Here is a 56,970-nt window from a genome sequence, read left to right on the forward strand (position 1 = left end):
CTTCAGCCTGACCTCCCCGATTGGCTCGACCAGGCTATCGAGACAACTCATTGGGACCTTTCCCTCGCCGTAATGAGCGCGTTCGTCGAAGCCCTACGGCAGCTGCCAGAGACACCCAGGACAACTCGCACGCCAACCGTACCACGCGTTCGGCCGACGCGTGACGAGACGATCCTCTGCGAAAATTTTGCCTGAACGCAGCCCTCGGTTCTCATCCATTAAGTAGGGCGCAATGGCACAATCTCCCAACATGCCGAACGACACGAGATCCATTCAGGTCCTTGTGAGGTTTTTCTTGAGGATCGCTGTCCTGAGTGTCTTTGCAGCTCTTGGACATGTCGGCTTCACGAGGAGTCTGGCTGCCCTGCTCTGGTTATCCACCATTCTATGCGTCGTAGCCGGCACGTTACGGCGAGAGTCGTTCTTCAATTCTACCCTTACTCACTGGGATGAAGGCGTCGCCTATGCTGCGCTGTATTGCCTTATGTCTTCGTTTAATGCCGCCGTCGTGTCGTAAACCAGCGTCTTTCGATTTGGCCGTCACCCAACGCTTATGTTTCCCCTATGAAATCACCCAAGCCTCGCTCTCGAAATCATATGCCTTGGAGCAGACATTTCGCGTGTGAGCAGACGTCGTCTGATTCACTTTGATGAGGAGATAAACCTTGAAGCATACTGAACCTCCCTCGTGTAGCTCATCTCTTGTTTTCATCGGCAAAAACAGCCGAGGCAACTGGGTTGCCCAGGAACAAAACGGCCTCTTTGGCGGCCTCTTCGTAAATCGCGCCGAAGCTGTCCGATATGCACTTTTCGAAAATGGCCATCATCCCGAGACGATCGTAGCGACGCCTGACGTGCTCGAGCTCGACATGGGCGGCCGCAATGTCAAACGACCCGAGCTTGCGATCGCAAGCCAGATCACCTTCGACGCTCAGAGCTTGCGCCAGCGGCGGGTCGCGTAACGGATATACCACTCTCTTGTTCAGGAGGCATCAGTGCTTCAAACCCCTGACCTCGCTCGTGAGCAAATTGTCAGAACGATGATCGAACTGACACGGCCATCAAGCCTTCACCGTATTGTTGTCGCGGGCAGCGACTGTGCGGATATCGACCTCGATCTCCGTCGTCGCGGATTCTTTCGCGTCACAACAATGGGTCGATGCATTCCGCGTGCTCAACATACGGTCGGCCTGATTGCAGGCCGCCATTCTCTTCAGGCGCTGGAGCTGATGCTGGCGCAGATCACACATTTCTTGAGCACGACGGCAACGATAGCCGTCGTGATCAACTCTCGCGAGAACGGCATGAGCATGAAAATTCGCGAAAAACTGGAACGCCTCGGCTTCAGGATCGAGGCCGGTGTCAGATGCCGCGACAGCTTTGTGCTGTCGGCACGCCGGCAGAACCTCAGCCATATGGCAAACGCGGCATAAAGCAGATGACGCACGTACAACATTCCCCCGCGACATGGCTGGCGGGCTACATTCCCGATCTTCCCACGCCATTCGACAGCATTCACGAAGTCGACCTCGCCTCGTTTCGTCAACTTTGCGAACGCCAGGTTGCTGCCGGCGCAACGGCTCTGGTCGTTGGCGAACTCACCGGTGAGGATTCGACGCTCAGCCACGACGAACATTCCGCCCTCGTCCGCGCGGCCGTGCAAACCGCCCAGGGGCGCGTGGCGATCATTGCAGGCGCAGGATCGAATTCCACGGCTCAGGCGATTGAGTTGACCAAACGGGCGGAGGCTGACGGAGCGGACGCCATCTTGTCCGTCGTTCCGTATTACAACAAGCCCACCCAACCGGGAATCTGTGCGCACTTTTACGCTGTTGCAGATTCAACCAGGCTACCGATCGTCCTTCATGATGTCCCTTCCCGGACGGTCCGTGAGCTGTCCGACGATTCCCTCATCGAACTGGCAAGGTCGCCACAGTTCATCGGCTTGAGGGATGCCACCGGCGACATCACCCGTCCACTACGACTGCGATCATTGGTGAGACCCGAATTTCGGCTCCTGTCAGGAGACGATACGACAGCACCGGCGTTCCTCGTCCATGGCGGGGATGGATGTGTCTCCATGACTTCGAACGTCGTCCCCGAGCTTTGTCAGCAATTGTATCGAAGCTGCCGTCAGGGAGAATTGAAGGCTGCCAGGGGCTTGGCCGTGCGGCTCGGGCATCTCACAGCGGCTCTTTCGCGGGAGCCAACACCCGCGCCGATTAAGTATGCCCTGAGCCTCCTTGGATTGATGTCGCCTCGGGTACGTCTGCCGCTCGTCGAACTATCGGATGCTGAGAAAACCGATGTCGCGATGGCAATGGAGGCCTCGTGCAAGGGATCCGTAGTTCATCCCATGGAGGTTGACCTTACCTCCAGCTTGCAGCCCTCGGCGTCAGCTCACTGAGAATTGGCGCCTTTCCCAAGCTGGGTCAGAGAATTTTCCATGAGTGTAAAAATGGATATCTGCGATTGGCACGCCCGGACGGTGCGCGCGTGGCTGCTGGCGTTGCTGCGCTTTGCAACGACGTTGGATAATGACGACAAGCTAGCGGTCTTCGCGGCAGCAGCCGAGATCGATAAACTCAGCTCTCGTCATGGCGGTCCCTGCGGCTTCAGGTTTTTCCACAGAACGAGCGCCGAAGTCTGCACAGCAGTTGCGAACCCTCAGCAGGCGGGCAGCTCAGCGGTGCTGCGCCGTCATCTCGACCGGCTCAAAGATGAGCGCGTAAGGCGCGCGTTCGTGGCGGTTCTGGAGCTTGAGGAAGTCGCGACCGAACCAAAGATCAAATCCATAAAGGCGAAATCCCGCGACGATCTCTGGAAGGGCCTTCGCTGCTGAATGCAGCTTGATGGTCGCGACCGTGTAAAATGCCGACAGGCTTACGTCGAGCTATCTGCGATCGGTCCCGACAAAATGCATCTTAGTGCGGGCGCGAACCATATTTCTCGCGCCATTTGGGACCAGGACCGCGCATGTAGTGATCTTCCGGATGGTATCTCCTATGCGCGCCCAACCAGATCATTGTTGCAAGTGTGGAAAGCGCAGTCCCTGCCTTTGTGAGCAGGACGCCTGCCATCGAAATTGAAGCTGCGTCACGCCACCGCATGGAGTGCCCTCCTACCTCAACGAACGTGCCGATCGCTTCGCGTGACGCCATCGTCGCGATCGTACGGCGCGTAATGATGATAAACGCCTCGCATCATCAGCTCACGCTGAAGCCTGCGATGCTTTGACCTGATGATGGCTTCGCCCATCCAATGCAGAAAGCGATCAATGCGATTCAACGCGCCGCGCAGGTGGACCTGAAGGCGCTTAAGTTGAATGTCCTGTGAATGATAGACGATCGGCTCTTGGTTGCGGGTAATAAGATACGCGCGATAGTCGTCGTCGCTGATTTCCCGGTATTTTCCTGCACCCGAGTGGAGGATAGCCATTTCCAGTCTCCCGACATCCGTCGCAGCATGCAGACTGCTCTGCATGGGAAGGTGCGAAAACGGACATAGGAAATCGAGATGGCTGGTCAGACGACTTCATAAACATGACATAAAAGAAGTGACGGCGACCGAGCACGCTGAAAATCACAATCATGCGATGTCCACGTCTGGCAATGTTGCGTCGCCAAAAAATTTTTCTTTATCGCTTTCATCTTGCGATGTTCCACGGCTTCGCTAGGCTTGTGAATGTAAAACTTCAAAAATCAGGTCCCACCGGGAGGATAAATCAAATGTTTTACGCGACTAAATTTCGGGCTCTCAGTTCAGTTGCTGTTGCCGCTTTCTTGTGTGCGTCCGCGGTATCCGCATCTGCTCAGCAATCGGACAACCTAGACAAGCTTGGCGCATTCAAGACCACCGGCGTTACCGATATTCCAACAGTCCCCCAGACCGGCCGCAAGGTCGATGCGATCAAGGCCAATCTTGCGAAGGTCAAACTTCCACCGGGCTTTAAGATCAGCCTCTATGGCCTAGTACCTGATGCCCGGCACATCGCCGTCGGCCCGCAGGGCGTGGTCACGTTCGTGGGTACTCGGAAGAATAAAGTCTACGCCGTAACCGACCGTGGCAAGACCGGCTTCGCAGAGGAAGTGAAGGAGTTTGCGCCCTCCGTGAAGTTCACCATCCCGAACGGCGTTTGCTTCTCGAAGGACGGTGTCCTGTACATTGCAGAGCAAAATCGCGTCATGGCCTTCCCTGCAGCGGAATTCTTCTACGAGAGCCCGGACATCGCCGTTGGGCCCGTCGTCCCCCAGGGCGAACTGATCCCGAAGGAAGACGAAAGCTTCAATCACACCGCGCGGGTTTGCCGCGTCGGGCCCGACAACAAGCTGTATATTGCGCTCGGGCAACCCTTCAACGTTCCGGCAAAGGAGAAGCTTGAAGGCTTCGCCAAGGTCGGCATTGGCGGCATCATCCGGATGGATCAGGATGGCAAAAACCGCGAGGTTTATGCTGGCGGCATCCGAAACTCGGTCGGCATGGACTTCAATCCGAAGAATGGTCAGCTCTGGTTCACAGATAACCAGGTCGACGGCATGGGAGACGGCATTCCTCCCGGTGAGTTAAACCGCATCACGCAGGCCGGGCAGAACTTCGGCTTCCCCTATTACGGCGGCGGTAAGGTCCGCACCGTCGAATACAAGGCCGACACACCGCCCGGTAACGTGGTCTATCCTGAAGTCGAAATGGACGCCCATGCTGCCGACCTTGGAATGATGTTCTATTCGGGCAAGTCATTCCCGGCGAAGTACCGTGGAGGCATCTTCTCGGCCCAGCACGGTTCATGGAATCGCACCGATCCGGTTGGTGCGCGCATCATGTTCACCTCGCTGAAAGCCGACGGCAGCGCCGATAAGACCGAAGTCTTCGCTTCGGGCTGGCTGACCTCGGACGGTGAATATCTTGGCCGCCCGGTCGATGTGGCACAACTGCGCGACGGCTCCCTGCTCGTCTCTGACGATCTCGCAGGTGCGCTCTATCGCATCACATACGACGGGAAGTAAAACCACCCACATCTTCAATTCTGCCGTGAGCCAACCCGCTCACGGCAGAGTTTTTCTCTTCAATGCTATCTAAGCTTTAGAGGACAATGCGATGACGGTACGGCGGCTTTCTTTCCCACTCCTGCTGATATCCTTGAGTCTCGCGGTGACCTCTGCTCACGCCGATGGCGACGCCAAGGCCGGGCGCAAAAAAGCCCAGCAGTGCGCCGCCTGCCACGGCATCGACGGTTTGTCCAAGATGCCGGTGGCGCCCAATATCGCCGGCTCGCCTGCCATGTATCTGGAAAAGCAGCTCAAGGCCTTCCGCTCCGAAGAGCGCAAGGACGAGACCATGAACGTCGTCGCCAAGCCATTGTCCGACGACGATATCTCAGATCTCGCGGCTTGGTACTCCGGCCTGACGGTCGACGTGACGCTGCCTAACTGATCCCCATAAGAACGAACTAGCGAACATGCGCTAGATAGTAGGCAAGATCGACGATCTGCTCGTCGGTGACTGGCTGAAGTACTTCGGCCATGGTGCCATCGTAACCATGGCGGCTATTGTCCTTGTACTCCCGCATGGTCTTGACGAGGTAGTCCTCACGCTGGTTGCCGATACGCGGCACATTGTCCTGCCCCGAGAAGTCTTGCGTGTGGCAAACGTTGCAACGATGCTGCTGGACCACCGCCAGTCCGCGCTGCATCCGTGCAGGATCGCCAGCATCAGCAGGCGGCGTGGGCTTCGGCAACGTCCCGATGTAATCCGAGAACGTGCGCAGATCATCATCGGTCAGATCCTTCGCCATCTCGTTCATGATGTCGAAGGTCCGCAGTTTTTCCCGGAACATATAAAGCTGGATCAGTGCGTAAGCAGGCCGCTGGCCGCCCAGGGATGGCGTGTTCTCGGTCTCCGACGTCCCCTTCTCGCCGTGACACGCAAGACACGGCGCAACGCGATCCTGAAATGAATCGGCTTTGGCAGCCATCGTTGCAAGGACGAACGCAAGAACAGTCAGGGGAATACGCATCAGCCAATCCAGGGTTTGTAAGCACAGAAGCTATAGAAGCTATAGAAGCTAAATGCGAAAAGAAAAAGTCGGGAGCATCCACACGCCCCCGACTTCGTTTGCTTTCAAGCGTTCGTTACTTCGAAGCCGATTTCTGCTTGCCGTAGCTGATGCGATAAACCGCACCATTCCAGTCGTCGGAAACCAGCAACGATCCGTCCTTCATCTGCTGCACGTCGACCGGACGGCCGAGATACTTGTTGTCTTCGATGAACCCAGTCAGGAACGGCTCGACCGACTTCACGGTGCCGTCCTTGTTCAGCTTCACCGCAACAACGTCGCCACCTTCCTTCTTGCTCTTATTCCAGGAGCCATGGCGGGCAACAAAGATGGTGTTCTTATAGCTGCCCGGGAACATGCTGCCCGTATAGAACCGCATGCCGAGGGACGCAGTGTGCGGGCCCATCAGACCGACAGGCGGCGTGAATTCGCTACAGGACTTGCCCCAGCCGAATTCGGGATCGGTGAAGTTACCCTGATAGCAGTAAGGTGCACCGAAATCTTCGCCAGTCTTGGTGACGCGGTTAAGCTCGTCCTGCGGGATGTCCTCGGACAGCCAATCGCGGCCGTTATCGGTAAAGTAGAGCTGCTTGGTTTCTGGATTCCAGTCGAAGCCGACCGTGTTGCGAACGCCTTTCGCGATCACCTCTGCGCCGCTACCGTCGAGGTTCATACGCCGAATCTGGCCGTGCGCGTCGTCATGAAGCACGTTGTTGCCCGGCTGTCCGACCGGCACGTACAGCTTGTTATCCGGACCAATCGCGATGAACTTCCAGCCGTGGGCTTCGTCCTTCGGCAGATTGTCGTAGATCATCGTCGGCTTTGGCGGATTTTCGAGGCTGTCTTCCACCTTGTCGATCTTCGAGATCTTCGACAGCTCGGCGATGTAGAGCGTGCCGTTATGGAAAGCGACGCCATTCGGGCGGTAGAGACCGGACGCGAGGACCTTGACGGTCTGCTTCCCGTCTTTGCTGCTGACGGCGTAAACCTTGTCGACCGTACGGCTACCAACGAAGACCGTCCCCTTGTCACCCTGAGCCATCGAGCGGGCATTCGCCATGCCGGAAGCGTAAACCTCGACATTGAAGCCTGCCGGCACCTTCAGCTTTGCGGTCGGCAATTTATCGGCGGCTGTCGGGATGGGAGGACCTGCGACAGGGGCCAACTTGGCGGCTTCAGCACTTTCTGGGCGTCCAATCAGCGGCGACCCCGGAGGAAGCGCGGGCGCAGCGGCTGGTGCCGCAGCCGGTGGACTGGCTGGCTGCTGGCTGTTCGCTGCAAATGCGAACACGCCCGTAAAGACAGTCGCGAGCAACATGCTGCGCGAAACAGACGAAAACACTCTCATATACTTCCTCCCTCTTCAAAACTTTTCATCGGAAGCCGATGCTTGCGCCGCGCACTCTCCAAATTTCTGGTGCGCTTTGCAATCAGAAAGTCCATTCAGTTCTGGCGCTATATGCCTGCTAGCTCTGCGATTGCCGTTGCCACAGCATCCCTGATGCCGGGATCGTAAAGGGAATGCCCGGCCGCATCGACAATGCGCAAGCTTGCATCAGGCCATGCTGCAGCCAGCGCATATGCAGTATTTGGCGGGCACAAAAGATCGTAGCGCCCCTGCACAATGATCCCGGGAATGCCATTCAATCGGCCAGCATTTGATAAAAGTTGTCCCGGCTGCATGAAGCAGTCGTTACGGAAGTAATGCGCTTCCATGAAGGGGGTCGACGGCAACGCGCGGGAAGAATTGTTAACCGAATCCAGATCCAATCGCGTCTTTCTAGGCTTGAGCTCGGAGAGAATGCGCTCAGTGTCATGCCAGGCTCGAGCAGCAGGCCCATGAATTGCCGGATCAGGATCAAGAATACGGCGCCAATACGCATCCAACGGCTGATCGCGCTCGTCTGGCGCAAGTAGGCTGAGAAAGTCCTCGTTCAACGCAGGATAGAACCGGCGTAATCCACCGGTGAATGTCCATTCCAGTTCTACACGTGTTCCTAGAAAAGTTGCCCGCAATACAATGCCGCTGACGCGATCTGGGTGGGCCTGTGCATAGGCAATCGCCAATGTCGCGCCCCACGACCCGCCTACAACAAGCCAGCGATCGATACCCAGCATTTCACGGATAGACTCCATATCCGCGATCAGATGAGGAAGCGTGTTCGCGTGGCGCGCACCCTTGGGGAGACTTCGACCTGCGCCTCGCTGGTCAAAGAGAACCGCATGGAAACGTTGCGGATCGAACAGCTTTCGGTGATCCGGCTGACAACCGCTGCCCGGCCCACCGTGGAGATACACGGCCGGAATTCCATCCACGCGGCCGACGGTCTCGACATAGATTTCGTGACCATCGCCAACCGGCAAGTGCCTCGTTGTAAGAGGGGCGAATGGATCAGCCTGCTTGCCGGATGGCACAGCCTCTCCGGCATCAGCCGCCATGGAGATCTTCTTCCGTTTCCAGCGTGCCGCCGGAGAAATTGCGATAGATGAAACGTCGATTATCGTTCTCGGATTCCGTCAACGCCGTCTTGAAAATCTCCTCGTGAACGGGAGATAGCGCGCAGGCGGGATCGGTGTTGCCGGCATCGCCCGTCAATGCAAAGGCCTGACAGCGACAACCGCCGTAATCGATTTCCTTGAAGGCGCAGCTCTGGCACGGTTCGGGCATCCACCCCGTGCCGCGGTAGCGGTTAAAGGCATCGGAATTTTGCCAGATCCAGGCGACCGAGTGGTCGCGCACCGATTCAAAATGCAGACCGGTGATCGTCTCAGCCGCATGGCAAGGCAGCACCTTGCCGGAGGGAGAAATATTGAAGAACTGCCGTCCCCAACCGCCCATGCACTTCTTCGGCCTTAGCGCGTAATAGTCGGGCACCACGTAGTCGATGGCGAGAATGCCCTTGAGCCGTTCCTGGGCGTCCTCGACAATCCGTGTGGTCTCTTCGATCTGCTCCATGGTCGGCATCAATGCCGCACGGTTTTTCAACGCCCAGCCGTAGTACTGGACGTTGGCGACCTCGAGCCGGTCGGCATCAAGATCAACCGCCATTTGGATGATATCGGCAAGCTGAAACAGATTTTGGCGATGCATGACCGCATTGACCGTCAGAGGCAGGCCAAGTTGCCTCGCCCACCCTGCGGCTTCGATCTTCTTCGCATGTGCGTTCTTGAGACCAGCAACGCGATCGGCAACGACCTGTTCGCTGCCCTGAAAACTGATCTGGACGTGCGATAGCCCGGCATCTGCCAGCGCCGTGAGCTTGTCCTTTGTCAGCAGTACGGCTGACGTAATCAGATTGGAATAAAGCCCAACGTCGCTCGCGTGCTGAACCAATTCGACGAGGTCTTTCCGCGCCGTCGGCTCACCACCCGAAAAATGGATCTGCAGCACTCCGATCTGAGCAAGTTCGCTCAGAACCTTCTTCCACTCTTCAGTCGAAAGCTCGCTTGCGTTGCGTTCCAGCTCGACCGGATTGGAGCAATAAGGGCATTGCAACGGACAGCGGTGGGTGATTTCCGCCAAAACAGCCAGCGGAATGCCAAAGGTCTCTGCCTGCGACTTGCGCGTCTCGAGGATCGCCAACCCGTCAGTGGGATCAGCGTGGACGGAGCTCGCGTCAGTCAGCGTCGGACTCATGATTTCGTGTCCTGTGCCTCAGCCAAAAATCCCTTATCCGCAAGATCCTTCAACATCGCGATCACATCGCCTGCGATCAGCGCTCGATCAGCCACATACTTTTCCGCCAGCGTATCGATAATCGCATCCACGCTGCGTATGCCATCGCAAAGCTGAAGGATCTCGACCGCAATGTCGTCGGGAGCGAGCACGCGCTCCGGTACCAGGATCACCCACCGCTGCCGTGTCTCGTCGAAACGCAGCTTCGCGTGCCGCGCCAGCACCGGGCGACTACTCTCAGTTATGTCGATCCGACGATTTCGCAATGGCTTCAACCCTGTTCCGGCACGAAGGCCCCCGGCGGTATGTGGCCTTCGACATAGGCATGGTACAGCGCATCGAGCTGAACCCACAGCACGTTGGTCTTGAAGATGAGTGCATTGCACACGGCTTCGCGCTGTTCCGGCGTGGTTGCATGCGCCTTGACGAAATCAAGCGCGAAATTGGCGTCGCGCGGCGCCTGTTCCAGCCGACGCTTGAAATAGCTCATGATGTTCGGATTAACGAAATCATAGTGCGCCAGCATCCCGGAAATGCGCTCCTCATGGAGATTTGGCGCGAACAACTCCGTCAACGACGACGCGATGGCCTCAAGCGGAGTCTTGTCCCGGACGAAGTGGACATAGGCGTCTACCGCGAAGCGTGTTGCCGGCAGAATCCCCTCCGCAGACTCCACGTAATCGGAGTCGAGCCCAAGCCCCTCGGTCAATTTCAGCCAGCGCTCAATGCCACCTTCGGTGCCGAAATTCCCATCGTGATCTTCGATGCGATGCCGCCATTCGAGGCGAATATTGCGGTCGCGAAAACGGGAAAGCACCACCGCATCCTTGATGGGAATGGAGCTCTGATAGTAGTAGCGATTGAGTGCCCAGGCTTGGACCTGCCCCTTGTTGAGCTTGCCGCCGTGCAGCAGCCGGTGAAATGGGTGCAGATTGTGATAGCGGGTTTCGCCGATGTGCCGCAGCGCGGCCTCCAGGTCTTCCGCACTGGCAAGCGGCGTCCCTTTCGCCAATGAAAAGGCGGTTGTCGTCTTCAAACGATAATCTCCATCCCGTCCGAGGGAATTAGCCAGCCTGCCGCTTCGACATGCGCGCGCTCTGCGGACTCCGGCAACAGCGCCAAATTGGAATTGTTGATGTGAAGAAAAACTTTACGGCCAATTCCAAGATCGGCAAGGGCTGCTATTGCGCCATCCGTGCCTGACATGGCCATGTGCCCCATTCGCTGCCCTGTCTTGCTGCCAAGTCCGGCTGCAATCAGCTCATCATCGCGCCAGACCGTTCCGTCAAAAAACACCAGTGGGGCGTTTTTCAGACGCAGCTTCAGCTCAGGGGTCATGGCAGCGCAAGCCGCCAGAAAAAAGAAGTATTGGCCGCTCTGCTTGTCCGAAATTCGCAGGCCGACCGTATCGCCTGCTTCATCGTCCAGCGCAGGTGCTGCAGCATCTTCCAGATACCAGGCACGTTTGCCAGGAACGAGGAATGGGAGGACTTCCAATCCTGACGGTGAGCCGTCCGCCAGCATGGGCTCGAAAGCAACATCGAATTCGATCGGTTCGCGGCCTACCCGCTCCGCGCTCAGGACATTGAAGATGCTGTTATCCCTGAGTGTCGAAAGAACGCGCTGATGCGCGTAGATGGTGAAAGGCCAGCCCTCGCGCAGGGACAATAACCCAGCGACGGCATCGACCTCGCCGTTGGTCAGAATCACTCCCGAGATCGGACTGTGGCGTAATTGATCCAGTTTCGGATGAAGTTGCGGCGTTGCAATCACCTGCTGACGCAGGTCGGGCGACGCATTGATCAGAAACCAGTGTTCGTTATCGGCGCTGACAGCGATCGAGGCCTGTGTGGCTCGCAAATCCGGTCGCTCGATCCGCGTGGTTCGGCAAACCTTGCAGTTGCAGTTCCATTGCGGGACGCCGCCACCAGCCGCCACCCCTAGAACGACAACACGCAACATCCCGACGCCTCCGGCATTCCCGGCTTGCGGAAACTAGACCCAGACACAACAAAGCCCGGTGCGAAAGAACTCCACCTATCGGGCGAGCCCTAACGCAAACCGGACCAATTGTCTTTTGCAGAAATTCGCAGACTTACTTGCGCGCCGCGCAGGCATACATGTTGATTTCCATGCCCACCGGCACTTCAACAATCTTTGGAGCTTTCCAGGCCATTTTGGTCTCCTTCCCAATTCATCCTGCGACTGGGTTTTTATTGCCCCGTCATGAGTCAGGTTAACATGGAGATGCCCAAAAGCGAGGTGCAATTTTGCTCCTAATCGGCACAAAATTGTTATCAGCGCCTACCAACGATTGCAGAGCAACATCTCTTTAATGCTGCTCTGCAGCAATCTTGTTGGGATTACTCAGCTTTGGCGAAGCGATCGTCCAAGGCATATCCGGCGCCGCGAACGGTCCGGATGGGATCCTGCTCCCGGCCTAGGTTCAGAAGTTTCCTGAGCCGGCCGATATGGACGTCCACGGTGCGCTCATCGATATAGATGTCACGCCCCCAAACACCGTCGAGCAATTGCTCGCGGCTGAAAACGCGTCCCGGGTGTTCCAGGAAGAACTCCAGAAGACGGTATTCGGTCGGTCCGAGATCGATGGGGCGGCCGGAACGAGCCACACGGCGCCGGTCACGGTCCAATTCGATGTCACCAAAGGCAAGAACCGTGGCAAGGCGCTCGGGGCTGGCGCGACGCAACAAGCCCTTCACCCGCGCCAAGAGTTCCGGCACCGAGAATGGCTTGACGATGTAGTCGTCCGCTCCGGTGGCAAGACCCCTCACCCGTTCGCTTTCCTCGCCGCGCGCGGTCAGCATGATGATCGGGATCTGCTTCGTCTCAGGTCTTGCCCGCAGACGACGGCAAAGTTCGATCCCCGACAAACCAGGCAACATCCAATCGAGCACGATCAGATCAGGGATGTGCTCCTTAAGCCTGGTGTCGGCGTCGTCACCGCGTGCAACGGTTTCGACATCGTAGCCTTCAGCATCCAGATTGTACCGAAGCAACGTGGTCAACGCTTCTTCGTCCTCAACGACAAGAATTCGGGCGCTCATGTCCGACCCTTCAATTTAAACCCTCTCATCAGCTGCCGGAGACAACTGTCGCAAAACTCGTCATATCGCCTTTGGGGCGCTGATCGACCATCTGTTGACCTTCGATCATGTAGAAGACCGTCTCAGCGATATTCGTCGCATGGTCGCCGATCCGCTCGATGTTCTTGGCGCAGAACATCAAGTGGATGCAGAAGCCGATATTGCGCGGATCTTCCATCATGTAAGTCAGCAACTCACGGAACAACGAGGTGCAGATCGCATCGACTTCCTCGTCGCCCTTCCAGACCGCCATGGCAGCCGGCAAGTCATGCGCCGCATAAGCATCAAGCACCGACTTCACCTGGGACTGTACCAGATCGGTCATATGTTCGAGGCCGCGGATCAGCTTCAGCGGGTGGAAATCGCTATCGAGCGCGGCGACGCGCTTACCGATATTCTTGGACAAGTCGCCCATGCGCTCAAGATCAGTCGCAACTCGCAGCGAACCGACGATCTCTCGAAGATCGACAGCCATCGGTTGACGGCGCGCAATGGTCAGAACTGCACGCTCTTCGATCGCATGCTGCAACTTGTCGATGTCGAGATCGGCGGCAACGACACGCTTGCCCAACGCGACGTCCCGACGGATCAGGGCGTCGACAGAATCAACGATCTGACGTTCCGCCAAACCACCCATCTCTGCGACGAGCCGGTTAAGCTCCTGGAGATCTTCGTCGAACGCCTTGGCGGTATGATCTGTTCCCATAATAATTCTCCACGCGATAAGCGTCAGCCGAATCGGCCGGTGATGTAGTCTTGCGTCCGTCTGTCGGTCGGCGACGTAAAGATCTTGTTCGTATCATCGAACTCGATCAGTTGGCCGAGATACATGAACGCCGTCTTGTCGGACACGCGCGCCGCCTGCTGCATGTTATGCGTGACGATCGCGATCGTATAACTCTCTTTCAGTTCCTGGATCAGTTCTTCGACCTTGGCGGTGGAGATCGGGTCGAGCGCCGAGCAAGGTTCGTCGAACAGGATCACTTCCGGTCGCACCGCGACCGTCCGTGCGATGCACAGGCGCTGCTGCTGGCCGCCCGAAAGGCTCAAGCCGCTCGCATTCAGCTTATCCTTGACCTCGTTCCAGAGCGCGCCGCCGCGCAACGCGGCTTCAACGCGACCGTCCATTTCGGACTTGGAAATCTTTTCATAAAGACGGATACCGAACGCGATGTTCTCATAGATGGTCATCGGGAACGGCGTGGGCTTCTGGAACACCATGCCGATGCGCGCGCGCAGCAAGTTGAGGTCGAGCTTCGGGTCGAGAATGTTGGTGTTGTCCAGCATGAGCTGCCCGACCGCGCGCTGGCCTGGATACAGGTCATACATGCGGTTGAAAATACGCAACAACGTGGACTTTCCGCATCCCGACGGTCCGATGAACGCCGTCACCCGGTTCTCGCCCAGCAGCAGGTTGATGTTTTTCAGCGCGTGATGTTCGCCATAATAGAAGTTCAGATCACGCACCGTCACTTTGGGACGCGCATCCGCCGCTGCCATCATAGACGGTGCCGAGCTGGAAGAATGGCTAGTGGAGACAGAAAGCTCGCTCATTTTGCTGTCCTCTCGGCGACAAGAATGCGTGCGCCAATGTTAAGGGCAAGTACGGTCAGGGTGATGATCAAGGCGCCGCTCCACGCGAGTTCTTTCCAGTACGCATAGGGGCTTTGGACGAAGTTGTTGATAGTCACCGGCAGGTTAGCCATCGTCTTGGTCAGATCGAGGCTGAAGAACTGGTTGCTGAGTGCCGTGAACAGCAGCGGTGCGGTTTCACCCGCGACGCGCGCGGTTGCAAGCAGGATGCCAGTGATGAGCCCGGAGCGCGCAGCACGGTATGCGATGCGCTTAATCACGAGCGACCGTGGCAGACCGAGCGCCGAAGCGGCTTCACGAAGCTGATTTGGCACCAGCCGCAACATGTCTTCCGTCGTACGCAACACCACTGGAATGACAATCACCGCAAGAGCAAGCGTACCCGCAAGCGCCGAAAACCCGCCCATCGGCACGACCACCGCACCATAAATGAACAAGCCGATTATGATCGAAGGCGCGCTCAACAGAATGTCGTTGATGAAGCGGATCACCGAGGTGAGCTTATCGTGCTTGCCGTATTCGGCGAGGTAAGTTCCGGCGAACAGTCCGATCGGTGCACCGATGCCAACGCCCAGCACGGTCATGATGAGCGAGCCAACGATCGCGTTCAGCAGGCCGCCTTCCGTCGATCCGGGAGGCGGCGTATTTTCAGTGAAGAGCTGAAGCGAGAGGCCTGCAAGGCCATTGTAAAACAACGTGAACAGGATGAGCGCGAGCCATGTCACGCCGAATAGAGCAGCACCCAGGCACAAAAACCTGACGATGATATCTGAGCGACGGCGGGATACGTAAATCGGGTTCATGAGTTTAGCCTCCCGCCTTCTTCTCAAGGCGCAGCAGCATCAAGCGAGCGCCAGCGAGCACGAAGAACGTCAAAACGAACAGCAGCAAGCCAAGCAACATAAGGCCCGATTGATGTAGTCCGTCGCTTTCGGCGAATTCGCTGGCGATCGCCGCCGAAATCGTCGTGCCAGGCGCGAAGATCGAAGACGAAATGCGGAACGAATTACCGATGATGAACGTCACGGCCATCGTCTCGCCAAGAGCGCGTCCGAGAGCCAGCATGACACCACCGATCACGCCGACACGCGTATAAGGGATCACGACGCTGCGCACGACTTCCCAGGTTGTACAACCCAAGCCGTAAGCGGCTTCCTTCAGCACCGGAGGCACTGTGGCAAAGACGTCGCGTGAAATGGCGGTGATGAACGGGAGGACCATGATCGCGAGAATCAGCGACGCATTGAAAAGGCTGAGGTAGGACGGCGGACCGGCGAAGATCGATCCGAGCACTGGAACGCCGTCGAAGATCTTGATCATAAAGGGTTGGAATGTGTTGGCCAGGAACGGCCCGAGCACGAAGAAACCCCACATGCCGTAGATGATGGATGGAATACCTGCGAGCAGCTCAACTGCCATGCCAATGGGACGGCGCAGCCATTGCGGGCAAAGCTCGGTGAGGAAGATCGCGATGCCAATGCCGACCGGGATGGCGATGCACATCGCAATAACCGAAGTGATCAGCGTGCCGTAAATTGGTCCAAGCGCACCAAGCACCGGCGGATTTGCAGACGGCGCCCAGCGCTGCGTCGACAGGAAAGAAAGTCCATACTCCTGTATCGCAGGCCACGCGCCCGCGATCAGGGACAAAATAATGCCCCCGAGGATGAGAAGCACACCGATCGCGCAGGCGCGCGTGGTCCAGTAAAATGCTTTGTCCCCGAATTTGAAGGCACTCAACGCCTTGGCGCGGTCGTAGGGCCCGGCAGCTTCCATCGAAGTGCTTTGTACAGCCATCTCTGCCACGCTGATTCCCCTTGCTCAGTGAACTCTATTTGAAGCCGCCACCGGAGACTAAGCGGAGGAGAGGTCGCCCCCTCCTCCGCAAATGTCTTAGCTCTTGATGTCAGCCGACCAGGTCTTTTCGATCTGCTTGACGACCGCTTCCGGCATCGGAATGTAGTCGAGCTCTTCAGCCATCTTGCCGCCCTTCTCGAACGACCACTTGAAGAACTTCAGAGCTTCAGCCGAAGCAGCCTTATCGGCCGGAGCCTTGTGCATCAGGATGAAGGTTGCAGCCGTGATCGGCCAGGAGGTGTCGCCCGGCTGGTCGGTGAGGATGACGTAGTAACCAGGAGCATGCGCCCAGTCAGCGTTCGAAGCCGCGGCCTGGAATGCAGGAACGGTCGGCTGCACAGTCTTGCCGGCCTTGTTGATCATCGCTGCGTAGGTCAGCTTGTTCTGCTTCGCATAGGCGTACTCGACATAGCCGATCGAGTTCTTGGTCTGGCCGATGTTGCCAGCAACACCTTCGTTGCCCTTGGCGCCAACGCCCGTGGGCCATTCAACCGCAGTACCGGAACCAACCTTGGTCTTCCACTCTGCGTTTGCCTTCGACAGATAGTCGGTGAAGTTGAAGGTCGTTCCCGAACCGTCCGAGCGGCGCACGACGGTGATGGCGTCCGTCGGCAGCTTCAGCTTCGGATTCAGCTTGGCAATCGCGGCATCATTCCACTTGGTGATCTTACCGAGATAGATGTCGCCGAGCACTTCACCCGAGAGCACGAGCTCACCAGAGTTGATGCCTTCGAGATTTACGACCGGGACGATCGCGCCCATGACCATCGGCCACTGCGCCAGACCATCCTTGTCGAGCTGCTCAGCCTTCAGCGGCGCGTCAGTCGCACCGAAAGTCACGGTCTTGGCCTGGATCTGCTTGATGCCACCGCCCGAACCGATCGACTGATAGTTCAGACCGTTGCCGGTTTCCTTCTTATACGCGTCAGCCCACTTGGAATAGACCGGGAACGGGAACGTCGCTCCCGCGCCGGTGATGTCAGCGGCAAAAGCCGACGTCGATGCGGCCACGAGACCGGCAGCGACGATTGTTTTAATGAAATTCACAGGTTCTCTCCATCTTATGAGCGGGTGCGCAATCGTCTGCGATCGCCTCCCGAGGCCGCCTGTCTAAAGGTCCGGCATAGAGCTTTTATGGAGGTTGAATGACAGTCATATGACAGCCATCGGCGGTATTATTTAACTGGCAAACGTCCAAACAAACGACTGAAATATATAAAGAAATACCGACACGCCATTCAGCAGGGCATCCCTTGAACACCCCACTGCGCGGGAGTGTTAACGCCGTTATATGACAAGGGAACGACGTTCAAACGCGCGTCTCATACGCAGGTTTTTCCAACATGGGCGCCTGGCGAACGGCTCGCCGCCGAAAACCCTAATGAATAGTTACACTTCGTATCTTGCCGAAGAGAGCGATCCCGCGGTGAACAAGCCTTTGTTATCTGGTGATGCGCATGGAGGAGATGAGCTCAAGGCCCCTACTGAAGGGGCATCAATCATCGTGTACAGATAGATCCGAGCGCGCCCTCTTCCGCAGAAGAGAGACGCGCCGTGGAAATGCTCCGACTGCGCTTAAAGCACTGGGTCAATCAAGTGCCTTAGAGGTAAGCAGCGAGACCGCTGCCACCATTCAGCGTACTCTGGACCGACAGCATGGTTCTGTAGTTCTGGATGAGCTTGTTCGTGACGTCATCGGTCACGCCGAGGACCTGCTTCTCTTCGTCACTCATGTTCAGATAGCCCTGAATCACCCCGCCCGGACCGGTTGACGAACTATCTCCCGATGAATTCATCGTATTAAGAATGTTCGTGCGCGTCCGCTGCTCGAGTTCAGTCTTAGCCGCATAGGCTTCCTCACCTGAGAACGACGAGTCCTGATTCAGAGCGATTGTTGCCAGTGTGCGGTTATCGAAATTGGAAAAATCGACAAGCTGGCCAGTCTTTCGGGACGGATCAAAGACCAACTCCGTCCCATTATCCCGGGCGCGGTTTTCTTGATCGTCGAGCATCGACCGAGCATAAGCCGCGACATCTTGTGTAGAGGAATCAGGGCCAATAGCACCGGCGCTGGGCGCAGCTTGATCGAGCAACGCGCGGACGGGATCATTGCTGTCGCCCGTGTCGGGCGCCTTTCCGAATGAGGCCTTTGCAGCCGAGAGCCCATCCGTAACAGCCTGTTTCTGGGCCTTCCAGGTGTCGGTTGCCTTTTCAGCATCGCTCGCCTGATCCAGATAATCGGACGCAGCCTGATAAAGGCTCGCATAGTCACCGGTGTTACGCGCAATCACAACATGCGACGCCATTGACTTATCAAACCGCGAGGTCAATTCAGCGGCAGCGGCTGCCTTCTCGTCGTCACTGAAACGACCATCTGTACTCGATGCAACTTGAGATAAAACATCTCTGCTCTGGCCGCTCAGATCAACCGCAACCTGCCCGTCCAGCATGGCGGAGGAAATGCCGAGCTTGTCATACTGATCGTCGAACCAGGCACGAATGGTATCGAGCGGATCTGACGACGCATCCGCATCGTCTGATGAATCAGCGGCCTTTGCCGCGTCAGACGCATCTGCCGCTGAAGATGAAGATGAAGATGAAGATGAAGACGAAGACGCAGTGTCCGCCTCTTCCTTCCCATCAGAAGCGGCCGACGAATCGCTTGTGGCGGCCGACGCACTTGGATCCGCAACGTCTGCAGCCATCTTGGCCATATGGGCCGCGTGGGCCATATGGGCTTTCGCCTTATCAGACAGCGTCACGTTCGTGGCTGACGAAGAGTCCGAAGACGCGCTCTCCTCGTCCCCCATGTACTGCACCAAACTCGGCTGTGCGGCCGCAGCCGCATATTTACTCCATCCAGAATTCCACAACGAAGAAGGATAAGATCCGATGGTCGATGACATAGCGAGAAGCCCCAGCAAGCATTAGCCTGCCACACCCCTTGCAGGCCCTATGCCAAGCTGCAAACGCCTGGAATCTTGGGACATTTCCTCAATGCACCGGATAATTCATCACCCGACCCGGCAATTTTTGCAGCGACCGCGGCGCATTCTACCCAGTTGACCGCCCAATAACGATCGCTGCTCTCTATTTAGAGAATCGGTAACAGCCTCGCCTAAATTGAGGCCCTATCTCATTTCCAGTAAGGCCGCGCATTGCTGAAGGTTTTATGGGCCTGCGCAGCCGCAACGAGAACCGTCGTCTCGCGCGCCTCCTCGTGACCTATCACCAACCCAGCCGCGAATGTTGCTTCTGACATTTCAGCAGCGATCTCTTTTGACCGCGATATGTGCACGGAGATGTCATTGAGATCACCGAGACATGTCTGGATATCCTTGACCGCTGCAACAAATTTCCGCCGGCGTTTACGCATCTTTTTTTCCGGAAATAGCGTTTCAAAGAATTCTGACGCGTAGCGTATTTTCTTGGCCTGAATCCGCAACTTGTGTCGCTGTCTGGTGTCGAGTTCAAGCAAACGGCGTCCGCGTTTACGGATTTTCCGCCATCGCCGATTCAACTGCGCGACCATCGCCACCTCAACTGGCTCCTCGCAGCGTTGACGCAACAGCATATCTTGCGGCCTGCGCCAGCGTCCAATTTCAAGCCACTCGGCAACATTCAGTGTGAGTTTGCGAAACCGCTGAGAATGAACCGCCGACTTTACCCGCTCAAGAGCAACATCACGCCGCTTTGCGAGCTCGCCGGTTAATGGTCGCAGCTCCGCCGAATGGGCAGAGTCTTCAAGTGGATGAACAACCTCGGTCAAAAAGACATCCAACTCGCGCGAAGGACTGAGCTCTCCTGTCAGCCATTTCAGCTCGATCTTGATGTCATCCGTCTTCTTTCCGGGAATGATATCTGAGAAAAGCGACATCGCCGTGCGCAAGCGGCGCAAACCGACGCGCATCTGGTGAATTCCCTCAGGGTCTGAAGCAAGAACCGCGGGCTTGTTTGCAACGATTTGTTTGAGACACGCATTGGCAACAAGCCGAAACGCATCTGATGTGGTCATCCCGGCTTCAATCGTAACACTGTCGGTTTTCTCAACCGCAGCTTTAAAGCCGTCCAGCAACTCATACCCGCGCTGAGACTTGCTCTTGACTGCCAGATCCGCATGCGCGGAACGCGATAGCGAACGAGCGATTTTGAACAAGTGAGCCCTGCTCCCTCGCTTAAGTTCCAGTTCGGCCTCATCAAACGCAATCGTGTTCTTGCCCGTGTCGATAGAACCATGATCGATCGATAACGTGATCTCGTAGTCTTTAGTTACAAGCGGATAGGTGCTGCGTCGAACGCGCGTCTCAAAGACAGGGCGTAATTCGTTCTGAAAATCTTCATCGATGAAGGGTTGCAGCGCGGTACCTCTCGCCGCATCCAAATCGGGGCGATCCCCAGTGATTTCGGTCTCCCATTCGCCACGTTCAAACAATTCGCCGTTCGACGCCTTGATAGTCTGCACATAGTGATCGCCGATGCGTCGCACACGCAATGTCACGCCGTGCTTGTGCAACTTGAGCCGATCCGTATCGAAATAAACCGAGGTGAGATCCTCGCTTTGGGCAGGGTCGTTGTCATTGCTCGAAAGCGGAAGTTTCGTCAGTTCCCCCGGCAATTCGAGTTTGATCTCGACCTCTTTTGGCGTCGACATGGCGTGGTTCACTAAATATGCGGATGGGTGACAAACCGCTGCGGAATGACCTTAGTTCCCTTAGCCCAGACAATCGAATGACCGAGCCTAGAACAGGTCAGCAGCTTGCGCCAATTCTTTCATCTGGATGCGTGATGATGTAGCAGCCCTGCCCACGCCGCCCGCAGCAATCCCGGAGATGCGCCTACCAAGGGTCGCGATGCTGCGCATCAGAGCAGCAAGGGTTGCGCTCAAGGAGCGGCAGCCCTCTTTCCTGGCGACAAACAGATCGGCTCCGAAAAGACGCTTTTGCGGGCCCGGCGGTTCGTATCAAGGCTTCGGCGCTTCAACCCATACGTCGCTGTGCTTAATGCGTTCGATAAGATCGCGTGGATCAAACTTCCTGTAATTTGCAGGAATCTCAAACAGATCTTCAGGTTGCGATCCTTCCTGGACATTTGAAAGAACGAATGTCGCAAGCTTTTCTGCCTGAATCTTCAAAGGAAACCTCAAGCCAGCATCGATCCATCCCACGAGGTCCTGCCCAGAGGACTGGGCTCGGTATCCAACAGCAGAGCGAATACCAATTCTCTCGTCGCCGATCCGCTCGCAGTGCCAGTGATCACCCTGTTCTGTAGCTCCGGCAGCAATTGCCATCCGCTGCCATTTGCTGCATGGATTATCCGGTTCAACGCCAACCAATAGCCGTGTTAACGGGGTTGACTGTCGTGCCTCCATGAAGATGCGGCTGGACGGCTTGACGAGGTATGCTGTCCCCTTCTCGCCATCGACCAAAAAGTAATCGCCTGGGAAGCGAGATGCTTCAATGCGAACTTTGCCATTGGAGATATAGATTTTTCCGGACGACGTCGGCGCGGACGTCGTAGCCTGACTGGCATCCGTTTCGGTGAACTCGGCCGAGAATTGTTGGGCGCCTGCCACCGTGCTTCCACACACAATCATTGCAAATGTCAGAAAGCAGCGTGCGACGCCTAGAATTGCCGACAACTTCATCGCCACACCAAAATCCTATTTTTTGAAAAGAACAGCGCCGACCAGGCAGGAAGCCGGATCGGCGCTGTCGCTCAATTCAAGATCATGGACGCAAGACGCAAATACTCAAGATTCGAGCCCATGATCTATTGCGTCGTTACTCGGTGTAGTTCTGAACAACTGCTTTGTCGAAGTCGAATGCATCGAACAGATCCGAGAGCGCCGGGCTGTTGGTCGGCACGTACGGATTGGCCTTCTTGACAGTCGGGTTCGGAAGGTTGTCGCGGCTGCGAGCGGTCAGCGGCGCGAGACTCCAGTTATGCTCAATGAACTTCAGGATCGAAACATGATCGGCGTAGCCGTGATGGACCTGACCGCCGGTCGAATACGGCGAGAGGATCAGCAGCGGGATACGCGGTCCGTCGCCAAAGTAGTCGATCGACTGGATGTAGCCCGAGTCGAAGTAGCCGCCGGCCTCGTCCCAGGTGACGAACACCGCGGTTTCAGCCTTCAGCGTCGGATTAGCATCGAGTGCGCCGAGAACGTTGAGCACGTAGGCTTCGAACAAGTCGACCTTCGAGCTCGCCGGATGGCCATCGAGGATACCGTCAGGCTTGCCGAACGAAACCGCTGGCAAGGTGTTGTCCTGGATCGATTGGATCAGGTCAGACGTATCCTTGATGTGAGCCGTCCGGATCGCCGGGTCAGCCATGATCGAGGTTGCGTACTGGAACGGATTGCAGATCTGGCAATAAGCCACACCCACCGCATTCGCCGGATCAGCAACTGCAGCAGCGCTCAGATCCGGATTGGTCGGATTCTTGGCAACAGCCGCGTTCGACAGGGCGACAGCAGCGTTATAAGCGCCACCATAGTAGGCCCATGAGATGTCCTTATCCATCAGAGCATCGCCGATGGTACGGACAGGCGACGGCGGAAGGTTGTTGCCGCCAGACAGAGCACCGTTCGGGAGATAGCCCGGGTTGGTGTTGTTCAGCATGTAATAGTGGTTATGCTGACAGTTCGGCTCCGCTGCATACTTCAAATTCGAGAGATAGTTCACAATCGGCTGCACGCCGGGTTGGAAGATATCCGCACATTCGCTGAAGTTGCCGTCGACCGTGTACTTGTTGTTGATACCGGGCTTCGGATTTGGATTCGCGATCAGGCTGGCAGGAGGCACCGCAGGATTGCCGTGTCCATCCGTCCAATAGGCTGCATCACCGGTGCCAAGCATGAAGTGATTGGCGCCCGTGCCGCCGTGGAACGACTGATGGAAGTTGTCGCTCAACGTAAAGCGGTCAGCAAGCATCTTCAGGATCGGAGCCTGTTCCTGCGTTGCATTGTAGAAGCCCATGGAGTTACCAGCGCTCGATGGCGAGTTGGTTGCCATGACGAATGGGAACAGATCCATCTTACAGCCGGCGTTGTCGTCCTTCGTCACATTGGCGACGCTGCAATCGTCCTGCTGCCAATCCGAGTAGAAGCGATGCGAGGTATCGCCGGTGTAGTCGTCATCGCTGAGCTGCGGGCCCTGCAATGGGAACGGACCGGCCAGAGATCCAGCACCAGGAACGCGAGTATCCAGGACATTGTTTGCAAGACCGCTCGCACCGGTCGTCGCGATGTCGAGATCAGCCGGGTTCATATCCTTCTCAACGCTCGCTTCAGCGATCGTCTTGAAGGGGGGAGAGATGTCACTCTGCGATGTCGGGGTACCGCCGGTGTTCGGCTGCGGCATCACGCTGGAAGCACTGTAAGGAAACTTCGCGTTTTGCGGTGCGCCGATATAGTAGCTGGTCTGCGCCGCAACCGAGAACTGCTGCGCCAGTGCGTAGTTCGGGCCTGGCGAGCCATCCGCATTGACGATTCCCTTCGAGAGAAGGTTCGAAATCGTCTGCTTCTTGCCCTTCGGCGTGTACACACCGAACGTGTGATCCAGACCGCGGTTTTCACCGATCAGAACGATCACATGCTTGATCGGGCTTTCCGTCTTGAGCGAGTCGGCCGGATTCTTCTTCACCGCCGCAGCATTCAACTGAAGCTTAAGAGCGTCGGGCTGGACGCCCTTGTTCAGATAAGGATTGGGATGCGCGCGCGTATCCCAGTTGCTGCGTCCAGCTTCAGCAGCGAAGCTTGCTGTCGACATAAGAAGCGACGTTATGACGCACAACGCTGTCGTAGCGCGCCATCCATTGTTCAGATATTTAGTCGTTTGCATCGTTGACCCCATTTGAAGTTAACACGTACTGCTTTAGTCGCAGTTCGTGACGCGCGCGTATCGCACTTATGAAAACAGAAGAATGTGAAGCAAACGCCGCGATAAATTCTTCACGCGCACTCAATCGCCAACATCTCAAGTTGTTTTATTCTCGCTCACGTTGAGCAACCCGTGATGTCACAGTGTGTCACGCGCTGTTATTGCGCGACGATGCTCATGTGAGTCGCGGGGATGACCTTGATTGATTCGCTTGATCTCACATCAGGCGATTACAAATTTATCGTAATACGATGTATTAATGCGAAGCCGAACAACAACGTCTTCAGCGATCGAATTACTTGGCCTGGAGAACCTGACGAAACGCCGCGTAGTGCGCATCGTGCACTGACGGATTGAACAGAGACCACGGCTGTGCTCTGGCCAGCAAAGACGGGACTGCTGCCGCCATCAGGTATCGATAGTTTTTATACTCAGCTGCCGCGTCGGGGAAGCGATCCTCGTTGGAAGCAATATCAATACGACGCAGCGTTAAAACAAGCTCCTTCAAAGCAGAGCGAGCGAGCATGCGCTCGCTCTCACCGCCGGATACGCTGGTATTTTTCCGATCGGGATAGCGCTCGGTCAATTCGCGCAATTCGCCGCCAATTGTATCGACTGTCAGCGATACGGTTGCCTTGTCCTTCGCCGGAATCGCTGTGTCCAAAACCGTCGCGAAGTCGTTGATCTCCTTGAGAACAGTACCAACCCCGTCAACTTCGTAGGGCTGCATTCCATCCCCAACTGCCGTCAGGTATGCGACAAGATCCTTCGCGTCCTGCGCGGAAAGACCAAGACTGAAAGCGCGATCAAAATGTGCAACGACCTCGTCGTAGCTGCGATAACGGCCGTCATGAAAATATGGAGCGTTGAAGTCAGCATTCCGCAATGTCGGCGTCTTATAGAGACCTCCCGAACCAACGTCGTGTTGCTGATGGTCAACAAATCCGGCCGACGGAATGTGACAACCCGCGCAACTCATTGACGGCTGATTCGGAAACGGCTTTGCAAACAGTGCCTCACCGCGACGTTCCGCGTCACTAATCTTCCCAACAAGGTGGCCACCCGGCCCCAAGCTCGGGTTTGGAAGGAAATCGATGTCGTTGATGTAAGCGACCAGCGCATCGAGAATCGCGGGAGACGGTTCGGGACCCGCGAACTCATCCACGATCACATTTCGTACGAACTCTCGAAGAGACGCGGTTCGACCATCGTTACCGTATGGCGCAAGATATCGCGCGCCACGTAAACTGGGAATCCTTACTGCATCGAGTGCCTGATTATCGGCCTTCGGGTTGAACAATGGCCCCGTCGTATCGAATGTCCCAGGATGAACCGACATCTTCGGAACAAAAAGCTTGGGATTCGAGGCTCCGCTGACGTGACACGTCTCGCAACTCATTCCGGCCTGACGCGCGGGACCGCCGAATAATGAGGGTGAACTGAAGGCGAGGTTGCCCAGATTGACCATGTAGGATTTTCGGCCACCGATACTTTCCGACCGAAACACTTCTCGCGGGGTTTGCAGAGCATCTTCATTCAGCTCTGTGGAACGAGGCAGCGTCGTCTGATCCCCGTCAACGGGAAACGCCGCGACGCGCACAATCGATCCACTCGTAAGGCACGCGAGAACAATGGCGAACCATGGACGTAATAATCTCATCGGGTTGACGCCTCGAGCGTCGGACGTCCCAAACCAAGCTTCGGCGCGGCAGCCTGCAGCGCCACCACCAGATCTTCGCTGACTTCACGCAGCTTCGGGATATTCACCGCACGCAGCTCCCGAACATCCAGAATCTCGGAAAGTGATTTGATCTTTTGATCAATCTTATTTGCGAGATTTCGATCCGAAGCTTCCAGCGCCTCAGCAAAAATTGTCCGGTAAGCGAAATCGATTCCCGATACGTTGTTGCGCATGTCATCGAGCGACGTTCCGCTGATGCGCGACTCGCCGCCGTCCGCTTTGCTTTCACCAACCTCGTAAGCCAGCCGCACGAGACCATCCAAGAGTCCTTGGGGTTTCAGCTCCATGCTGTGAAGTTTGGAATGCAAGTCATCCAAGTTGCCAACGAGCGCATCCGCTTCATTCCCAGCATCGAGCCGGCCCGAACCGAATATCTTCGCTTCAATCGCATGGAAACCGGTTGTGGCATCAGGCCACGCGTCGATTTTTTGGTCGAGTTCTGGAACAAAGCCGGCGGTGAAGACTTCCGAACGCTCCCAGCCTGCGCGCGCCGAAAGCCACGCTTTCTTGGCTCCGGCAAGATCGGACTCAGCGATGCGCTGCTTCAAATCGCGCGCACCATTTAACGCCTGACCGATCCCCTCCACCATGTAGGGACGATAGCGCTCTGCGGATTCATCCAGCGGTGACGCCATCGCGTGACCGGCCGACAACGCAAGCGCAAGACACAGAGAGCGAATGCTCGCGAATCCATAACGGCGTGCAAAACTCGTCAGTGACCTATTCATTCGCGGCGATACGCGAGAAACGCCACCGACCGAAAGATCGATCATACTCTTGAACCCTAGGCGAGATTTAGAAAGATACTAAGAAGGTAATATTGTCGGATTGGTTTGCGGTTTTGTGACGAGTTGACGTTGATGTATCGTTTTCCGACTTAACAAAGAAATTTCACGCCAAACGAATGTTCTCAAGCATCGTCTCTAACGCACTAAACTATTTCGGCGAGAGCATTTTTCCGGAACGAGAAATCAGATAACGAAAAACGCAGGGATCTCAGAGCAGATTTGCATGCCTTTCGATAACGAGTTTTTCATCTTCTTCACTTTGCTCTTTGCGCTGTGCTGCGCTCTCGCGGCCATCGACATCCGTCACGGAATCATTCCGGACTGGCTAAATCTGTCGATCGCTGGACTTGGAGTCACGAAAGCTGCAACCAGCGATGGCTTGCTCGGCTGCGCACAAGCTCTATGCGAGGGCATCGTTATTGGCGGAGTATTCTGGCTGTTACAGCGATTTTACTTCTCGCTGCGAAAGATTCGCGGCCTAGGACTGGGGGACGTCAAATTCATTGGCGCTGCTGGAATCTGGATCGGATTCAACGGCATCCCCGTTTTCCTGCTCGTCGCTTCACTGACGGCCCTACTCTTCGCCGGAATAATGCGGCTCACTGGACGAACAATGACTGGTCAAACGGCCATGCCGTTCGGCCCATTTCTCGCGATTGGCCTCCTATTTGCGCTGGCCCTCAAACCATACGGGTAGTGATACGGGATGCACGATCCCCTCCTCTCCCACCGGCGCTGGTAAACTCAGAACAGATGTCTGCTGATCTTTTTCCAGAGTCACTTCCCGGCCACGTATCGACTGCAGTTTCCAGCCGTGGTGATCTTCGCCCACTTTCAGCCGAAGCGCGGCCTTCGTGGCTTGGTCGAGGAAAATGCCGAACCCCTCCTCGCCGCTGGCAATCGTACCGACCAGAGACAGCTGTGGACGTTCCGGCATCTTGGGCGGCGATGCTTTCGCGGCCACTGGCTTGGCTGCAGCGGGCGGTGCTGGAGGACGGCGCGAGACTGTGAATATCGGCCTGTCTCGCGTTTCCGATAACTGGCTCAGCGGAATAGCCCAAAGCGGATTGGCGCTCGGAACTCGCTCTTTTGCAGGCCCCTTTGCTTGAGGCATTCCAGCGTTTGCCGGATTTCTCACTTGCGAATCGGATGGTGTCTGAACCGGCCGGCTTGTCGGCGGATCATCAACGACGTCAGCATCCAGGGCATCGCTAGACGGAAGCGCGGCCACGCCTTGCGCGAAAAACAGCAACAGAAGGGTCGGGATCAAAGCTTTCCAGGTCACTTGCTGCTCCGCCATTGTCCAGAGACTGCGAGCAGAACTCGCAATTTTCCTTCACCAGACGTCGATGAGGTCGTTGATTCAACGACCAGCTGATCCACAAACAGGAAAGGCATTCCAGCTTCAAGATCGTATAAAAGCTTCTGCAATTCCACCTGGCCAATCTCGCAGCTTGCAATCATGCTGATAAAGCCAGCTTTCGATTGATTTCCTTTTAAATCCACCTGAGATGACAGCACGTCGCCACCGAGCTTTGTGACGGCACCGTCGACTCGTTGAAGCAATGCGGCTCCTGCGATGGTCAATGTGTCTCCTTCGAGGAAAGCCGAGCCCGACGGGATCGATACATCACCTGATGAAGGTCGCGCTGCCGCCGATCTACGCCCATCCAATTGCGCGAGCATGGCCTCGGCCGATCCAACTTCGGCGCGCCGGGCAAGAATATCCGCTACTGACGTCACCACAATGAACACCAATGCCACCACCAAGCCGGCATATGCGAAAGCGGCAAGCGGCGGCGAGTCGGAGAGCGTCTTTCGCAAGGTCGCAATTACGGTCATGTGCCTGATCCAAAATAAGCGGTGATGTGCGCTTCAATATGGAATCGCTCTCCCGGGTCGTTCTGCGCGCGTGTCGTCGGCGCGAAAAACGTCGCGCGGGTAAATTGCGGCGACTGCTCGATCAGCCGGATCAGCGATGGCGCATCCTGTGTCAGTCCAACAACCTGGACTTTGTCACCTTCAATTCGCAGCTCGGTCACATATGTTGTGTCTGGCAAAATTTTTGAGATCGCTTCAAGCACCATCACACTCGAGGGGCTCTCCTGCTTGCGCTTTGCAAGCAAACCAAAACCAGATCCCCCGCTGGAATCGGAATTGAGACGCAGCGCAGCCCGCCTCTGAGATATCTGGCGTTGCAGCTGTTGTTGTTCAGAATCCAGCGCATCTCCAAGATATGCCGAGACAAGCAATGCGACTGCCGCTGCAGCGCCACTTGCCAGCAGGGTCCCTAGCAAAACCGTTGGAACACTTAAAGTGTGCCCGATCGAGCCCTGCAGCGATTTTTCAAACAGCTTGACTCGTGGTGCAGCACCTTCAACAGCAGAAAACAGGGTGAATACCCCAATCGATGAAGCTCCAAGATTTGTCGCAAGCTGAGTCAGAGGTTGAATTTTATCTTTCGACGTCGCAACCAGGGCGACCTCGATGCGATCGCTGGCTGCGTCGGAAAGCAGGCTCCATCCAAATGCGGCGTCATTCGCTGTCCACGGTGTGAGACGATCGATTTGCGAACGGATCATGCCATCGAGAAAATCTGCCGCCTGCTTCGGAAAGTCCAACGCCCGCGCCATGACATGTTGTGACGACAGCACAACTTCAAGGCGGCCGCCGCGAATTACATTTTGCCAGTCCTCCGAGAGCTGAGGGGTAAGCGGTCCACCAGTGACACCCAATTTGACGTCCGGTAGCGAGATTCCCTTTTTGGTTCGCTGCGCCTTGATCGTGAACGTCCCGTCCGTGTCTTCCTCGATCATCACGAGTTGTGCCCGAGCGTATCGCCCCACAACGATGTCGACAGCACGTGCAACGGCCGCAATCCAGTCGCCGAATAACTCCTTGATGTCGGAAATAACTGTCATTGCGACCTTGCCCACCTTCGTTGATGCTGCCCCGACGTGACCTCATCTTGCCAAGACAACACCCGATAAGGAACACCCTCGCCCCCCAGCACAAAAACAACCTCGGATGTCAGCCGGCGACCATCTCTCAACTTGACCTGGACCGACGCGCGAAAGGCGCCACTCTTGGGAGATGACGCTCCAGTTGGAGATGGCGCACCAGGGTTTGGTGTTCCTGCACTATCATTGGGTGCATTATCATTAGGTCCGGCGGCTAACGATGAAGCATTACTTGCCGCATTGTTGAGACTGGTCGAGGAGTTCCCCAACTGCGCAGCCACAACTTCGGGTGAAGCAATCTTCACGTCCACGCTCGGAGAGCCATTGAAAATCGTAACGAATGGCAATGCACGCTCGACCAATGCAGGTGGGATTCCGAGCACGAGGCCCAATTCATTCACATGCACAAAGAGCGCTTGCCGCGGTGAATAGGTCAGACCAGCGGCGCTATAGAGCGCGGTTTCATCGTTTGTGGAACCGGGCGTGGGGAGCGTCCTCCATCCGACGATGCGATCCGCATATTCTTTTGCTGCATTTTCGTTTGCGCCGAGAGTCGCGAAAAGACCTGCCAGCGTGTCTTTCGAGGCATAGTTCAGATCGATGCGAGCGGTCTCAGATGAAAACGAGACCACGGCATCCGCCCCATTGAGGCCAAAATGGAACTCCCCTCGCCCTGGTCGTTCCTTTTCATCCGCAGTCAGTAGGCGATGGGCCGTCAGCTCAACGCCGGCGGACACAAGGGCTTCGACTTGCAGGCTGGAGTCATTCACGGCAAGCGCCTGAGCCGAGTTGGATAGATATAGCGAAAAGATGACGGTCAACGCGGACAACGCCATCAGAATCCAAAGCACGGCAACGAGCACGAAACCGCGCTCGGAAGATGCCAGAGCTGTCGGGCGGACACACATTATTGCGTATCCTCGCCGTTGGCGGATCCACCGCTCTGTCCACCATTTTGACTCTTGGTGTCATCAGCCTTGTCGCTGCATTCCTTCGGCGATTGCATGCACTCGGCAGACACCTGGACATGCACCGGTGTGACCGTCGATACCGATAGGACGCGCTCGCTTGCAGCATCGCGAACAGTCAACCTGATGGCTGCTGGCAACTGTTTCGCATCGCGCCACGTTGAGCGCCAGACCATATCCTGCCCTGCATAAGCGAAGGACAGGCGATATGGAGGGCGAAGCAGAAGAACCTGATCACTGAAATGCAACTGTTCAGTCAGTGACGACTGTGGCGGAAAAGGACGGAATGATGCGCGCGAGCGCACCGTCACGAGATCACCGTGGTCGGTTGTCTCACCGAGCCGGACCACATCCAAACCTGGGCCAACATTCGGGCCTAAGGCAGCCCGTACGAACGTCACCGACAATTCAGAACCGTCAAACAGAGGCTTTTTACGATCGCGATCTGGTGCAACATACTCAGCGGACGCAAGATCGGCGGCGATCCGTTGCAGCGCAATTCCAATGGTCTCAGTGTGTTGAATACGGTCAACGCCCCGATTCCAATTTGGAAGCCATTGCGCGGTGATGCTGGCCAATGCTGACAACACAAGGCCGGTCAACGCCAACGCTACCAGCGTCTCGATCAATGTGAAGCCACGCTCATTCTCGCGTTGTCGTGCCGTACTTTCACTCATTGTGAGGGCCGCTCGATTAACCGGACGGTGCGCAGATCCGAGACCGCGCCAAAGGGCGAGCGCACGCGCACTCTGACCAGTTCCGGAATCCACTTGGCATCGGTTTTCTTATCGTCTTCATCCCCGGCCAAAGGACCAATATCGATCGTCCAACGGTAGCCGCCCTCCTCACCTGATATCGTGCCAGGCGCAAGTGCTGAACGCGGCGGAATTTTGGTCGTCATAATCATCCGCGTTGTCTGCATCAATGCGACGTGCCGCTCGAGCGAAACAACGCCGCGCACGTTGGTGGACATGACAGATCCGATCGCCACAACGGAAATCGCGACAACGGCCAGCGCAATCAGGACCTCAACGATGGTGAATCCTGCGTCGCTACGATCAGTGGCTTGCGGCGGTACGCGGAACAATTTCGACCCTTCCTGTGAACCAGTTGACGCGCACTTCGTAACCCGTATCGAAGCGAGTCAGCGCAATGGAGCCGCCACATGACATTCCGTTGGCAAAAAAGCTGATGGTCGAAAACGCCGGCCTTTGATTACACGTCTTCGGTAACGTGGCATCAAAGTGGACATCATCCGGAACATGAATGCTGTTTTTACCTGCCCCTGAGACGATCACGCGCGCTGCGGGATCGACCAGCGTCGCCACATCGGTCCCGCGCCGGATCGCGGCATTGCGATCCGCCTTCAGCAATGTCGCAGCCTGCAGAGCATAGGCCTGGAGACGTGAGCGCGACGTGTTGTGGGGAATGAATGGCAGCAACACGGCTGACAACAAGCCTATGATGGCCAATACACAGACCATCTCAAGCAAGGTGAAGCCGCGTTGTGCCTCGTTAATCATTCTTCGCACTGGTCAGCTTATCGAGTGAGATATCAGCGGCAGCTCCGCTTCCTCCGTCCTGACCGTCTGATCCGTGGGACATGATGTCGTAAGGACCATGCTCGGCGGGGGAGCGATAGACGTAAGGATTGTTCCAGGGGTCGTTCGGAACTGAGGAACCCTTCAGGTACGGCCCGTTCCACGCCGCTGAGCCGGCGGTTCGGTGCACCAACGCATCAAGACCTTCCGATGTGGAAGGATACCGGCCCGCATCCAGATAGAAGAGATCGAGCGCTCCGGCGAAACTCTGCATCTGGATTTTCGCTGCCTTGACCTTCGACTCGCTGAGGGAATTCAAAACTCTTGGGCCAATCAGACCCATGATGAGGCCGATGATGGTGATCACCACCAGCATTTCGACCAGAGTAAACCCCTCTTCGCCTTCCCGGCTCTCTTGCGAACCCTTCTGACTAACGAGAATAGCCTTGATACGTTTGACCAACGTCATAGTGAACCAACCTTTGATCTAGCCGACGAGCTGGGTGACTGAAAGCAATGCGGTCATGACTGAAACAATCAGTCCTCCGACGACCGTACTGATGGTGATGATGGCGAGCGGCCCGATGACCGCGACGATCCGATCGAGGCTGCGTTGTAGCTTCGCCTCATAGAACTCCGCGACACGACCTGAGAGCGAGGGAAGCTGCCCGGTTTCTTCACCTAACCGCAGCATGCGTACCGCCATTGGCGGCAAGCAGTTTCCCGCTGCCAATGCTTCGGACAGCTTGCCTCCATGGCGCACGCGATCGGCCGCAGCCGCCCACGCCTCCACATCGCCGGTGACCGACATGATGTCCATCAGGATGCGCAGCGTTGCCGTAAGGCTCACTCCGCTGCCCAGTAGAACACCCAAATTCCGGCAGAAGAGACTGGTGCGATAGAACTGAAAGATGGTCGCAATCCCGGGAACGCGCGAGATCGCCGATGCGATAGCACTTCCTGTTCCCGGACGCCGAAGCAACCACCATAGAGCAGCGATAACGGCCGCGGAGCCCAATAACATCTCGGTCGCATTCGCCCGCAAGAAATCCGACAACTTGATGAAGGCGCTGAGCGCGGTATCAGACTTTGTCCCGAAGTCCTGAAGAACCGACGAGAATTGCGGTAGCACGAACAGGATAAAGAATAGCATCACGCAAGCGGATGCGATCAGAACGAATATCGGATACTGCATCGCATCGACCAGCTTGCGACGCATGGCTTCGGAACGCGCCCGCTCCGCTCCCAGCATTTCCAGCACTTGGTCAAGAGTTCCAGAAACTTCCCCAACCCGAACCAGTGCGCCATACATCACCGGAAACAGCTCAGGATATCCCTCAACTGCGTCCGCGAAGCTCTCCCCGCTCAACAGTGCCGTTCGCAACTTTGCGACGATGGGTCGAAGCCTGCCTACATCGGCGTCGCTTGCAAGGAGTTCGAGTGCATCGTCAAGACGTGCACCCGCCTTCAAAAGCAGCGCCAGATCCCGGGTGAATGTCGTGATCTCGGCGGCGCTCGGCCGGCTGAGAAAGCCGAACGTCCCGCGTGATCCAGTCGATGAGCGCTTGTCCTCAACCGTTTCGATCGGCAGCAACTTCAGGTATTCAATTCGCCGCGCGACCTCCGCAGCGGTTGGAGCCGACAACGTTCCGTTGACGATTTCGCCAGTTTGGGTCAGGGCGCGGTAGCGAAAATTCGGCATGACGTCACCGTATCGTCGTCACGCGAAGAATTTCGGACGGCGACGTCAGTCCGGCGCGGCATTTAGCGATGCCGTCATCAAGCATGGTGGTCATGCCGTCACGAATTGCTGTCTGGTCGATCTTCAAGCCATCGGTCTTCTCGCCGATCAATTCTCGAATCTCATCGGTGAGCTCAAGAACCTCGAAGACGCCAAGCCGGCCGCGATAGCCTGTCCCACCGCACCGCTCGCAACCGCACGGCGTCTGAAGCACTTCACCGACCCTAAAGCCGAATGCATGTAGCCGCGGATCGGCAGTGAAGTCGTCCTCAGCGAGCGTTTTTGGTTTCTTGCAACGATCGCAAAGCTGCCGAACGAGGCGCTGAGCGACGACTGCCCGCAATGTCGAGCGCAGCAGATAACCTTCAATGCCGAGATCAAGCAGACGTGGGACCGCAGCCGCCGCCGTCTCGGTGTGGAGCGTGGTCAGAACAAGGTGCCCTGTGAGAGCAGCGTGAACGGCAACATGCGCCGTCTCGGAATCGCGAACTTCGCCGAGCATGATGACGTCAGGATCCTGACGGACGAACGACCGGAGAGCCGCGGCAAACGTCAATCCGATAGCTGGTTTGGCCTGCGATTGATTGACCCCCGGAATCTCATATTCGACCGGGTCTTCGATCGTCAGGATTTTCCGCGTTGGCTCGTTCAAAATCGAGAGGACAGTTGCAAGTGTCGTCGTCTTTCCACTTCCGGTTGGACCGGTGATGACGATCATTCCATGGGGCAGTGCCAGAAGACGCCTGAGCCTCGCATCATCTGTGGACGAGAACCCAAGCTTTTCAACGACCAGCAGCCCGCGGTCTTTCGGCAGAATACGGATGACGGCAGATTCACCGTGCTGGGTCGGCATGATCGCGACGCGCATATCGACATCCGATCGCCCTGCGCGCAACCGGGCCGCTCCGTCCTGAGGCAGCCGCCGCTCGGCGATATTGAGACCTGCCACGATCTTGATGCGCGAGATGACGGCTTGCGGCAACACGCCGGACGGCGCAGCAACTGGCCTCAACAGGCCGTCAATACGCATCCGAACCACCAGTCCGGACTGAAAAGGCTCGATATGAATGTCACTGGCGCGCAGCTCCAGCGCTTTTTCGAGAAGATCGTTGACAGCGCGGACCACCGGCGCGCCGCTCGCAAGATCCCGCAGGCTCTCGATATCGTCGTCGCGTAGCTCATTCAGAGGGCTGCCCGCCGGCGCCTCCAGGCTCTCATCGCTGAGCCGCTGGTTAAGGACAATCGCGATATCTTCCGACGAGGCGACTTCAACCGCGACCCCTGCCCCTAGTACAATCTCGGCCGCGCGGCGCGTTGCCATATCACCAGGATCTGCAACAACGATTCGCGGTGTCCCTTCGGCGGAACGATAAGGAAACACATACATATCCCGCAGAAACCGGGACGAAAATTTCTCAGCAAGTGAGGTAGCGGCCAGCATTTCCGGCAGTGGAGTGCGCCGGAAGCCAAAAAAGTGTGCCGCCTGATCCGCGAAATCATTTGGCGAGAGGCTCGTCAGATCCCACAGCTTGGCCGCCGCGCTACTATTTCCCCCATGCCCAACACCATTGCCGTCAACATCCGCAGCTGCCAGGTGATTGGCCTGACGCAGATGTTCAATGAACTGCAAAGACTCATTGCTGGTCATCGTGTCTTTCCAGACAAAACGCTTGTTTATCGCGAGCCGCCGGGAATTTATGCCGCGCCAATCAGCTCTCTGTCATCGGAAGACAGGGTGCGTTTATTCCTCCGAAGTATGACGCCTGTACGAAACGTCCAGGATTAGACCCGCTAAAACGCCTGTGACAATTTCTTTTGATCGTACAACGATGAAATCGAAGCCTCCCGGGGGTACAGCAGCGGGAGATTTTTCGCACATCTTGAAATGTTTGCTGCGGATCTTTTTTTGAAAATTATTACTGTCATGTTTGGCCGCTAAACATTCCGTCCGTTCGACGAATTATCGCAAAGCGATCAATTCATTGAGCCCTCAGTAAGAATGGCGGAAAAATGGTACGCGTCGGTCACTCAAGCCGGTACCCGACGATTGCACGCATTGCGTATACAGCGTTGGTGTTGGCGTCGGTTGTATTCCTGACATCATGCAATTCGGCAGTCATCACTTCGAACAGCACAGATATTGATGTTGTTGATAAGGTTCGGTCGCTCGATATTCTCCCGCGCCAGCCGCAGCAGGTCGGCGTCACGCAGGTCCGCACTTCTCAACCAGGTCGATCAGCAGAGTTCGAGGGCACGGTCGTCTCGGATGTGTCGGAGGATCGGCCTCAGCCGGTCGCAAACGGCAACGGCTTCGACCTCAATTTCGAGAATACCCCTGTTGCCACCGTCGCAAAGGTCGTGCTCGGCGACATTATGGGAACGGGCTATACTATTGACCCGCGCGTTCAAGGGACTGTCAGCCTCGTCTCCGTCAAACCCGTCCCCAAGTCAGACATTATATTTGTGCTTGAAAACGCCCTGCGCCTCAGCGGCGTGGTTTTGGTGCGCGATACTGCGGGATATCGCCTGACCCCGCTGGGGGACGCTGTCGGTGCAGGCCGTGTCGATGCAGCGGCTTCAAGTCCCGAGCCCGGCTACGGCATTTCCGTCGTGCCGCTACAATATGTTTCGGCCCAAACTCTTCTGAAACTGATGGACAGTTTCGCGACCAAGCCCGGAATGGTGCGGGCTGATACAACGCGCAATCTCCTCTTGATTCAAGGCAGCGGAGCAGAACGGCGGACGGCGGTCGACACCGCCGTAAGTTTCGACGTCGACTGGATGCGTGGCCAGTCGGTCGGAATCTACCCGATCAACAGCAGCAGCCCTGAAACCATCATCACTGAGCTCGAAAAAATCGTCGATTCCGGCGAAAATGGTCTCAGCCAGAACGTCATCAAGTTTCAGCCTATTGCGCGCTTGAATGCTGTCATGGTCGTCACCAAGAAGGCGGCGCTGCTACAGACGGCGTCAACCTGGATCAAACGGCTTGATCGCGCGGATACCGCACGAACCAGCGTCCACGTCTATCAGATCAAATACGGTGACGCGCGCCAGATGGCACGGGTCCTGACCGACATGTTCCTTGGTGGCAACTCGTCTTCCTCGCTCGACACGGCTGACAATCAGGTTGCACCGGGATCGGGCACAGCGAACAGCAGCAGCGCCGATAGGTTATCGTTGAATGGAAATTCGTCTTCGCAAAGCGGCTTTGCGTCTCGTGGTACGAGCAGTACGTCGCAAGGTTTTGGTGCGTCATCGACAGCTTCTTCCTTAGGATCAAACGCGAACGGCAATGGCAACGGAAGCGGAAACTCCAACGGCGCACTTGATAGCCGCGCATCAGGCTCGAACGGCCCACCGGCGCTGCAGGGCGTCCGCATCACACCGGACACCGTGAACAACACCCTCCTCATCTATGCGGATCAGCAGAACTATCAGGTCATCGAGGCTACGATTCGTCAGGTCGATCAACCGCAGCTACAGGTTGCGATCGATGCGACCATCGCGGAAGTCACCCTCACCGATGAACTCAGCTACGGTGTTCAGACCTACCTGACGAGCCACAATCTCGGTCTCAAACCGAACACAGGTTCGGTTCTCAACACCCAGGCTGGGACGGCTCCAGCCACCACGACGGACCCGGTAACCGGCGCGGCCTCAGTTGCGGGATCCGTCACGAATGCGTTCATCAATCGTGCATTTCCGGGCTTCAACTTTTTGATCGGCTCCGAGACACAGCCGAGCGTTATTCTGGACGCCCTTCACGCCGTTACCAGCGTGAAAGTGTTATCGAACCCATCGCTCGTTGTGATCAACAATCAGCCGGCGACGCTTCAGGTCGGCGACGTCGTTCCTGTTTCAACTGGTAGCGCCACCGTCCTGACTTCGAACAATACGGTCGTCAACACGATCGACTATCGCAACACCGGCATTATTCTTCGGGTTTCTCCTCGCATTAGCGCCAACGGAAATGTCCGGCTCGATGTCGAGCAGGAAATCAGCAACGTTTCGACGGCGACCGCCGCCAGTCTGACACCGACGGTTTCGGAACGAAGGGTCAAGAGTTCGATCTCTGTCGCGACCGGTCAGACCGTTCTTTTGGCAGGATTGATCAGCGAGCAGCAGAACGGCGAGAGAAACGCGATCCCTCTGCTCGACCAGATCCCGGGCCTAGGCGACGGGTTCGGCCACCAAGACAAAAAGACCACGCGCACCGAACTCATCATCTTCATTCGGCCGCAGATCATTCGTGACAGCACAGATGCTCACTTTGTTGCAGAAGAACTTCGTTCAAAGCTGCGCGGCAATATAGGCGCGAGCATCGTCGACCATCCTCATGGCCCGAGGGCTGACTGATGGCGCGAGCGTGGCATTCAACAGATCGTCGAAATCGAAAATTGATCTCGCCGCAAGGATTGAGCGGCTGGATCACCCTATCGCTCCTGAGTGCAAGTACAATCAACCTTGCACACGCCGGTGACCTCGCCCGAAGCAATGCCGCCTATGCCAGACAGGACTACGTTCACGCGGCCAAGTCCTTGTCTCATGCGGCACGACGTGGAAATCGGGAAGCACAGGGCCGCCTCGGCTTTATGTATGAAAACGGCTTGGGCGTTCCTCAGGCCTACGATGCCGCCGCTTCCCTTTACATCGAGGGCGCCGTACGCGGTGATCCCTTCGCGCAAAGCCGGCTCGGTTTGATCTACGACAAGGGCCATGGCGTTCCACAGGATTACGTCCTGGCCTATAAATGGCTCAATCTCGCGGCGGGGCGAGCATCACGACGGCAGCGGGAGTTCTTTCTCCGGCTTCGCGATGCAGTCGCCTCAAAAATGACGCCCGATCAGATCCTCGAAGGCCAAAGAATGGCTTTGGATTGGAGACCTGGAGATTTTTGATTCGTGCACGAGCGATCTGACAACACCGTTGTGTCGTTGTCCGCAGGCTCGAATCAGTGCCCCGCGCGATAGCGTGCAATCCGCTCGTGCAATCCCGGCGCACTGACCGACCGAACAAGTTCAGCCAGATCGGTATCGTTATTCTGTGGCGATGTCAGATGCAGAATGCGGTTGCGCACCGTCTTATCGAGTTGTCCCATCTCCGCGATGATCTCGTCAGCCCTGATGCGCAGCCCATCTGGCTCCACTAGGTCAGTCAGGAGCCCGATCTCCAGTGCGCCTTTTGCATCGAGGGTCGCGTTGTTCAGCAGAATGTCGCGAGCATTTTGCGTGCCAACCAGTCGCGCCAGATGTCCCGTGCCTAATGCGACGCCGAAGCGGAAACCGGGAAACCGGAATTTTGTTGGATCGGATCCCACTCTGTAGGTGCATGACGCGGCGATATCGGCGCCTGCGCCCATCGCAGCCCCTTGAACGAGGGCGATGCTGACGAATGACGATTGCCGGAGCCGCTGCAGCAGCTGCTCGATCCGCGTAAAGCGTAGCAGCAGATCCCCATGGGTCGCCGTCTCATAGCCGGTGAAGTCAAAGCCGCCACAGAATGCTTTGCCCTTTGCATTGATGACGAGCGCTTGGCAATCCTCATTTTCTGCTTGTTCGACCCAGTGAAGAAGCTGATCGACAAGTTCGCTGCTCAGCGAGTTGGCCTTGTCAGCCCGATCGAGCGTCAAAAAGCGGACGCCATCAACAAGCGGCGACGCGATCACATAATCTTTGCGCTCGTGGTCCATTCCTTGAAAACCTCTTCATTGTGCTCGCCAAGGCCGGGCGGCGCCTTTTCAATCTTGTAGTCGAAATCCGAGATCTTGACCGGGAATCCGACAGTCTTGGTCGTCGCCCCGTTCGGCATCTTGAGCGACTGTACAAGCCCAAGGTGCTCGACCTGCTCGTTCGACAAGATTTCATGATAATCAAGCACGGGTGCACAAGGGATACCTTTGGCATCCAGCGCCCCGACCCACTCGTTCGCATTTCGTGTCAGAAAGATCGGCTGCACGATGGCGGCGAGTTCCTTCTGGTTTCGTGCGCGATCGAGTTGCGTGACGAATCGAGGATCGTCCGGCAGTTCTGGTCGACCAACCACATCGCAGAAATCGCGCCACAGCTTGTCGTTGCCGGCAGCCACCGTAAACGGCCGATCCTTCGCATCAAAGCCCTGATACGGTGCGTTGCGCGGATGCGCGGCCCCCAGCCGCTTGGGTGCGATGCCGGTGCCAAAGAATTCGCTCGTCTGCAGCGCGGCCATGCCGATGAGCGAACCGAGCATCGAGCAATCGATGTAAGCGCCCTGCCCGGTCTCGCGCGCTTTCATGATCGCGGCGAGCGATGTGAAGGCCGCATAGAGGCCCGCGCCAAAGTCCCCGATGGGCACGCCGCACTTGACCGGAGGGCCGCTCTCTTCACCGGTGACGCTCATCACGCCACTCATAGCCTGCACGGTGACGTCAAACGCGCCCTTCTCGGCGTAAGGACCGGTCTGGCCGTAGCCAGAGATCGAGCAGTAGACAATTCGCGGGTTGTGCTTGCGAAGCTCTTCGTAGCCCAGCCCGAGCCGCTTTGGCACACCGGGACGATAATTCTCGACGAAAAGATCTGCGGTTGCGACCAGCGCGTAGAACCGCTTCATGTCCTCCGGATTTTTCACATCCACCGTGATGCTGCGCTTATTACGGTTGACCGAGGTGAAATTACCGCTGACCGGCGCACCGCTATCGCCTTTAATGGCAGGCGGCCAACTCCGCATGCCATCGCCACCATCGGGCCGCTCGACCTTGACCACGTCCGCGCCGAGGTCGGCAAACAGGCTTCCCGCAAAGGGCCCTGCCGCGATCTGCGCGAACTCCAAAACACGTATGCCGGTGAGAGGACCGTTCATTGATTGACCTTTGTTGATTGTTCTTGATTTAAGCCGTCTTGCGCGGCGTCATCACGTCGCCTGAATACCCAAGCGCCCGGGAGATGGAGTTTGCGACTGCGATGACTTCGGGCACCTGATCGCGCATGAATGTCGGCTTCATGCGTGTCGCAGGTCCGGAGATTCCGACCGCGCCAACCACCTGCCCTGAGGAATCCCGGATGGGCGCTCCTACGCCGCAGACACCTTCGCGCCATTCACCGCGATTGATCGCATAGCCGAGTTGTCGAATGCGCGCGAGTTCGCGCTTTAGTTCTTCCGGATCTGTAATGGTGCGCGACGTATGTTGCTCTAGAGACTTGCACACATGTGCAACCACGTCCTCGCTCTGATACGCAAGAAGGACCTTGCCAGTCGCCACACAATAAGCCGGCGCGCTCTTTCCAATCTGGCTATAGGCTCTGACGGGTTGCGGACTGTCGATCTTATCGATGTAGACCACGACATTTTCGATAAACACCGACAAGTGCACGGTCTCACCGGTCTTGTCGGCCAGCACCTGCAAAAAAGACCCCGAGACATTCTTGATGTCCACTTTCGCCAGCACCTGAGAGCCGAGCTCCCAGAGCTTTAGAGTCGCCGAGTATTTCCCGCTGTCTCCGTTCGACTGGGCAAAGCCGCACGACACAAGTGTCTTCAGAAGGCGGTGAGAATTGCTCTTGGTCAGACCCAACTCGCGCGCGAGATCACTGACCCCGCGCGGGCCCTCGGACGAGGCGAGCGCCTGAAGCATTTTCATGCCTTTGAGAAAAGTCTTTTCCATTTTGTCCTATTATTTGGAACGCCTATTCAATATTTAGGATAGACAGACAGGGCTTTCGTCGTCAATAACTGAAGCGAAGTGAGGCCCAGAAGAGGCGCGACAGGTGGGAAGCCCGAATGCTTGTTGAACCGACCATTCTTTTCGGTCACGTCGCGTATCAACTCGGCGATGCCTTTAAGGCACGCGGCAATCGAGAGTGTTACATTGAAGTGCGCAGCATCGATGACGTCGAAGCACAGCTGCACAATGCCGATGTTCTGGTGGTATCCCGCTTCTGGCGCAACGACTGGATCGAACGCGCCGAACGCCTCAAATTCATTCAAGCTGTCAGCGCCGGAACCGAACAGTTCGACCGCGCGCGCATCGCCGCCCGCGGCATTCGACTGGCGAGCGCGCAGGGCGCGAATGCCGGAGCTGTCGCCGAGCACGCCATCGGCCTGCTGCTGTCGTTGAGCCGCCACCTTCACCTCGCCCGCGATCGTCAGCGCGACCATGTCTGGCGCCCGATGATCAGCAATCCCGAGGTGCGCGAACAGGAACTCAGCGGAAAAACAATTGCGATTGTCGGGCTTGGCGAGATCGGCCAGCGCATCGCGATGCTGTCCAAAGCCCTCGGTATGCGCGTTATCGGCGTGAACCGGTCCGAACGCCTTGCTCAGGGTATTGTCGATTCCGTCGAGACGATCGATCGTATAGGCCAGATCCTACCCGAGGTGGATGTTGCGGTGCTCGCCTGCCCGCTGACACCGGACACCGAAAACCTGATCGGTGCTCAACAGCTGAAGGCGATGAAGCGCAATGCGTTTCTCATCAACGTTTCACGCGGCCGTGTTGTCGACCAATCCGCATTGGTTGAAGCGCTTGCTGCTGACACAATCGCCGGTGCGGGTCTCGACTGTTTCCACGATGAACCACTCCCAGCGTCCTCTCCCCTCTGGGATTTCAAGAACGCGATCATCACCCCCCACAGCGGCGGTGAGACCCGAAGCTATGAAATCCGCGTCATCGACATTCTGACTGAGAATCTCAAGCGACTTGCGCGAGGCGAAGCCCAATTGCGCAATCAGGTCGTTTGACGCTTACCGAGACAAATCCAAATATGTAAAAGGAGCTCGACCCATGAAGGTCGCCGAAATCAAAACTCTTCGATGCGATGCGGGCTGGCGAAACTATCGTTTCGTCAAGCTGACCACAGACGATGGCGTCGTCGGGTGGAGTGAATTCGACGAAGGTTTCGGCTCACCTGGCGTTACGTCTGTGATCGAACAGCTCGGTCAACGCCTGATCGGCCAGGACATCCGCAATCATGAGCGCTTCTTCGCGGAAGCTTCCGCCCTCACACGTCCTGCCGCCGCGGGTGGCATTATCGGCCAGGGCATCGGTGCAATCGAGAATGCTCTCCTGGACGCTAAGGCCAAGACGCTCGGCGTTCCCTGCTATGAGCTTCTCGGCGGCAAGATCCGCGATCGCGTCCGCGTGTACTGGTCGCACGCGCCGTCCTGGCGCATCAACCACCCGCAATTTTTCCCCCCCGCCATCACCGATCTAGATGGCGTCAAGGAGATTGGTGCCGAAGTCCGCGCCCGCGGCTTCACCGCGTGCAAGACAAACATCTTCATCCATGACGATGGCCCTGTGCGTGCATGGCGTCCGGGCTTCGGTGTTCCGTTCTATCCTGAACTAAACGTCGACCGCGCCGTCATCCGTAATCTAATGAACCATCTTCAAGCGCTGCGCGACGGGACCGGACCTGACGTCGATATCCTGCTCGACCTCAATTTCAACGCCAAGACCGAAGGCTATCTCAAGATCCTGCGCGCGCTCGAGGACATGGATATGTTCTGGGTGGAGATCGACACTCACAGCCCCAAGGCGCTCGGTTATATCCGGCAGCATAGCCGCCTGCCCATCAGCTCATGCGAAACGCTGATTGGCCTGCGTCAATTCTTGCCCTATTTCCAGGAACAGGCGATGGATGTCGCTATCGTCGATGTGCCATGGAACGGCGCTTGGCAATCCATGAAGATTGCGGCGCTCGCCGAAGCGCACGAAGTCAACGTCGCTCCTCATAACTTCTACGGCCATCTGTGCACGATGATGAACGCGCATTTCGCGGCGGCCGTTCCGAACCTTCGCATCATGGAAGTCGATATCGATCGGCTTGCCTGGGACAAGGAGCTGTTCAGCCATGAGCCCGAATTCGAGAACGGTCATCTCGTGATCCCCGACCGTCCAGGATGGGGTATCGATCCGGTCGAAGAGGCAATCCTGAAATATCCACCCAAGGTGACGGGTGGGTTGCTCCAATACAAACGATCCTGAAGGGACGCGATACTCGTTTCAAAGACAAAAAATCAGAATTAGGTGGGAGACAATGATGTTGAAGCACTGCTGGATTGCTGCCTCGGTCCTGTTAGCGTTCGGTCTCACTGGTCCGGCGTCTGCCCAGGACGTCAAGTATCCGGATCACGTGGTCAAGATCGTGGTCCCCTATCCACCCGGTGGTACGACAGATGTTGTCGGCCGCATCATCGCCGACAAGCTGAACGCGCGTCTCGGACAACCCTTCATTATCGACAATCGTCCAGGCGCCGCCGGCATGATCGGCTCGGACGTGGTCGCGAAGTCTCAGGGCGACGGATACACCATCCTGATGGGATCCGTCGCCAACACCACTATCCCGGCGGTTTACGCACACGTCCCCTACGACCTTAAGCGTGACTTGATACCGCTGTGTCAGGTCATCTCGATTCCGAACTTCATGGTGGTTGCGGCGGACTCGCCCTACAAAACGGTGGCCGACGTCATCGCTGCAGCGAAAGCCGCCCCCGGAAAGCTCTCATTCGCCTCATCAGGCGCCGGCGCAAGCCCTCATTTGTCCGGTGAATTGTTCAAGGTGATGACCGGCACCGATATGCTGCACGTTCCGTATAAAGGTAGCGGCCCGGCACAGGTCGATCTGATGGGTGGCCGCGTCACCTTGATGTTCGACAATGCCGCGCTTTCTCAAGTCAAAGGTGGAACGTTGCGTGCGCTGGCTGTGAGTACGCCAAAGCGAACAGCCGCCGCGCCGAACATTCCCACTGTCGCCGAGGCAGGTGTCCCCGGTTACGGAGTGAGTTCGTGGTACGGCCTCTGGGTGCCAAAGGGAACGCCGCAGCCGGTGATCAATCTCCTCAATAAGAATATCGCTGAAATCTTTGAGGATAAGGCCATCAAGGACAAGATCCTCGAACTCGGCGGCGACACTGAAGTTGCTTGCGGAGACAAGTTTTCCGCCTTTATCGATACCGAGCTGACGAAGTGGAGCGACCTCGTCAAGAAGGCCAACATCAAGATCGATAACTAACTATCGTCATGAATTGACCACGGAGACCGGAAGCCAGCGCGCTCGCTTCCGATCTGCGCGACGCGAATTTTGCGTCAGCTCATGAGGAGACCGCGCGCACGATGAACATCGTTAGCCCTATCTTTGAACAGGCGGCTGCGCTCGGCAAGGCACCGGCAGTCAGCGATCCGTCCGTCTCGCTAAACTATTCCGACCTGCAACGCGAGATCACGCGATTGGCTGATTATTTCAGATCGCTTGGCATTATGTCGGGTGACCGCGTGATGATGATCGGCGAAAATAGCGTTGCGCTTGCGGTCCTGATCCTGGCCGGATCGCACGCAGGCGCCACGATCGTGCTTGAGAACGCGCGGCGCGCGCCGCTTGAGATCGACGCCATCACCGCACACTGCCAGCCGAAACGCGCGATCTTTGTCTTTGCGCATTCGTCCGATGCCAAGAAACATGCCGAACAAGCGAAAGCCGACGTAGTTTCGGATCAAGTGATTGGTGACTTTGCCGTCAGCAGCGAGAATCCCAAGGGCAATTCAGACCCAGCCAAAGATACCGAGCTGGCCGCCTTTATCTACACGACCGGTACAACCGGAACGCCCAAGGGGGTAATGCTCACCCATGGCAATCTTTGCTTCATTGCATCGATGATGGGTGAGCTGCGCGACATATCGCCCAGCGACAAAGTTTACTGCGTTCTTCCCATCACCCATGTCATGGGCCTCGCCTCCGTTCTGCTCGGTTCGTTGCATTCCGGAGCGCACGTTCACCTGCGTCCAAGATTCTCAGCAAAGCAATGCCTCTCCGAAATCAATACTCATGGCATCACCGTTCTGCAGGGGGCAACTGCCATGTTCGCCAAGCTGACGGAGCAGGCCAACCTCGACAAATGGCAACTTACGGCCCCTATGAGATTCATGGGCGCTGGCGGCGCGCCGATCGACACCACGGTCAAACGCAACACCGAGAAGCTCTTTGGCGTTGTTCTTCAAAACGGATACGGACTGACTGAGGCCGCATCCATTTGCTGGACCCGTTTTGGCGAAGTTTATGATGACGATTCCGTAGGACGCCCCCTCCCTGGAATGGAGCTAAAAATTCTAGACGACAACGGTCACCACGTTGCTGACGATGGCGTCGGCGAACTATGGGCGCGCGGGCCGAATGTGATGCGAGGCTATTTCCGTAACCCTCAGATAACTGAGAAAGTGCTTACACCCGACGGCTGGCTGAACACGCAGGATCTTGCCAAAAAAGGGCGGGACGACCGCATCTATATCGTCGGCAGAAAGAAAGATGTCATCATTCGCTCCGGCTTCAAGGTGAATCCGCTCGAAGTCGAGACAGTCCTCAACCGTCATCCCGGTATCGCGCACTCAGCAGTCGTCGGACGAAAGGCGGATGGCAACAATGAAGACGTCGTCGCCTTCGTCGAACTGATGCAACCGCTGACAACCCTGCCCGACGACCTTGAACAACATCTGCGGAACGCACTGTCCGCCTATAAATATCCCAACGAAATTATCATTCTTCCGACCCTGCCGCTCGCCCCCAACGGCAAGGTGCTCAAGAACAAACTTCTGGAAACCGCGAAAGGTTTGATACGATGAGCGATCCAGTTCTCTACGAAAGCGCCGACGATATCTGCACGATCACGCTGAACCGGCCTGAGAAACTCAATTCCATCAATGCTGAAACCGAACTTGCGCTGGCGGATGCCTGGCGCCGTTTCAGTGCGAGCAGCGACCGCGTTGCTATTCTCACTGGTGCTGGCCAAAAAGCTTTCTCGGTTGGCAAGGATTTGAGTTCGGATTCGATTCCGGACTACCGCCGTTTCACGCCGGGCTTTGACATCGAGGTAAGAAAGCCGATTATTGCCGCCGTCAACGGATGGTGCATCGGTGGTGCATTGACCCTGGTTCAGATGTGCGATCTCTGTATCGCGACGACCAGCACGCGCTTCATGTATCCTGAAGCCAAGATGGGCTTCGCCGGAGGCCTGATTGCGGGGCTGGCCGCACGCATTCCCCACAAGGTCGCTATGGAAATCATGCTGCTGGGCGAAGAGTTCTCGGTGGAGCGTGCTTACCAGGTCGGGCTCGTCAACAAGATCGTTACTGAAGACGAGCTTATGCCGGCAGCCCGCGCCTACGCCCGGCGCCTTGCCGACAATGCGCCCATGGTCCTCGAAATGTTCAAGATGTTCGCCAGTGAGATTATTCCAAGCAGCCCCATGGAGCGGGCAAGCCACGCCATGCGTGTGGTGGAAAAAGTCATGGCGAGCGACGATTTCCGCGAGGGGTTCGAAAGCAATCGTGAAAAACGGAAGCCGCGCTATACAGGAAAGTGAATACGATCGCCAACGATGATGTAACGCCGTTAGTCTGTCAGGGCCTTACATGCTGAGGGCGTTTTCCTCTTGCTGCTGCCGATCACAGCTTTGGTGTGATGTGCAGGTCGGTATCCCGCTTGGGAATATTGCCTTCCCCGTTATCCTCGGAGACTTCACGAACGGGTAACGGCACTTGGCACCTTTGTGCACTATCGCTGATTTCGATCGGGTGAGAACCGGCATTTAAGGCACTGCGCCGACGCCCATTCCGACACCGCCGCCGAAGCGGACACAACTGTCTGAACCGGGAAGACGCATGAAGCCTACGCCGAACTGCGCGCATGACGTGTCTGAATGCGGTCTTGCGATGTGCTTCCGAGCAGGTGTCTTAGTTCGTTGACGTGTGACTTTGCCGTCACGCGACTCTTCTGGTGCGGCGGAAGCTGACAGAGGCGTCAACGTCACGGCCGCAGTCAGCAACATTGCAACAACTGATATAAGGGAGCGATGCATCATCCCTCACTTATATCAGACTTTGTGTTCGTCGTGACGTGGAACTCAGATCACGCGGCCAGCCCCTAGGCTCGTCTCGTACGGCAACTCGATTTCGATTTCAATTGCCGCCATCTTCACTGCGCTTCCACCTGCTCAAACCAACGCGGCTTCTCATCCTCGGCGGGGAAGTCCGTTGAGCACGCCAGTTCACGCTGCGCTTCCAGTGCCGCCAATCGCTCAGACATCTGCGCACGCATGAGCTGATAGGCATCGCTGCCAAGCGCGATGCGGCGCGGTGCCGGATCTTGCTCGACACTGGCGATCATCGCGGCGACCATCTTGGCCGGATCGCCGAGCGATGCATACGTGGTATCGCTAAGGATGCGATTGACCATGCGCGCGGGTGACGCGTCGTAGGCATCCAGCATCGGCGCCAACTGGGCGCTGCGATGAAGGAAATCCGTGCGCGCGCCGCCCGGCTCCACGATCGTGCAGCCGATGTTGAAGACCGCGACCTCCTGCGCCACGGCTTCGATAAAACCTTCGATCCCCCATTTGGTCGCGTGATAGAGCGAGCCGCCCGGAAACGTGACCTGCCCACCCATGCTGGAGAGTTGCAGGATACGCCCTCCACCCTGCGCCCGCAGATGCGGAAGCGCCGCGCGGATGAGCTGGATGGACCCGAGCAGGTTGGTGTCGATCTGATGTTCGACCAACTCATCGGTCATCTCTTCTGCCGCGCCGAGGAGACCATAGCCCGCGTTGCTCACCACCACATCGATCCGGCCAAGCACGGACCACGCAGCATCGACTACGCCGCGGATCGACCTCGTGTGGGTGAGATCGAGTTCAGCCAGCCACAGCCGATCGCCGTATTCAGCTTTCAAGGCGTCAACTGTGGACCGGTCGCGTACCGTGCCAGCGACCGTGTCTCCGTTGGCCAACAATTGCTCGGCCATCACTCGGCCAAATCCGGTGCTGATCCCGGTGATCAACCAGCGCTTCGTCGTCATGCTCAAGCCCTTGGTTCGATTTACATCGCAGGCACACGACTCCGGCGGCGAATGGACAAAAAGCCGTCAGCCCGGTATAAACGGAGGACGCCTCCGATTAAATACGGAGGCATCCTCCGCTTTTCAAGAGGAATATTTTGAGATGACTGAGCGCAAGCCGCGCACAGACTCGTTGCGCAACCGGACCCGCCTGCTGGAGGAGGCCAAGGCTGCCTTTTCGAACAAGGGATCGGACGCGAGCCTCGAAGGCATCGCGCGTGCGGCCGGCGTCGGCATCGGTACGCTCTACCGTCACTTCCCTACCCGTGATGCATTGATCGAGGCGGTCTATCGTCAGGAAAGCGAACAACTGGTCGACGCCGCAACCGAGTTTGCCAAAACGCATGATCCCCTGCCCGCGCTACGCGCTTGGATGTTGTTGTTCGTTGACTTCATCGGCACCAAACAGGGCATGTCCGAAGCGCTCAATTCGATTGTCGGCGGGGCGTCCGACCTCTACGCCGCCTCAAGTTCGCACACGAAAGAGGCCTTTGAAAAACTGACCACGCGCGCCGTGAAAAACGGAGACATTCGCCTGACCATCGAGCCGCTCGATCTGCTGCGATCACTGGCCGGCATTGCCTACGTCGGCGCAGGACCGAACTGGAAACGCAACGCCAAGCGGCTTGTCGATATCCTGCTCGAAGGCATACGCGTGCGCGACTGAAAACACAGCGAGACAGCCCGTCGCGCGTGGCGCTGTCACCTGAGCTTGTTGAGGTTTGTTAAAGTAGATGGGCCGGCGCTTACCGACTTGCGCCAACGCCGACATCGACCCCACCGCCAAGGCGGACGCAACTGTCCGAGCCGGGAACACGCACAAATCCTGCCCCGAACTGTGCGCATGATGTGGCCTGGCGTGGCTTGGCAATTGGTTGATCAGGTGGGGTGGTTAAGCGCTGATGCGGGGCTTTGCTGTCACGCGGCTCTTTCGGATCGGCGAAAGTTGGCGCGGGCAGCAATGACACAGCAACAGCCAGAAAGGCTGAAGCAAAAATGATAAGGGAGCGGTGCATCATCGCTCCCTTATATCAGAATTGCGTATAGTGTTCGCGCCCTAACTTGGAAGTGATGGGTTGTCACACCACAACAGCCAGCCGCCGGGGCTCAACCCCGTTCGGCAGTTCGATATCGACTTCGAGCGTCGAGACGCTGTCGCCACGATCCATTCGGACCACGACCTTTTCCGGATCGAGATCGACATGCCGCGAAACCACAGCGAGGATTTCCTCGCGCAGAATGTTCAAAAGATCCGGCTGGCCGCGCAGGCCGCGTTCATGCGCGAGAAGAATCTGCAACCGTTCCCGTGCAACCGGCGCGGACGCCGAACGGCCGCTGAGGAGCCGCCACAGATTCATGCTCATGCAGCGGCCCTCCGTCCGAGGAGTCGGTTCATGAAGCCTTTACGTTCGGCCGGCACCACCATGGCGATGGATTCACCCATCAGACGCTTCGCTGCATCCGTGTATGCCTTGGCCGGCGCGCTCGCCGCGTTGTTGAGCGTGACCGGCGAGCCGACATTGGACGCCTTCAGAACGTCTTGGCTCTCAGGAATGATCCCGAGCAACGGCGTCGCCAGGATTTCCAGGATGTCGTCGATATTGAGCATCTCACCACGCGCGGCGCGCGACGTATCATAGCGGGTGATCAAGATGTGCTTCTTGATCTGCTCGCCCTTCTCCGCCTTGACGGTCTTGGAATCGAGCATGCCGATAATGCGATCGGAGTCGCGCACCGACGAGACTTCCGGATTGGTGACGATCACCGCTTCATCCGCAAAGCGCATCGCCATGGTCGCACCGCGCTCGATGCCTGCGGGACTATCGCAGAGGATCCAGTCGAACTTCTCGCGCAGCTCGTTGATGACCTTGCCGACGCCGTCATCGGTCAGCGCATCCTTGTCCCTCGTCTGCGACGCGGGAAGCAGCCACAGATTATCAAGGCGCTTGTCGCGGATCAGCGCCTGCGAGAGCTTCGCGACACCGTGCACCACATTGATGAGATCGAACACCACACGGCGTTCAGCCCCCATCACAAGATCCAGGTTGCGCAAGCCGACATCGAAATCCACGACAACGACTTTCTCTCCGAGTTGCGCGAGCGCAGCGCCGAGTGCGGCAGTGGACGTCGTCTTTCCAACGCCGCCTTTGCCAGACGTCACGACCAAAACTTTGGCCATTCCTACCTCCTTGGCTGATTAATTCAGCGGTGTAATTCTCATCATGTCGCCGTCAAGCCACGCCTGAGCGGGCCGATGACGCAGGGTTTCATTGATGTCTTCTGCAGTCCGGTAAAAGCCGTCGATGGCGAGCAACTCCGCCTCGATCTTTTGGCAATAGATCCGCGCGCCTGGGTTGCCGTTGACGCCCGCCATCGCCCGGCCACGGAGCGTGCCATACACATGAATGGAGCCGCCCGCGACGATCTCGGCACCTGAGCCAACCGAGCCCAGCACCGTTACATCGCCGTCCATAAACACGACCGACTGCCCCGAACGCACCGGGCTGTCGAGCAGGAGCGATGTCTGGCGCGGCTTCTCCTCCGGCTTCTTCTGCTCCTGCTGCTGTTCGATCACCACCGGACGTCCGCTGGTCAACACCGGCGGCAAGTCCGCAGTAAGCTTCGATGCCTCCACGCCCTCGAAACCGAGAACGCGGATATTTCGTGAATGAAGACTGGTGACCAGATGCGTGATGGCGGACTGGCTCAGCGACAGCGCGGAAAGATCGAGGACGACGGGCCGTCCGACAAAAAATCCGGGCGACGTCGCGATTGTTGCGTCGATCTGCTCCAGCCAACCTACGATCGGCACTACGGGGCTAAACACGAAGGCGACGTAAGACCGGCCCCGAAGGCGTACCAACTGACGTTGCGGTTCCACCTGTGCAAGCATGTTGCCGACTCTCTATCGTTACTGATTTGTTAAATTGAGGATCGGGCAATCTTGGTTAACAAAGAGTTAAGCGCGCCATTAATTCCTTAATTTTCATCAGCTTGCCGCTCACCGGCCACGCTCGCATACCGTGTTCAACTGCGCTCCCTCGCGCGAATGTGAGCGGCGTGAGGTCGCTCTCACCGAGGTCGGCTGTGCGGAACTCGACATTCACACCGCTCGTATCGGCCCGAATTTGTTGTTGGCCCGAGGTGACTTGCCGGTGACTGTTGAAGCTTCTCGGCAACCTGTTACGAATGCTGCCTTGGCACTCTTCGACGCCCCAGCGAGAAAAATCACATGCACGACTACGTCCGCCGCATCCTCGACTCAGCAGTCTATGAGGTCGCGACTGAAACGCCGCTGGAGCGGATGGGCATGCTGTCGGAGCGACTCGGCCGAGATGTCTTCCTGAAACGTGAAGACCTTTTGCCCGTTTTCTCGTTCAAGCTACGCGGGGCCTACAACAAGATCGCCAAGCTATCCGCGGGCGAAAGGCAGCGGGGCGTCATCTGCGCCTCCGCCGGCAATCATGCGCAGGGCGTGGCTTATTCTGCGCAACGGATTGGCGTGCGCGCCATCATCGTCATGCCAACCACGACTCCGTCCATCAAGGTCAAGGCGGTCAAGCGTCTCGGCGGCGAAGTGATCATTTATGGCGATACGTTCGACGATGCCCGGCTACACGCTCTCGACCTTTGCAAGAAAGACAATCTCGTCTTCGTGCACCCTTATGACGACCCCGATGTGATCGCCGGACAAGGCACCATCGGCGTCGAGCTCCTCCGTCAACATTCCAATCAGCTGGCCGCTATCTATGTGCCGATCGGCGGCGGCGGACTTGCAGCAGGGGTTGCGAGTTACGTCAAATTCCTGCGGCCCGAGGTGCGCGTCATCGGCGTCGAGCCCGAAGACGCCGCTTCCATGAAAGCGGCCATCGCGGCGGGTCGGCCCGTGCCCCTCGACCAGGTGGGCATCTTCGCCGATGGCGTTGCCGTACGGCAGGCAGGTGAAGAGACATTTCGCCTCTGCAGCACATTGCTCGACGAGGTGGTGACCGTCACCACCGATGAGATTTGTGCGGCCATCAAAGACATCTTCGATCATACGCGGGCGATCACCGAACCGGCCGGCGCTGTCTCGCTCGCAGGCTTGCGCAAGCACGCGTCACAACTCGATCTACCTGGCGCAGCCATCGCCATTTCATCGGGTGCCAACATGAATTTCGACCGGCTGCGGCACGTGGCCGAGCGAGCCGAGATCGGCGAGCGATCCGAGGCGCTGCTTGGTGTGACCATTCCGGAAAAACCGGGCTCTTATCGCTCTTTCATCCGGCTGCTCGGTGATCGCGCGATCACGGAGTTCAACTATCGCATCGCCCCCGGCGCGAACGCCCAGATCTTTGTCGGCGTGGCACTCAAAGCGGGCCAGACGGAGAAAGAGGAGATCATCGCCCTGCTCCGCAATCACGCGCTGACCGTCGTTGACATGACGGACAACGAGCTCGCCAAGCTTCATGTTCGTTACATGGTTGGCGGCCGCGTCGAAGGCCTGATGGATGAAATGCTTTATCGCTTCGAATTTCCCGAGCGCCCCGGTGCGCTGCTCAAATTTCTCGAAGGCTTGCACTCGGACTGGAACATTTCGCTATTTCACTATCGCAATCACGGCTCCGACTTCGGGCGCGTGCTTGCGGGCATTCAGGTGCCGCAGACCGAAAGAGCCGCGTTCAAGGATTTTCTTAGAGAGCTCGGCTATGCGCATTGGGATGAGACCGGAAACCCGGCCTACGCGATGTTCCTTGGCATGAACTAAACCCGGACATTTGATGCGCCTAGTAACCTTGGTTCTCTCTACGACCGCAATATCTTAGCTTCTCGAAATCGCACTTATCCATCAAAGATTGTCGCCGGGAAATTCGCCCCAAGAATAACCTTCTTTTCCCAGCCCGGGACATATTAGACTCCGAGCGACACCACATTTCGAGATAACCGCTTGAGCAATCCCGCAGAGACTCATCAATCGTTCGCCGCCATGCGGCACCCGAAGTTCTGTTGGTTCTTATCCACCTACTTCCTGGCGATGATGGCCGACAACATCGAGCACGTCATCAGTTACTGGATGATGTATCAGAAATTCCACTCGCCGGCGCTTGGAGGGTTCGCGGTCCTATCGCATTGGCTGCCGTTCCTCTTCTTCTCTGTGCCGGTAGGCGCTCTGGCAGACCGGATAGACCCAGGACGTCTCATCCAGATCGGCATGGTATTGTTCATCAGCGTGTCGCTGGGATGGGGATATTTCTTCTTCACTGACACGCTGCAGACATGGCACGCAATGATCTTGCTGGTCGTGCATGGCTGTGCGGGAGTCTTCTGGCAAACCCCGAGCCAGCTTCTTCTTCACGCGCTGGTTGAACCCAAAGATCTGCAAAGCGCGGTTCGGCTCAATGCCACGGCACGCTATCTCGGCATTCTTGTCGGTCCTGCGGTGGGAGGCGCGATGCTGCACTGGCTAGGCCCGACCAACGGCATTTTTCTTAACGCTTGCTACTATGTACCGGTCATCCTCTGGCTTTGGCGTCTTCAATATCGCCGCGAGGCAACCGCCCGGACATCCGTTAGAGGCCTTGACGATGTGTTGCGCACAATTCGCGAAATCGCGAAACGCCCAGCCATCGTCGCGATGTCGCTTCTCGCGGCTGCAGCTTCGGCCTTCATTGGAAATAGCTATCAAGCGCAGATGCCCAATTTTGCCGTCGACCTGGGCCACGGAGATCCCGGCGCAGCCTATAGCGTCCTGCTCGCTGCCGATGCCGCGGGTGCACTCACCGCCGGTGTTCTTCTCGAAACCGTCGGTGGCTTTAAGACTGCCCCACGGACCGCGCTTTTACTTGCGATGGGATGGTGCTGCGCGCTTGCCGGTTTCGCGCTCACGACGATCTATCCTCTAGCACTCATCTGTCTTTTCAGTGCAGGATTCTTCGAGCTCTCATTCAGTAGCATGGCGCAGACGGTTGTGCAGATCGAGGCTCCCGGCGATATTCGTGGCCGTGTACTTGGCGTCTACGCCATGGCCTCTCTCGGGTGCCGCGCCTTTGCGGGAATAACTGTCGGCTTGATCGGATCGCTATTGGGCGTTCACACTTCACTCGCGCTCTCAGCCGGAATGCTGTTCGTCATCGTGAGCATACTCCTCAGCCGCGATCGCGGGACAGCTGCTTGAGCCGGATCCTGCGTATCCAAGAAAACTTTGAATCTGGCTGGAAACCCCAACCAGATTCAGCTTCTTCATTTTTGGTGATGCGACGTTCCCGGGCGTTGGCCCCAACGGCGCGCTCGCGGCACGGTACCAATGAGAAGGACGATCACCGAACCACGATCCTTCCGCCCGCAGGGCAGCATATAAAGTGTTCGACAGCACTTGTTGACGAAAACTTATGCCGTAAAGTCGGGCTAATGAAAGCTACGACCTCTCCGGGAGGAAACGCATGTCGTCTAAAGACCCGCTCAACTGGATGCTGTCCGAGGCGATCGAACAGATCGCTCGGGCCGAGCGCATGCACCGGCAGTTCTTCAGTTTGAAAGGGACTGCCGAGCCTCGGGTCTCGAGCTGGGAACCTCCGATCGATGTGTTGGAGACCGACGATGAAGTTCTCATATTCGTTGCACTACCGGGTGTCGATCCGGATGAGGTCGAAGCCGTAATCGCCGACGGCGCGATTGTGGTCAGCGGCCAGCGCACGCTGCCCGAAGAATTACGCAACGCGCATATCCATCGTCTCGAACTCCCGCAGGGCCGTTTTGAACGCCGGATTGCCCTTCCCGCCGGACGCTACGCTGTGAGCCGCTTCGCGGTGAATGGATGTATCGTACTCCGTCTTGCTAAATCGGTGTGAGCACAGCCATGGCCTCTGAAGAAACGATCGTCTCCGCCGGTCAAACGGGCTCCGACTCTGTCCGTATTCCGGATGATGCCCTCATCATCGTGCCAGTTCGCGACATAGTCCTCTTTCCCGGCGTCGTTGCCCCCATCACCGTTGCGCGACCGAAGTCCATCGCTGCCGCTCAACAGGCTTTGCGCGAACAACGTTCAGTCGGCATCCTGCTGCAGCGAAATCCGGATGTCGACGAGCCCGGGCCGAGCGACCTGCATCGCGTTTGCACCGTCGCCAATATTGTGCGGTACATCACTGCTCCAGATGAGACGCATCACATCATCTGCCAAGGCGTTCAGCGCGCCCGCATCACCGACTTTCTTCCGGGCACGCCGTTCCTCGCTGCACGCGTTCTGAATATCCCGGAGCCGACCACAACGTCTCCCGAAATCGAAGCCCGTTTCCTCAACCTGCAACGTCAGGCCATCGAAGCAATTCAATTGCTACCACAGGCTCCGCCGGAGTTAATAGCAGCCTTCCAGGCAACAACCTCACCCGCGGCACTTGCCGACCTTGCAACGTCCTACATGGATATCAAACCGCAGGAGAAGCAGGAGATTCTCGAGACGATCGATCTCTCGCTCCGCATGGACAAAGTCTCACGTTATCTGGCGGAACGCCTCGAAGTGCTGCGGCTCACAAACGAGATAGGACAGAAGACAAGAGCCGCCTTCGATGAACGCCAGCGCGAGGCTATTCTTCGTGAGCAGATGGCGACCATTCAGCGCCAACTCGGCGAAGGCGATGGTAAGGCACAGGAAGTCGCGGAACTGACCGAAGCGATCGCGAAAGCGCAAATGTCGCCAGAGGCTGACAGCCAGGCTCGCAAAGAACTGCGTCGCTATGAGCGCATGCCGGAGTCGTCCGGAGAGACCGGTATGGTCCGCAGCTATCTCGATTGGCTGGTGGAATTGCCGTGGGGCCTGGCACCGGAAAAGCCAATCGACATCGCGGAAGCACGTCGCATCCTTGACGAAGATCACTATGGGCTTGAGAAAATCAAAAGCCGGATCATCGAATATCTGGCAGTGCGTAAGCTCGCGCCGCAAGGCAAAGCCCCGATCCTTTGCTTCGTCGGACCGCCCGGTGTCGGCAAGACGTCGCTTGGGCAATCGATCGCGCGGGCGCTCGGTCGACCGTTCGTGCGCGTCAGCCTCGGCGGTGTCCACGACGAGGCTGAAATACGTGGCCATCGACGAACCTATATCGGCGCTCTTCCAGGCAACATCATACAAGGGATCAAGAAGGCCGGCGCACGTAATTGCGTCATGATGCTGGACGAAATCGACAAGATGGGACGCGGCATCCAGGGCGATCCATCGGCCGCGATGCTCGAAGTGCT

58 protein-coding genes (2 of these 58 only partly in view) are annotated in these 56,970 nt (G+C 57.2%); 20 read left to right on the top strand and 38 right to left on the bottom strand.

What is annotated here, in order from left to right; genetic code table 11:
- The 5 genes from ACZ5C3_RS18055 to ACZ5C3_RS18075 form a co-directional block, all read left to right on the top strand.
- Positions 1–195, top strand: the 3' end of a protein-coding gene (locus ACZ5C3_RS18055) for a hypothetical protein (protein WP_464031808.1). Its footprint begins 273 nt before the window's first position; 195 of the gene's 468 nt are visible here — the last part of the coding sequence; the start codon falls outside the window, past its left edge; its stop codon occupies positions 193–195.
- A gap of 470 nt (positions 196–665) precedes the next feature.
- Positions 666–962, top strand: a complete 297-nt coding sequence (locus ACZ5C3_RS18060) for a hypothetical protein (RefSeq protein ID WP_464031810.1) — start codon at positions 666–668, stop codon at positions 960–962.
- Positions 963–995: 33 nt separating this feature from the next.
- Positions 996–1,433, top strand: a complete 438-nt coding sequence (locus ACZ5C3_RS18065; protein ID WP_464031812.1) for a dCTP deaminase/dUTPase family protein — start codon at positions 996–998, stop codon at positions 1,431–1,433.
- A 5-nt stretch (positions 1,434–1,438) separates the two neighbouring features.
- Positions 1,439–2,407 (top strand): 4-hydroxy-tetrahydrodipicolinate synthase, encoded by a 969-nt coding sequence (gene dapA / locus ACZ5C3_RS18070; RefSeq protein ID WP_464031813.1) that lies wholly within the window; start codon positions 1,439–1,441, stop codon positions 2,405–2,407.
- 39 nt (positions 2,408–2,446) lie between these two features.
- A complete protein-coding gene (locus ACZ5C3_RS18075) occupies positions 2,447–2,842 on the top strand; it encodes a hypothetical protein (RefSeq protein WP_464031815.1) in 396 nt (131 codons plus the stop codon).
- 284 nt (positions 2,843–3,126) lie between these two features.
- Here the strand turns inward: ACZ5C3_RS18075 and ACZ5C3_RS18080 are convergent, their stop codons facing one another.
- Positions 3,127–3,438 carry a hypothetical protein gene (locus ACZ5C3_RS18080; protein WP_464031816.1) on the bottom strand — a complete coding sequence of 104 codons (312 nt, stop codon included), beginning with the start codon at positions 3,436–3,438 and terminating at the stop codon, positions 3,127–3,129.
- A gap of 290 nt (positions 3,439–3,728) precedes the next feature.
- Here ACZ5C3_RS18080 and ACZ5C3_RS18085 point away from each other — a divergent pair, with 290 nt between their 5' ends.
- Both ACZ5C3_RS18085 and ACZ5C3_RS18090 read left to right on the top strand, forming a co-directional pair.
- The gene (locus tag ACZ5C3_RS18085; protein WP_464031818.1) at positions 3,729–5,003 is read left to right on the top strand and encodes a PQQ-dependent sugar dehydrogenase; all 1,275 of its coding nucleotides are present in this window, start codon (positions 3,729–3,731) and stop codon (positions 5,001–5,003) included.
- A 145-nt stretch (positions 5,004–5,148) separates the two neighbouring features.
- Positions 5,149–5,430, top strand: coding sequence for a c-type cytochrome (locus ACZ5C3_RS18090; protein ID WP_464031820.1), 282 nt, complete (start codon positions 5,149–5,151; stop codon positions 5,428–5,430).
- A gap of 16 nt (positions 5,431–5,446) precedes the next feature.
- Here the strand turns inward: ACZ5C3_RS18090 and ACZ5C3_RS18095 are convergent, their stop codons facing one another.
- The 20 genes from ACZ5C3_RS18095 to ACZ5C3_RS18190 all read right to left on the bottom strand — a co-directional run bounded on the left by ACZ5C3_RS18095 (position 5,447) and on the right by ACZ5C3_RS18190 (position 26,679).
- On the bottom strand, positions 5,447–6,013 hold the full coding sequence (locus ACZ5C3_RS18095; RefSeq protein WP_464031822.1) for a c-type cytochrome: 567 nt from the start codon (positions 6,011–6,013) through the stop codon (positions 5,447–5,449).
- A gap of 115 nt (positions 6,014–6,128) precedes the next feature.
- Positions 6,129–7,400 carry a PQQ-dependent sugar dehydrogenase gene (locus ACZ5C3_RS18100; RefSeq protein WP_464031824.1) on the bottom strand — a complete coding sequence of 424 codons (1,272 nt, stop codon included), beginning with the start codon at positions 7,398–7,400 and terminating at the stop codon, positions 6,129–6,131.
- Positions 7,401–7,507: 107 nt separating this feature from the next.
- Positions 7,508–8,491, bottom strand: coding sequence for a prolyl aminopeptidase (gene pip, locus ACZ5C3_RS18105; RefSeq protein ID WP_464031825.1), 984 nt, complete (start codon positions 8,489–8,491; stop codon positions 7,508–7,510).
- Positions 8,481–9,689, bottom strand: a complete 1,209-nt coding sequence (gene pqqE / locus ACZ5C3_RS18110) for a pyrroloquinoline quinone biosynthesis protein PqqE (RefSeq protein ID WP_464031827.1) — start codon at positions 9,687–9,689, stop codon at positions 8,481–8,483. The genes pip and pqqE overlap by 11 nt, the downstream gene beginning before the upstream one ends.
- Positions 9,686–9,994, bottom strand: a complete 309-nt coding sequence (gene pqqD, locus ACZ5C3_RS18115) for a pyrroloquinoline quinone biosynthesis peptide chaperone PqqD (RefSeq protein WP_464031829.1) — start codon at positions 9,992–9,994, stop codon at positions 9,686–9,688. The genes pqqE and pqqD overlap by 4 nt, the downstream gene beginning before the upstream one ends.
- A gap of 5 nt (positions 9,995–9,999) precedes the next feature.
- Positions 10,000–10,764, bottom strand: coding sequence for a pyrroloquinoline-quinone synthase PqqC (pqqC, locus tag ACZ5C3_RS18120; protein ID WP_464031831.1), 765 nt, complete (start codon positions 10,762–10,764; stop codon positions 10,000–10,002).
- Entirely contained in the window at positions 10,761–11,690 is a 930-nt protein-coding gene (pqqB, locus tag ACZ5C3_RS18125; RefSeq protein WP_464031835.1) for a pyrroloquinoline quinone biosynthesis protein PqqB, read from the bottom strand. The genes pqqC and pqqB overlap by 4 nt, the downstream gene beginning before the upstream one ends.
- A gap of 133 nt (positions 11,691–11,823) precedes the next feature.
- Positions 11,824–11,904: a pyrroloquinoline quinone precursor peptide PqqA gene (gene pqqA / locus ACZ5C3_RS18130; protein WP_012029362.1), complete on the bottom strand. Its 81-nt coding sequence runs from the start codon at positions 11,902–11,904 to the stop codon at positions 11,824–11,826.
- A 187-nt stretch (positions 11,905–12,091) separates the two neighbouring features.
- Positions 12,092–12,793 carry a phosphate regulon transcriptional regulator PhoB gene (gene phoB / locus ACZ5C3_RS18135; RefSeq protein WP_424626874.1) on the bottom strand — a complete coding sequence of 234 codons (702 nt, stop codon included), beginning with the start codon at positions 12,791–12,793 and terminating at the stop codon, positions 12,092–12,094.
- Positions 12,794–12,821: 28 nt separating this feature from the next.
- A complete protein-coding gene (phoU, locus tag ACZ5C3_RS18140; RefSeq protein WP_464031837.1) occupies positions 12,822–13,538 on the bottom strand; it encodes a phosphate signaling complex protein PhoU in 717 nt (238 codons plus the stop codon).
- 23 nt (positions 13,539–13,561) lie between these two features.
- Complete coding sequence (gene pstB, locus ACZ5C3_RS18145; RefSeq protein WP_464031839.1) at positions 13,562–14,386, bottom strand: phosphate ABC transporter ATP-binding protein PstB; 825 nt, start codon at positions 14,384–14,386, stop codon at positions 13,562–13,564.
- Entirely contained in the window at positions 14,383–15,228 is an 846-nt protein-coding gene (gene pstA / locus ACZ5C3_RS18150) for a phosphate ABC transporter permease PstA (RefSeq protein ID WP_464031841.1), read from the bottom strand. The genes pstB and pstA overlap by 4 nt, the downstream gene beginning before the upstream one ends.
- A 4-nt stretch (positions 15,229–15,232) precedes the next feature.
- Positions 15,233–16,222 carry a phosphate ABC transporter permease subunit PstC gene (gene pstC / locus ACZ5C3_RS18155; RefSeq protein WP_464044791.1) on the bottom strand — a complete coding sequence of 330 codons (990 nt, stop codon included), beginning with the start codon at positions 16,220–16,222 and terminating at the stop codon, positions 15,233–15,235.
- Between the two features lie 96 nt (positions 16,223–16,318).
- On the bottom strand, positions 16,319–17,329 hold the full coding sequence (gene pstS, locus ACZ5C3_RS18160) for a phosphate ABC transporter substrate-binding protein PstS (RefSeq protein WP_464031843.1): 1,011 nt from the start codon (positions 17,327–17,329) through the stop codon (positions 16,319–16,321).
- Positions 17,330–17,883: 554 nt separating this feature from the next.
- Positions 17,884–19,188: a hypothetical protein gene (locus ACZ5C3_RS18165; protein ID WP_464031845.1), complete on the bottom strand. Its 1,305-nt coding sequence runs from the start codon at positions 19,186–19,188 to the stop codon at positions 17,884–17,886.
- Between the two features lie 230 nt (positions 19,189–19,418).
- Positions 19,419–20,933 (bottom strand): CYTH and CHAD domain-containing protein, encoded by a 1,515-nt coding sequence (locus ACZ5C3_RS18170; RefSeq protein WP_464031847.1) that lies wholly within the window; start codon positions 20,931–20,933, stop codon positions 19,419–19,421.
- Positions 20,934–21,242: 309 nt separating this feature from the next.
- Positions 21,243–21,932, bottom strand: coding sequence for a hypothetical protein (locus ACZ5C3_RS18175; protein WP_464031848.1), 690 nt, complete (start codon positions 21,930–21,932; stop codon positions 21,243–21,245).
- Positions 21,933–22,062: 130 nt separating this feature from the next.
- Positions 22,063–24,126 (bottom strand): alkaline phosphatase family protein, encoded by a 2,064-nt coding sequence (locus tag ACZ5C3_RS18180; RefSeq protein WP_464044198.1) that lies wholly within the window; start codon positions 24,124–24,126, stop codon positions 22,063–22,065.
- A 334-nt stretch (positions 24,127–24,460) separates the two neighbouring features.
- A complete protein-coding gene (locus tag ACZ5C3_RS18185; protein WP_464044199.1) occupies positions 24,461–25,825 on the bottom strand; it encodes a cytochrome c peroxidase in 1,365 nt (454 codons plus the stop codon).
- Positions 25,822–26,679 (bottom strand): EfeM/EfeO family lipoprotein, encoded by an 858-nt coding sequence (locus ACZ5C3_RS18190; RefSeq protein ID WP_464031853.1) that lies wholly within the window; start codon positions 26,677–26,679, stop codon positions 25,822–25,824. Before ACZ5C3_RS18190 ends, ACZ5C3_RS18185 begins: the two co-directional genes overlap by 4 nt.
- Positions 26,680–26,917: 238 nt before the next feature.
- Here ACZ5C3_RS18190 and ACZ5C3_RS18195 point away from each other — a divergent pair, with 238 nt between their 5' ends.
- Positions 26,918–27,391, top strand: a complete 474-nt coding sequence (locus ACZ5C3_RS18195) for a prepilin peptidase (RefSeq protein ID WP_464031855.1) — start codon at positions 26,918–26,920, stop codon at positions 27,389–27,391.
- Here ACZ5C3_RS18195 and ACZ5C3_RS18200 read toward each other — a convergent pair.
- From ACZ5C3_RS18200 to ACZ5C3_RS18245, 10 genes are read right to left on the bottom strand one after another with little or no spacing between them, the layout of a single operon-like run.
- Complete coding sequence (locus tag ACZ5C3_RS18200; RefSeq protein WP_464031856.1) at positions 27,359–27,979, bottom strand: hypothetical protein; 621 nt, start codon at positions 27,977–27,979, stop codon at positions 27,359–27,361. The two genes, ACZ5C3_RS18195 and ACZ5C3_RS18200, sit on opposite strands and share 33 nt — an antisense overlap.
- Positions 27,976–28,536 carry a type II secretion system protein GspM gene (gene gspM / locus ACZ5C3_RS18205; protein WP_464031858.1) on the bottom strand — a complete coding sequence of 187 codons (561 nt, stop codon included), beginning with the start codon at positions 28,534–28,536 and terminating at the stop codon, positions 27,976–27,978. Before gspM ends, ACZ5C3_RS18200 begins: the two co-directional genes overlap by 4 nt.
- Positions 28,533–29,615 carry a PilN domain-containing protein gene (locus ACZ5C3_RS18210; RefSeq protein ID WP_464031860.1) on the bottom strand — a complete coding sequence of 361 codons (1,083 nt, stop codon included), beginning with the start codon at positions 29,613–29,615 and terminating at the stop codon, positions 28,533–28,535. The genes gspM and ACZ5C3_RS18210 overlap by 4 nt, the downstream gene beginning before the upstream one ends.
- Positions 29,612–30,562: a type II secretion system minor pseudopilin gene (locus ACZ5C3_RS18215; protein ID WP_464031862.1), complete on the bottom strand. Its 951-nt coding sequence runs from the start codon at positions 30,560–30,562 to the stop codon at positions 29,612–29,614. The genes ACZ5C3_RS18210 and ACZ5C3_RS18215 overlap by 4 nt, the downstream gene beginning before the upstream one ends.
- Positions 30,562–31,299 carry a PulJ/GspJ family protein gene (locus ACZ5C3_RS18220; RefSeq protein ID WP_464031864.1) on the bottom strand — a complete coding sequence of 246 codons (738 nt, stop codon included), beginning with the start codon at positions 31,297–31,299 and terminating at the stop codon, positions 30,562–30,564. Before ACZ5C3_RS18220 ends, ACZ5C3_RS18215 begins: the two co-directional genes overlap by 1 nt.
- Positions 31,296–31,709 carry a PulJ/GspJ family protein gene (locus ACZ5C3_RS18225; protein ID WP_464031866.1) on the bottom strand — a complete coding sequence of 138 codons (414 nt, stop codon included), beginning with the start codon at positions 31,707–31,709 and terminating at the stop codon, positions 31,296–31,298. Before ACZ5C3_RS18225 ends, ACZ5C3_RS18220 begins: the two co-directional genes overlap by 4 nt.
- The gene (locus ACZ5C3_RS18230) at positions 31,681–32,145 is read right to left on the bottom strand and encodes a prepilin-type N-terminal cleavage/methylation domain-containing protein (RefSeq protein WP_464031867.1); all 465 of its coding nucleotides are present in this window, start codon (positions 32,143–32,145) and stop codon (positions 31,681–31,683) included. The genes ACZ5C3_RS18225 and ACZ5C3_RS18230 overlap by 29 nt, the downstream gene beginning before the upstream one ends.
- Positions 32,138–32,632 carry a type II secretion system major pseudopilin GspG gene (gene gspG, locus ACZ5C3_RS18235; RefSeq protein WP_464031869.1) on the bottom strand — a complete coding sequence of 165 codons (495 nt, stop codon included), beginning with the start codon at positions 32,630–32,632 and terminating at the stop codon, positions 32,138–32,140. Before gspG ends, ACZ5C3_RS18230 begins: the two co-directional genes overlap by 8 nt.
- 18 nt (positions 32,633–32,650) lie before the next feature.
- Positions 32,651–33,865, bottom strand: coding sequence for a type II secretion system F family protein (locus ACZ5C3_RS18240; RefSeq protein ID WP_464031870.1), 1,215 nt, complete (start codon positions 33,863–33,865; stop codon positions 32,651–32,653).
- Between the two features lie 4 nt (positions 33,866–33,869).
- Positions 33,870–35,552: a GspE/PulE family protein gene (locus tag ACZ5C3_RS18245; RefSeq protein ID WP_464031872.1), complete on the bottom strand. Its 1,683-nt coding sequence runs from the start codon at positions 35,550–35,552 to the stop codon at positions 33,870–33,872.
- Between the two features lie 362 nt (positions 35,553–35,914).
- On the opposite strand from ACZ5C3_RS18245, the gene gspD reads away from it, so the two are divergent.
- Together gspD and ACZ5C3_RS18255 are read left to right on the top strand one after the other, a co-directional pair.
- Entirely contained in the window at positions 35,915–38,263 is a 2,349-nt protein-coding gene (gspD, locus tag ACZ5C3_RS18250) for a type II secretion system secretin GspD (RefSeq protein ID WP_464031874.1), read from the top strand.
- Positions 38,264–38,304: 41 nt separating this feature from the next.
- Positions 38,305–38,805: a tetratricopeptide repeat protein gene (locus ACZ5C3_RS18255; RefSeq protein ID WP_464031875.1), complete on the top strand. Its 501-nt coding sequence runs from the start codon at positions 38,305–38,307 to the stop codon at positions 38,803–38,805.
- Between the two features lie 53 nt (positions 38,806–38,858).
- Here ACZ5C3_RS18255 and ACZ5C3_RS18260 read toward each other — a convergent pair whose 3' ends face one another.
- Genes ACZ5C3_RS18260 through ACZ5C3_RS18270 form a run of 3 tightly spaced genes read right to left on the bottom strand, consistent with a single transcriptional unit; the run spans position 38,859 to position 41,543 of the window.
- Complete coding sequence (locus ACZ5C3_RS18260; protein WP_464031877.1) at positions 38,859–39,596, bottom strand: enoyl-CoA hydratase/isomerase family protein; 738 nt, start codon at positions 39,594–39,596, stop codon at positions 38,859–38,861.
- Entirely contained in the window at positions 39,569–40,741 is a 1,173-nt protein-coding gene (locus ACZ5C3_RS18265) for a CaiB/BaiF CoA transferase family protein (protein ID WP_464044201.1), read from the bottom strand. The genes ACZ5C3_RS18260 and ACZ5C3_RS18265 overlap by 28 nt, the downstream gene beginning before the upstream one ends.
- Positions 40,742–40,769: 28 nt before the next feature.
- Positions 40,770–41,543, bottom strand: coding sequence for an IclR family transcriptional regulator (locus ACZ5C3_RS18270; protein WP_464031882.1), 774 nt, complete (start codon positions 41,541–41,543; stop codon positions 40,770–40,772).
- Between the two features lie 116 nt (positions 41,544–41,659).
- Between ACZ5C3_RS18270 and ACZ5C3_RS18275 the strand changes: the two genes are divergently transcribed.
- The 5 genes from ACZ5C3_RS18275 (at position 41,660) to ACZ5C3_RS18295 (ending at position 47,233) form a co-directional block, all read left to right on the top strand.
- Positions 41,660–42,619 carry a D-2-hydroxyacid dehydrogenase gene (locus ACZ5C3_RS18275; protein WP_464031884.1) on the top strand — a complete coding sequence of 320 codons (960 nt, stop codon included), beginning with the start codon at positions 41,660–41,662 and terminating at the stop codon, positions 42,617–42,619.
- A 43-nt stretch (positions 42,620–42,662) separates the two neighbouring features.
- The gene (locus ACZ5C3_RS18280) at positions 42,663–43,865 is read left to right on the top strand and encodes a mandelate racemase/muconate lactonizing enzyme family protein (RefSeq protein WP_464044202.1); all 1,203 of its coding nucleotides are present in this window, start codon (positions 42,663–42,665) and stop codon (positions 43,863–43,865) included.
- Between the two features lie 52 nt (positions 43,866–43,917).
- Positions 43,918–44,892, top strand: coding sequence for a Bug family tripartite tricarboxylate transporter substrate binding protein (locus ACZ5C3_RS18285; RefSeq protein ID WP_464044203.1), 975 nt, complete (start codon positions 43,918–43,920; stop codon positions 44,890–44,892).
- Between the two features lie 101 nt (positions 44,893–44,993).
- Positions 44,994–46,493 carry a class I adenylate-forming enzyme family protein gene (locus tag ACZ5C3_RS18290; protein ID WP_464031888.1) on the top strand — a complete coding sequence of 500 codons (1,500 nt, stop codon included), beginning with the start codon at positions 44,994–44,996 and terminating at the stop codon, positions 46,491–46,493.
- On the top strand, positions 46,490–47,233 hold the full coding sequence (locus ACZ5C3_RS18295; RefSeq protein ID WP_464031889.1) for an enoyl-CoA hydratase/isomerase family protein: 744 nt from the start codon (positions 46,490–46,492) through the stop codon (positions 47,231–47,233). The genes ACZ5C3_RS18290 and ACZ5C3_RS18295 overlap by 4 nt, the downstream gene beginning before the upstream one ends.
- A gap of 611 nt (positions 47,234–47,844) precedes the next feature.
- On the opposite strand, the gene ACZ5C3_RS18300 is transcribed toward ACZ5C3_RS18295, so the two are convergent.
- Positions 47,845–48,723 carry an SDR family oxidoreductase gene (locus ACZ5C3_RS18300; protein ID WP_464031891.1) on the bottom strand — a complete coding sequence of 293 codons (879 nt, stop codon included), beginning with the start codon at positions 48,721–48,723 and terminating at the stop codon, positions 47,845–47,847.
- Here ACZ5C3_RS18300 and ACZ5C3_RS18305 point away from each other — a divergent pair.
- Entirely contained in the window at positions 48,686–49,429 is a 744-nt protein-coding gene (locus ACZ5C3_RS18305; protein ID WP_464031893.1) for a TetR/AcrR family transcriptional regulator, read from the top strand. The genes ACZ5C3_RS18300 and ACZ5C3_RS18305 overlap by 38 nt on opposite strands.
- Positions 49,430–49,841: 412 nt before the next feature.
- On the opposite strand, the gene minE is transcribed toward ACZ5C3_RS18305, so the two are convergent.
- The 3 genes from minE to minC are packed head-to-tail and all read right to left on the bottom strand — an operon-like array spanning position 49,842 to position 51,655.
- On the bottom strand, positions 49,842–50,126 hold the full coding sequence (gene minE / locus ACZ5C3_RS18310) for a cell division topological specificity factor MinE (RefSeq protein WP_464031895.1): 285 nt from the start codon (positions 50,124–50,126) through the stop codon (positions 49,842–49,844).
- Positions 50,123–50,941, bottom strand: a complete 819-nt coding sequence (gene minD, locus ACZ5C3_RS18315) for a septum site-determining protein MinD (protein ID WP_464031897.1) — start codon at positions 50,939–50,941, stop codon at positions 50,123–50,125. Before minD ends, minE begins: the two co-directional genes overlap by 4 nt.
- An 18-nt stretch (positions 50,942–50,959) precedes the next feature.
- The gene (minC, locus tag ACZ5C3_RS18320) at positions 50,960–51,655 is read right to left on the bottom strand and encodes a septum site-determining protein MinC (RefSeq protein WP_464031898.1); all 696 of its coding nucleotides are present in this window, start codon (positions 51,653–51,655) and stop codon (positions 50,960–50,962) included.
- A gap of 339 nt (positions 51,656–51,994) precedes the next feature.
- Between minC and ilvA the strand changes: the two genes are divergently transcribed.
- From ilvA to lon, 4 genes are all read left to right on the top strand, one after another.
- Entirely contained in the window at positions 51,995–53,509 is a 1,515-nt protein-coding gene (ilvA, locus tag ACZ5C3_RS18325) for a threonine ammonia-lyase, biosynthetic (protein WP_464031900.1), read from the top strand.
- A 180-nt stretch (positions 53,510–53,689) separates the two neighbouring features.
- Positions 53,690–54,916, top strand: a complete 1,227-nt coding sequence (locus ACZ5C3_RS18330) for an MFS transporter (RefSeq protein ID WP_464031902.1) — start codon at positions 53,690–53,692, stop codon at positions 54,914–54,916.
- A 265-nt stretch (positions 54,917–55,181) separates the two neighbouring features.
- Positions 55,182–55,589 (top strand): Hsp20/alpha crystallin family protein, encoded by a 408-nt coding sequence (locus tag ACZ5C3_RS18335; protein WP_464031903.1) that lies wholly within the window; start codon positions 55,182–55,184, stop codon positions 55,587–55,589.
- An 8-nt stretch (positions 55,590–55,597) separates the two neighbouring features.
- A protein-coding gene (lon, locus tag ACZ5C3_RS18340) for an endopeptidase La (protein ID WP_464031905.1) crosses the window boundary here: on the top strand, positions 55,598–56,970 show its 5' portion. It continues 1,000 nt past the right edge of the window; the window shows 1,373 of its 2,373 coding nt (coding positions 1–1,373); its start codon is at positions 55,598–55,600; the stop codon falls past the right edge of the window.

This window comes from Afipia dichlorophenoxyacetatis (assembly GCF_055386385.1).

Coding starts and splice junctions, on each gene's coding strand:
- dapA (WP_464031813.1), top strand. CDS start 1,439: ATGACGCACGTACAACATTCCCCCGCGACATGGCTGGCGGGCTACATT.
- ACZ5C3_RS18075 (WP_464031815.1), top strand. CDS start 2,447: ATGAGTGTAAAAATGGATATCTGCGATTGGCACGCCCGGACGGTGCGC.
- ACZ5C3_RS18080 (WP_464031816.1), bottom strand. CDS start 3,438: ATGGCTATCCTCCACTCGGGTGCAGGAAAATACCGGGAAATCAGCGAC.
- ACZ5C3_RS18085 (WP_464031818.1), top strand. CDS start 3,729: ATGTTTTACGCGACTAAATTTCGGGCTCTCAGTTCAGTTGCTGTTGCC.
- ACZ5C3_RS18095 (WP_464031822.1), bottom strand. CDS start 6,013: ATGCGTATTCCCCTGACTGTTCTTGCGTTCGTCCTTGCAACGATGGCT.
- ACZ5C3_RS18100 (WP_464031824.1), bottom strand. CDS start 7,400: ATGAGAGTGTTTTCGTCTGTTTCGCGCAGCATGTTGCTCGCGACTGTC.
- pip (WP_464031825.1), bottom strand. CDS start 8,491: ATGGCGGCTGATGCCGGAGAGGCTGTGCCATCCGGCAAGCAGGCTGAT.
- pqqE (WP_464031827.1), bottom strand. CDS start 9,689: ATGAGTCCGACGCTGACTGACGCGAGCTCCGTCCACGCTGATCCCACT.
- pqqB (WP_464031835.1), bottom strand. CDS start 11,690: ATGTTGCGTGTTGTCGTTCTAGGGGTGGCGGCTGGTGGCGGCGTCCCG.
- pqqA (WP_012029362.1), bottom strand. CDS start 11,904: ATGGCCTGGAAAGCTCCAAAGATTGTTGAAGTGCCGGTGGGCATGGAA.
- phoB (WP_424626874.1), bottom strand. CDS start 12,793: ATGAGCGCCCGAATTCTTGTCGTTGAGGACGAAGAAGCGTTGACCACG.
- phoU (WP_464031837.1), bottom strand. CDS start 13,538: ATGGGAACAGATCATACCGCCAAGGCGTTCGACGAAGATCTCCAGGAG.
- pstB (WP_464031839.1), bottom strand. CDS start 14,386: ATGAGCGAGCTTTCTGTCTCCACTAGCCATTCTTCCAGCTCGGCACCG.
- pstA (WP_464031841.1), bottom strand. CDS start 15,228: ATGAACCCGATTTACGTATCCCGCCGTCGCTCAGATATCATCGTCAGG.
- pstC (WP_464044791.1), bottom strand. CDS start 16,222: ATGGCTGTACAAAGCACTTCGATGGAAGCTGCCGGGCCCTACGACCGC.
- ACZ5C3_RS18165 (WP_464031845.1), bottom strand. CDS start 19,188: ATGTCATCGACCATCGGATCTTATCCTTCTTCGTTGTGGAATTCTGGA.
- ACZ5C3_RS18170 (WP_464031847.1), bottom strand. CDS start 20,933: ATGTCGACGCCAAAAGAGGTCGAGATCAAACTCGAATTGCCGGGGGAA.
- ACZ5C3_RS18180 (WP_464044198.1), bottom strand. CDS start 24,126: ATGCAAACGACTAAATATCTGAACAATGGATGGCGCGCTACGACAGCG.
- ACZ5C3_RS18185 (WP_464044199.1), bottom strand. CDS start 25,825: ATGAGATTATTACGTCCATGGTTCGCCATTGTTCTCGCGTGCCTTACG.
- ACZ5C3_RS18190 (WP_464031853.1), bottom strand. CDS start 26,679: ATGATCGATCTTTCGGTCGGTGGCGTTTCTCGCGTATCGCCGCGAATG.
- ACZ5C3_RS18195 (WP_464031855.1), top strand. CDS start 26,918: ATGCCTTTCGATAACGAGTTTTTCATCTTCTTCACTTTGCTCTTTGCG.
- gspM (WP_464031858.1), bottom strand. CDS start 28,536: ATGACCGTAATTGCGACCTTGCGAAAGACGCTCTCCGACTCGCCGCCG.
- ACZ5C3_RS18210 (WP_464031860.1), bottom strand. CDS start 29,615: ATGACAGTTATTTCCGACATCAAGGAGTTATTCGGCGACTGGATTGCG.
- ACZ5C3_RS18215 (WP_464031862.1), bottom strand. CDS start 30,562: ATGTGTGTCCGCCCGACAGCTCTGGCATCTTCCGAGCGCGGTTTCGTG.
- ACZ5C3_RS18220 (WP_464031864.1), bottom strand. CDS start 31,299: ATGAGTGAAAGTACGGCACGACAACGCGAGAATGAGCGTGGCTTCACA.
- ACZ5C3_RS18230 (WP_464031867.1), bottom strand. CDS start 32,145: ATGATTAACGAGGCACAACGCGGCTTCACCTTGCTTGAGATGGTCTGT.
- gspG (WP_464031869.1), bottom strand. CDS start 32,632: ATGACGTTGGTCAAACGTATCAAGGCTATTCTCGTTAGTCAGAAGGGT.
- ACZ5C3_RS18240 (WP_464031870.1), bottom strand. CDS start 33,865: ATGCCGAATTTTCGCTACCGCGCCCTGACCCAAACTGGCGAAATCGTC.
- ACZ5C3_RS18245 (WP_464031872.1), bottom strand. CDS start 35,552: ATGACCAGCAATGAGTCTTTGCAGTTCATTGAACATCTGCGTCAGGCC.
- gspD (WP_464031874.1), top strand. CDS start 35,915: ATGGTACGCGTCGGTCACTCAAGCCGGTACCCGACGATTGCACGCATT.
- ACZ5C3_RS18260 (WP_464031877.1), bottom strand. CDS start 39,596: ATGGACCACGAGCGCAAAGATTATGTGATCGCGTCGCCGCTTGTTGAT.
- ACZ5C3_RS18265 (WP_464044201.1), bottom strand. CDS start 40,741: ATGAACGGTCCTCTCACCGGCATACGTGTTTTGGAGTTCGCGCAGATC.
- ACZ5C3_RS18270 (WP_464031882.1), bottom strand. CDS start 41,543: ATGGAAAAGACTTTTCTCAAAGGCATGAAAATGCTTCAGGCGCTCGCC.
- ACZ5C3_RS18275 (WP_464031884.1), top strand. CDS start 41,660: ATGCTTGTTGAACCGACCATTCTTTTCGGTCACGTCGCGTATCAACTC.
- ACZ5C3_RS18280 (WP_464044202.1), top strand. CDS start 42,663: ATGAAGGTCGCCGAAATCAAAACTCTTCGATGCGATGCGGGCTGGCGA.
- ACZ5C3_RS18285 (WP_464044203.1), top strand. CDS start 43,918: ATGATGTTGAAGCACTGCTGGATTGCTGCCTCGGTCCTGTTAGCGTTC.
- ACZ5C3_RS18290 (WP_464031888.1), top strand. CDS start 44,994: ATGAACATCGTTAGCCCTATCTTTGAACAGGCGGCTGCGCTCGGCAAG.
- ACZ5C3_RS18295 (WP_464031889.1), top strand. CDS start 46,490: ATGAGCGATCCAGTTCTCTACGAAAGCGCCGACGATATCTGCACGATC.
- ACZ5C3_RS18300 (WP_464031891.1), bottom strand. CDS start 48,723: ATGACGACGAAGCGCTGGTTGATCACCGGGATCAGCACCGGATTTGGC.
- minE (WP_464031895.1), bottom strand. CDS start 50,126: ATGAGCATGAATCTGTGGCGGCTCCTCAGCGGCCGTTCGGCGTCCGCG.
- minD (WP_464031897.1), bottom strand. CDS start 50,941: ATGGCCAAAGTTTTGGTCGTGACGTCTGGCAAAGGCGGCGTTGGAAAG.
- minC (WP_464031898.1), bottom strand. CDS start 51,655: ATGCTTGCACAGGTGGAACCGCAACGTCAGTTGGTACGCCTTCGGGGC.
- ilvA (WP_464031900.1), top strand. CDS start 51,995: ATGCACGACTACGTCCGCCGCATCCTCGACTCAGCAGTCTATGAGGTC.
- ACZ5C3_RS18335 (WP_464031903.1), top strand. CDS start 55,182: ATGTCGTCTAAAGACCCGCTCAACTGGATGCTGTCCGAGGCGATCGAA.